General features: G+C 70.4%; 55 protein-coding genes, 1 tRNA gene and 2 pseudogenes (2 of these 58 running past the window's edge). 16 read left to right on the forward strand and 42 right to left on the reverse strand.

Going from position 1 to position 55,673, the window contains the following annotated elements; genetic code table 11:
* The 4 genes from ACWC2B_RS10305 to ACWC2B_RS10320 form a co-directional block, all read right to left on the reverse strand.
* Positions 1–428: the 5' end (the start) of a family 2 encapsulin nanocompartment cargo protein terpene cyclase gene (locus ACWC2B_RS10305; protein WP_450716038.1), read on the reverse strand. 748 nt of this gene lie to the left of the window's left edge; the window shows 428 of its 1,176 coding nt (coding positions 1–428); its start codon is at positions 426–428; the stop codon falls past the left edge of the window.
* Positions 429–565: 137 nt separating this feature from the next.
* Entirely contained in the window at positions 566–1,984 is a 1,419-nt protein-coding gene (locus ACWC2B_RS10310; RefSeq protein WP_450716039.1) for a family 2B encapsulin nanocompartment shell protein, read from the reverse strand.
* Between the two features lie 400 nt (positions 1,985–2,384).
* Positions 2,385–2,912 carry an O-acetyl-ADP-ribose deacetylase gene (locus ACWC2B_RS10315; RefSeq protein ID WP_450716040.1) on the reverse strand — a complete coding sequence of 176 codons (528 nt, stop codon included), beginning with the start codon at positions 2,910–2,912 and terminating at the stop codon, positions 2,385–2,387.
* Positions 2,913–2,997: 85 nt separating this feature from the next.
* Positions 2,998–4,422 (reverse strand): phytoene desaturase family protein, encoded by a 1,425-nt coding sequence (locus ACWC2B_RS10320; protein ID WP_450716041.1) that lies wholly within the window; start codon positions 4,420–4,422, stop codon positions 2,998–3,000.
* An 80-nt stretch (positions 4,423–4,502) separates the two neighbouring features.
* Between ACWC2B_RS10320 and ACWC2B_RS10325 the strand changes: the two genes are divergently transcribed.
* Entirely contained in the window at positions 4,503–5,321 is an 819-nt protein-coding gene (locus tag ACWC2B_RS10325; RefSeq protein WP_450716042.1) for a nucleotidyltransferase domain-containing protein, read from the forward strand.
* A gap of 346 nt (positions 5,322–5,667) precedes the next feature.
* Here ACWC2B_RS10325 and ACWC2B_RS10330 read toward each other — a convergent pair whose 3' ends face one another.
* Positions 5,668–6,495, reverse strand: coding sequence for an inositol monophosphatase family protein (locus ACWC2B_RS10330; RefSeq protein ID WP_450716043.1), 828 nt, complete (start codon positions 6,493–6,495; stop codon positions 5,668–5,670).
* A 181-nt stretch (positions 6,496–6,676) separates the two neighbouring features.
* Between ACWC2B_RS10330 and ACWC2B_RS10335 the strand changes: the two genes are divergently transcribed.
* Together ACWC2B_RS10335 and ACWC2B_RS10340 are read left to right on the forward strand one after the other, a co-directional pair.
* Entirely contained in the window at positions 6,677–7,732 is a 1,056-nt protein-coding gene (locus ACWC2B_RS10335; protein ID WP_450716044.1) for a lipoate--protein ligase family protein, read from the forward strand.
* Positions 7,733–7,757: 25 nt separating this feature from the next.
* A complete protein-coding gene (locus ACWC2B_RS10340) occupies positions 7,758–8,651 on the forward strand; it encodes a hypothetical protein (RefSeq protein ID WP_450716045.1) in 894 nt (297 codons plus the stop codon).
* Here the strand turns inward: ACWC2B_RS10340 and ACWC2B_RS10345 are convergent.
* The 10 genes from ACWC2B_RS10345 to ACWC2B_RS10390 form a co-directional block, all read right to left on the reverse strand.
* Positions 8,615–10,132, reverse strand: coding sequence for an NCS1 family nucleobase:cation symporter-1 (locus tag ACWC2B_RS10345; protein ID WP_450716046.1), 1,518 nt, complete (start codon positions 10,130–10,132; stop codon positions 8,615–8,617). The genes ACWC2B_RS10340 and ACWC2B_RS10345 overlap by 37 nt on opposite strands.
* 80 nt (positions 10,133–10,212) lie before the next feature.
* Entirely contained in the window at positions 10,213–11,211 is a 999-nt protein-coding gene (locus ACWC2B_RS10350; protein ID WP_450716047.1) for a TIGR03842 family LLM class F420-dependent oxidoreductase, read from the reverse strand.
* 7 nt (positions 11,212–11,218) lie between these two features.
* A complete protein-coding gene (hydA, locus tag ACWC2B_RS10355) occupies positions 11,219–12,622 on the reverse strand; it encodes a dihydropyrimidinase (protein ID WP_450716048.1) in 1,404 nt (467 codons plus the stop codon).
* Between the two features lie 59 nt (positions 12,623–12,681).
* Positions 12,682–13,965, reverse strand: coding sequence for an aspartate aminotransferase family protein (locus ACWC2B_RS10360; protein ID WP_450716049.1), 1,284 nt, complete (start codon positions 13,963–13,965; stop codon positions 12,682–12,684).
* Entirely contained in the window at positions 13,962–14,798 is an 837-nt protein-coding gene (locus tag ACWC2B_RS10365; protein WP_450716050.1) for a nitrilase-related carbon-nitrogen hydrolase, read from the reverse strand. Before ACWC2B_RS10365 ends, ACWC2B_RS10360 begins: the two co-directional genes overlap by 4 nt.
* Positions 14,799–14,973: 175 nt before the next feature.
* Positions 14,974–15,474 (reverse strand): HAD family hydrolase, encoded by a 501-nt coding sequence (locus ACWC2B_RS10370; protein WP_450716051.1) that lies wholly within the window; start codon positions 15,472–15,474, stop codon positions 14,974–14,976.
* Positions 15,475–15,558: 84 nt separating this feature from the next.
* A complete protein-coding gene (locus ACWC2B_RS10375; RefSeq protein ID WP_450716052.1) occupies positions 15,559–16,791 on the reverse strand; it encodes an alginate lyase family protein in 1,233 nt (410 codons plus the stop codon).
* A 108-nt stretch (positions 16,792–16,899) separates the two neighbouring features.
* Positions 16,900–17,415, reverse strand: coding sequence for an NUDIX hydrolase (locus ACWC2B_RS10380; protein WP_450716053.1), 516 nt, complete (start codon positions 17,413–17,415; stop codon positions 16,900–16,902).
* Complete coding sequence (locus tag ACWC2B_RS10385) at positions 17,412–17,672, reverse strand: helix-turn-helix domain-containing protein (protein WP_450716054.1); 261 nt, start codon at positions 17,670–17,672, stop codon at positions 17,412–17,414. Before ACWC2B_RS10385 ends, ACWC2B_RS10380 begins: the two co-directional genes overlap by 4 nt.
* A 140-nt stretch (positions 17,673–17,812) precedes the next feature.
* Positions 17,813–18,322 carry a winged helix-turn-helix transcriptional regulator gene (locus ACWC2B_RS10390; RefSeq protein WP_450716055.1) on the reverse strand — a complete coding sequence of 170 codons (510 nt, stop codon included), beginning with the start codon at positions 18,320–18,322 and terminating at the stop codon, positions 17,813–17,815.
* Positions 18,323–18,431: 109 nt separating this feature from the next.
* Here ACWC2B_RS10390 and ACWC2B_RS10395 point away from each other — a divergent pair, with 109 nt between their 5' ends.
* Both ACWC2B_RS10395 and map read left to right on the forward strand, forming a co-directional pair.
* Positions 18,432–19,601 carry a thiolase family protein gene (locus tag ACWC2B_RS10395; protein WP_450716056.1) on the forward strand — a complete coding sequence of 390 codons (1,170 nt, stop codon included), beginning with the start codon at positions 18,432–18,434 and terminating at the stop codon, positions 19,599–19,601.
* Positions 19,602–19,659: 58 nt separating this feature from the next.
* Positions 19,660–20,427 carry a type I methionyl aminopeptidase gene (map, locus tag ACWC2B_RS10400; RefSeq protein ID WP_450716057.1) on the forward strand — a complete coding sequence of 256 codons (768 nt, stop codon included), beginning with the start codon at positions 19,660–19,662 and terminating at the stop codon, positions 20,425–20,427.
* Between the two features lie 155 nt (positions 20,428–20,582).
* On the opposite strand, the gene ACWC2B_RS10405 is transcribed toward map, so the two are convergent.
* Both ACWC2B_RS10405 and ggt read right to left on the reverse strand, forming a co-directional pair.
* Positions 20,583–21,287 (reverse strand): glycoside hydrolase family 75 protein, encoded by a 705-nt coding sequence (locus ACWC2B_RS10405; protein WP_450716058.1) that lies wholly within the window; start codon positions 21,285–21,287, stop codon positions 20,583–20,585.
* A 157-nt stretch (positions 21,288–21,444) separates the two neighbouring features.
* Entirely contained in the window at positions 21,445–23,259 is a 1,815-nt protein-coding gene (gene ggt / locus ACWC2B_RS10410; protein WP_450716059.1) for a gamma-glutamyltransferase, read from the reverse strand.
* 104 nt (positions 23,260–23,363) lie between these two features.
* Here ggt and ACWC2B_RS10415 point away from each other — a divergent pair, with 104 nt between their 5' ends.
* Positions 23,364–24,107, forward strand: a complete 744-nt coding sequence (locus tag ACWC2B_RS10415; protein WP_450716060.1) for a hypothetical protein — start codon at positions 23,364–23,366, stop codon at positions 24,105–24,107.
* Here the strand turns inward: ACWC2B_RS10415 and ACWC2B_RS10420 are convergent.
* From ACWC2B_RS10420 to ACWC2B_RS10455, 8 genes are all read right to left on the reverse strand, one after another.
* Positions 24,104–25,351: a cytochrome P450 gene (locus ACWC2B_RS10420; RefSeq protein ID WP_450716061.1), complete on the reverse strand. Its 1,248-nt coding sequence runs from the start codon at positions 25,349–25,351 to the stop codon at positions 24,104–24,106. The two genes, ACWC2B_RS10415 and ACWC2B_RS10420, sit on opposite strands and share 4 nt — an antisense overlap.
* Positions 25,352–25,381: 30 nt before the next feature.
* Entirely contained in the window at positions 25,382–26,155 is a 774-nt protein-coding gene (locus ACWC2B_RS10425; RefSeq protein WP_450716062.1) for an alpha/beta fold hydrolase, read from the reverse strand.
* Between the two features lie 115 nt (positions 26,156–26,270).
* Positions 26,271–26,873: a hypothetical protein gene (locus ACWC2B_RS10430; protein WP_450716063.1), complete on the reverse strand. Its 603-nt coding sequence runs from the start codon at positions 26,871–26,873 to the stop codon at positions 26,271–26,273.
* A gap of 181 nt (positions 26,874–27,054) precedes the next feature.
* Entirely contained in the window at positions 27,055–27,546 is a 492-nt protein-coding gene (locus ACWC2B_RS10435) for a GerMN domain-containing protein (protein WP_450716064.1), read from the reverse strand.
* Complete coding sequence (locus ACWC2B_RS10440) at positions 27,543–29,009, reverse strand: ATP-binding protein (protein WP_450716065.1); 1,467 nt, start codon at positions 29,007–29,009, stop codon at positions 27,543–27,545. The genes ACWC2B_RS10435 and ACWC2B_RS10440 overlap by 4 nt, the downstream gene beginning before the upstream one ends.
* Positions 29,006–29,698: a response regulator gene (locus ACWC2B_RS10445; RefSeq protein ID WP_450716066.1), complete on the reverse strand. Its 693-nt coding sequence runs from the start codon at positions 29,696–29,698 to the stop codon at positions 29,006–29,008. Before ACWC2B_RS10445 ends, ACWC2B_RS10440 begins: the two co-directional genes overlap by 4 nt.
* Positions 29,699–29,732: 34 nt before the next feature.
* A complete protein-coding gene (gene murJ / locus ACWC2B_RS10450; protein WP_450716067.1) occupies positions 29,733–31,379 on the reverse strand; it encodes a murein biosynthesis integral membrane protein MurJ in 1,647 nt (548 codons plus the stop codon).
* The gene (locus ACWC2B_RS10455) at positions 31,376–32,536 is read right to left on the reverse strand and encodes a lipid II:glycine glycyltransferase FemX (RefSeq protein WP_450716216.1); all 1,161 of its coding nucleotides are present in this window, start codon (positions 32,534–32,536) and stop codon (positions 31,376–31,378) included. The genes murJ and ACWC2B_RS10455 overlap by 4 nt, the downstream gene beginning before the upstream one ends.
* Positions 32,537–32,760: 224 nt before the next feature.
* Here ACWC2B_RS10455 and ACWC2B_RS10460 point away from each other — a divergent pair, with 224 nt between their 5' ends.
* Positions 32,761–33,993, forward strand: a complete 1,233-nt coding sequence (locus ACWC2B_RS10460) for a L,D-transpeptidase (protein ID WP_450716068.1) — start codon at positions 32,761–32,763, stop codon at positions 33,991–33,993.
* Between the two features lie 111 nt (positions 33,994–34,104).
* Positions 34,105–35,715, forward strand: coding sequence for a CocE/NonD family hydrolase (locus tag ACWC2B_RS10465; protein WP_450716069.1), 1,611 nt, complete (start codon positions 34,105–34,107; stop codon positions 35,713–35,715).
* A gap of 36 nt (positions 35,716–35,751) precedes the next feature.
* Here ACWC2B_RS10465 and ACWC2B_RS10470 read toward each other — a convergent pair whose 3' ends face one another.
* From ACWC2B_RS10470 to ACWC2B_RS10510, 9 genes are all read right to left on the reverse strand, one after another.
* A complete protein-coding gene (locus ACWC2B_RS10470) occupies positions 35,752–36,624 on the reverse strand; it encodes an amino acid ABC transporter permease (protein ID WP_450716070.1) in 873 nt (290 codons plus the stop codon).
* Positions 36,621–37,265 (reverse strand): amino acid ABC transporter permease, encoded by a 645-nt coding sequence (locus tag ACWC2B_RS10475; RefSeq protein ID WP_450716071.1) that lies wholly within the window; start codon positions 37,263–37,265, stop codon positions 36,621–36,623. Before ACWC2B_RS10475 ends, ACWC2B_RS10470 begins: the two co-directional genes overlap by 4 nt.
* Positions 37,266–37,272: 7 nt before the next feature.
* Entirely contained in the window at positions 37,273–38,178 is a 906-nt protein-coding gene (locus tag ACWC2B_RS10480; RefSeq protein ID WP_450716072.1) for a glutamate ABC transporter substrate-binding protein, read from the reverse strand.
* A gap of 18 nt (positions 38,179–38,196) precedes the next feature.
* Positions 38,197–38,940: an amino acid ABC transporter ATP-binding protein gene (locus ACWC2B_RS10485; protein WP_450716073.1), complete on the reverse strand. Its 744-nt coding sequence runs from the start codon at positions 38,938–38,940 to the stop codon at positions 38,197–38,199.
* A gap of 151 nt (positions 38,941–39,091) precedes the next feature.
* Positions 39,092–39,526 (reverse strand): DUF6278 family protein, encoded by a 435-nt coding sequence (locus tag ACWC2B_RS10490; RefSeq protein WP_450716074.1) that lies wholly within the window; start codon positions 39,524–39,526, stop codon positions 39,092–39,094.
* A gap of 83 nt (positions 39,527–39,609) precedes the next feature.
* Entirely contained in the window at positions 39,610–40,389 is a 780-nt protein-coding gene (locus tag ACWC2B_RS10495) for an exodeoxyribonuclease III (RefSeq protein ID WP_450716075.1), read from the reverse strand.
* A 30-nt stretch (positions 40,390–40,419) separates the two neighbouring features.
* Positions 40,420–41,052, reverse strand: a complete 633-nt coding sequence (locus ACWC2B_RS10500) for an MBL fold metallo-hydrolase (protein WP_450716217.1) — start codon at positions 41,050–41,052, stop codon at positions 40,420–40,422.
* Positions 41,053–41,102: 50 nt separating this feature from the next.
* Positions 41,103–42,425, reverse strand: a complete 1,323-nt coding sequence (gene pcaDC / locus ACWC2B_RS10505; RefSeq protein WP_450716076.1) for a bifunctional 3-oxoadipate enol-lactonase/4-carboxymuconolactone decarboxylase PcaDC — start codon at positions 42,423–42,425, stop codon at positions 41,103–41,105.
* A 321-nt stretch (positions 42,426–42,746) separates the two neighbouring features.
* Positions 42,747–42,820 (reverse strand) — tRNA-Pro (locus tag ACWC2B_RS10510).
* Positions 42,821–43,163: 343 nt separating this feature from the next.
* Here ACWC2B_RS10510 and ACWC2B_RS10515 point away from each other — a divergent pair.
* Positions 43,164–44,403: pseudogene (locus ACWC2B_RS10515) on the forward strand (IS256 family transposase).
* Positions 44,404–44,832: 429 nt separating this feature from the next.
* Here ACWC2B_RS10515 and ACWC2B_RS10520 read toward each other — a convergent pair.
* From ACWC2B_RS10520 to ACWC2B_RS10535, 4 genes are all read right to left on the reverse strand, one after another.
* Positions 44,833–45,009, reverse strand: a complete 177-nt coding sequence (locus ACWC2B_RS10520) for a hypothetical protein (protein WP_450716077.1) — start codon at positions 45,007–45,009, stop codon at positions 44,833–44,835.
* A gap of 9 nt (positions 45,010–45,018) precedes the next feature.
* Positions 45,019–45,258: a hypothetical protein gene (locus ACWC2B_RS10525; RefSeq protein ID WP_450716078.1), complete on the reverse strand. Its 240-nt coding sequence runs from the start codon at positions 45,256–45,258 to the stop codon at positions 45,019–45,021.
* Positions 45,259–45,651: 393 nt separating this feature from the next.
* Positions 45,652–46,995, reverse strand: coding sequence for an endonuclease domain-containing protein (locus ACWC2B_RS10530; protein WP_450716079.1), 1,344 nt, complete (start codon positions 46,993–46,995; stop codon positions 45,652–45,654).
* Between the two features lie 644 nt (positions 46,996–47,639).
* Positions 47,640–48,560, reverse strand: a complete 921-nt coding sequence (locus ACWC2B_RS10535; protein ID WP_450716218.1) for an alpha/beta hydrolase — start codon at positions 48,558–48,560, stop codon at positions 47,640–47,642.
* Between ACWC2B_RS10535 and ACWC2B_RS10540 the strand changes: the two are divergent.
* Positions 48,485–48,901 (forward strand): annotated as a pseudogene (locus ACWC2B_RS10540) (ATP-binding protein); the annotation flags it as partial. The gene ACWC2B_RS10535 and the pseudogene ACWC2B_RS10540 overlap by 76 nt on opposite strands.
* 109 nt (positions 48,902–49,010) lie before the next feature.
* Positions 49,011–49,133, forward strand: coding sequence for a hypothetical protein (locus ACWC2B_RS10545; RefSeq protein WP_450716080.1), 123 nt, complete (start codon positions 49,011–49,013; stop codon positions 49,131–49,133).
* A gap of 565 nt (positions 49,134–49,698) precedes the next feature.
* On the opposite strand, the gene ACWC2B_RS10550 is transcribed toward ACWC2B_RS10545, so the two are convergent.
* On the reverse strand, positions 49,699–50,238 hold the full coding sequence (locus ACWC2B_RS10550) for a GNAT family N-acetyltransferase (protein WP_450716081.1): 540 nt from the start codon (positions 50,236–50,238) through the stop codon (positions 49,699–49,701).
* Positions 50,239–50,532: 294 nt separating this feature from the next.
* Between ACWC2B_RS10550 and ACWC2B_RS10555 the strand changes: the two genes are divergently transcribed.
* The 4 genes from ACWC2B_RS10555 to ACWC2B_RS10570 all read left to right on the forward strand — a co-directional run bounded on the left by ACWC2B_RS10555 (position 50,533) and on the right by ACWC2B_RS10570 (position 52,843).
* Positions 50,533–50,727, forward strand: coding sequence for a hypothetical protein (locus ACWC2B_RS10555; protein ID WP_450716082.1), 195 nt, complete (start codon positions 50,533–50,535; stop codon positions 50,725–50,727).
* A gap of 598 nt (positions 50,728–51,325) precedes the next feature.
* Positions 51,326–51,514: a hypothetical protein gene (locus ACWC2B_RS10560; RefSeq protein WP_450716083.1), complete on the forward strand. Its 189-nt coding sequence runs from the start codon at positions 51,326–51,328 to the stop codon at positions 51,512–51,514.
* Positions 51,514–52,122, forward strand: a complete 609-nt coding sequence (locus ACWC2B_RS10565; RefSeq protein WP_450716084.1) for an RNA polymerase sigma factor — start codon at positions 51,514–51,516, stop codon at positions 52,120–52,122. Before ACWC2B_RS10560 ends, ACWC2B_RS10565 begins: the two co-directional genes overlap by 1 nt.
* A 7-nt stretch (positions 52,123–52,129) precedes the next feature.
* On the forward strand, positions 52,130–52,843 hold the full coding sequence (locus tag ACWC2B_RS10570) for a hypothetical protein (protein WP_450716085.1): 714 nt from the start codon (positions 52,130–52,132) through the stop codon (positions 52,841–52,843).
* A 207-nt stretch (positions 52,844–53,050) separates the two neighbouring features.
* On the opposite strand, the gene ACWC2B_RS10575 is transcribed toward ACWC2B_RS10570, so the two are convergent.
* On the reverse strand, positions 53,051–53,293 hold the full coding sequence (locus ACWC2B_RS10575; protein WP_450716086.1) for a hypothetical protein: 243 nt from the start codon (positions 53,291–53,293) through the stop codon (positions 53,051–53,053).
* Positions 53,294–53,382: 89 nt separating this feature from the next.
* On the opposite strand from ACWC2B_RS10575, the gene ACWC2B_RS10580 reads away from it, so the two are divergent.
* Entirely contained in the window at positions 53,383–54,555 is a 1,173-nt protein-coding gene (locus tag ACWC2B_RS10580; RefSeq protein WP_450716087.1) for a protein kinase domain-containing protein, read from the forward strand.
* Between the two features lie 367 nt (positions 54,556–54,922).
* Here the strand turns inward: ACWC2B_RS10580 and ACWC2B_RS10585 are convergent, their stop codons facing one another.
* Positions 54,923–55,441 (reverse strand): hypothetical protein, encoded by a 519-nt coding sequence (locus ACWC2B_RS10585; protein WP_450716088.1) that lies wholly within the window; start codon positions 55,439–55,441, stop codon positions 54,923–54,925.
* 64 nt (positions 55,442–55,505) lie between these two features.
* On the reverse strand, positions 55,506–55,673 hold the end of the coding sequence (locus tag ACWC2B_RS10590) for a hypothetical protein (protein WP_450716089.1). Its footprint extends 504 nt past the window's final position; only the last 168 of its 672 coding nucleotides appear in the window; its start codon lies off the right edge, out of view; it ends in the stop codon at positions 55,506–55,508.

A 55,673-nucleotide genomic window follows, 5' to 3' on the forward strand; every position in this document is an offset into this window, starting at 1 on the left:
CACCGGGCCGCGGCGAGGAGCCGGTCCGGGTCGTCCGTGTCGGGGTGGGCCAGCATCATGAGGCGCCCGAAGTCCGCAGCGCGTACGCGGTCGAGCCGCCCGGCATAGAGCCCGACGCCTTCGGCCCAGCTCACCAGGCGGTCGTTCACCTCCTGGCCGAGCGCCGGGGCGTCCCGGATCGCGGGTGGGCAGTACAGCTCCGGGACGCCGGTGCCGCGCTCTTGCGCGTCGCGGTCGGCCGGCCGTCCCGCCGCGATGCGGGCGGCGGAGGTGCCGAGGCCCGTCGGCCCGGTGGGTATCGCCCCGCCCGTCGGCCGCGGGGCAGTCCCCGGCAGCGCCTTCGGAGCGGCGGGGACGGTTTCCCGGCTGTGGGTGAGGAGCGCGGCCACGAGTCGTGCCGTGTGGTGGCGGGCCGCGGGTGAGGTCATCCGGGACAGCTGTGACACCGGTTCTGTTCTCCGTTCGCGCTGTCGACGACTTCGTCAGGACGGGCTGATGTCTTCGTCAGCGACGGCTGACGTGGGCGCCAGGACCTGCTGACGTGGGTAGACCAGCTGACGTGTCGTCAGGACGGGCTGTGGAAGACCTCGACGTTTTCGAGAACGCCGAGTGCGTCGGGCACGAGGACCGCGGCCGAGTAGTAGGTGCTGACCAGATAGGAGATCAGGGCCTGGTCGTTGATGCCCATGAACCGCACGTTGAGGCCCGGCTCGTACTCGTCGGGGATCCCGGTCTGCCGCAGGCCGACCACGCCTTCCTCGGTCTCGCCCAGGCGCATCGCGAGGATGGCGGAGGTTCCGTCGTCCGAGACGGGGATCTTGCCGCAGGGCAGGATCGGCACGCCCCGCCAGGACGGAACCGAGTGGCCGCCCACATCGGCGCTGTCGAACGAGAGGCCCCGCTTGTTGCATTCGCGGGCGAACGCGGAGATGGCGCGGGGATGCGCGAAGAAGGCCTTGGTGCCGCGCCGCATGCTCAGCAATTCGTCCATGTCGTCCGGGGTGGGCGGGCCGGAGTGGGTGGAGATGCGCTGGCTGTGGTCGGCGTTGTGCAGCAGCCCGAACTCGGGGTTGTTGACCAGTTCCGACTCCTGGCGCTCGCGCAACGCCTCGATCGTCAGCCGCAGTTGCTGCTCGACCTGGTCCATCGGATCGTTGTAGAGGTCGGCGACCCGGCTGTGCACCCGCAGGATCGTCTGGGCCACGCTCAACTCGTATTCGCGGGGCGCCAGTTCGTAGTCGACGAAGGTTCCCGGAAGGACCGGCTCGCCGGTGTGGCCGGAGGCGAGGGCTATGTTTGCCTCGCCCTTCTTGTTCTGCGGCCTCGCCTTCTCGTCCTGGCGCCGGCGGACGTGGTCCCTCAACTGCTCGTTCCGGGCGGCCACTTCCTCGTACGCGGCCCGGGGCAGGGCCAGCACCGTGCAGGCCGTCAACGCGCGTGCCGTGAACTCCCACTCCCCCGGCTCCTCGGCCACCGCCTGCCCGCCGAAGAACCCGCCGTCGGACAGCACACCGCGCCGGGTCTCCTCGCCGTACCGCCCGGTGCCGGCCTTCTCCACTTTGCCGTGCACGATCAGGTAGACGTGGTCGACGGCCCTGCCGTGTTCGGCGATCACCTGGCCGGGGCCGTACTGCTCCTGCCGGCACCGATCGGCGAGCGCCCGCAGCACCTCGTCGTCGTCGAACCCGCGAAGGAGCGGCAGTTCACCGAGCTCCGCGGGGACGACCCTGACCGCGGCGCCCTCCTGGACGAAGGTGACCCGGCCGTCGCCGACCTCGTACACCAGACGTCGGTTGACCCGGTACGCGCCGCCCTTCACCTCCACCCAGGGCAGCATGCGCAGCAGCCACCGGGAGCTGACGCCCTGCATCTGCGGGACGCTCTTGGTGGTGGTCGCCAGGTTCCGCGCGGCGGCGATCCCCAGACTGAGCTGTGCCCGGCCCGTCGGCTGCTCGGGCTGTTCCGGGTACGCGGCGGTCGACATCCTGGTCCCTTCCGTCGGGGCGCATGCGGCGAGAAGGAGCCCTCGAAATCATCTGATCGGGTGACGATGGGCTCCTGCCGGGCAAGTGAACCAGCGCGTAATGATGTTGGTCGAAACCGCTGCCGACATGTCGATGTAATCCCGCCATCGCGTGACACGGCTCCCGCAAGCCCACCTCGGCGTCCCGCGACGGGACAGCAGCGACCAACTCGACCGGGATTACCGCGACATACGGTGCTTTGATCAAGCCGGTTTCCCGAGCCGCGCCGACGGCAGGCGCCCCGAACCCTGCCGGCGAGGTGGCCGATAACGCGCGGTCGTGATCAGGTCCCGGAGTGGAACCACGCCGGGGAGCGGGCAGCGCTCAGGGCCGCCCGGAGGCGGGTTCGACGGCTCGGTCTCAGCCGTACAGGACCTGCGCAAACGCCTCATAGGCCGTCTCGTCGAACAGCACGAACCGGATCTCCCGCAGCGGAGTGCCACCGTGCTCGCGAGCCACGCCGATGGCGATCTCCGCCCCGTTGTCGATCGGCCAGCCGAAGATGCCCGTCGAGATCGCGGGGAAGGCGATCGTCTCGGCACCCAGCTCTTTCGCGAGCTTGAGGGACTCCTCGTAGCAGGAGGCGAGCAGCGCGCTGCGGTCCTCGTTCTTCGACCACACCGGGCCCACGGTGTGGATCACATGGCCGGCATGCAGCCGCCCGGCCGTGGTGGCGACCGCCTGCCCCGTCGCCAAACCCTTGCCGTACTTCGAGGCCCGTAGCTTGCGGCAGTCCTCCAGAATCGCGGGGCCGCCGCGCCGGTGGATGGCGCCGTCAACGCCGCCGCCTCCGAGCAGGGAGGAGTTCGCGGCGTTGACGATGACGTCCACGCTCTGCTCGGTGATGTCGCCGCGTACGAGGATGATCTCCGCCGGAGTCGATGTCATCGCCGACCGTCCCTTCGCGTTGCTCGCCACGCGGCCGGCCCGGGGATGCCGCCGCGTACCGGCACGAGCCCGGCCCCGGTCCGCGTCATCGCTGATCCGCCTTCCGCAGGCTCCGCCATACCGCCTTCGCGGCGTTGTGGCCCGACATGCCGTGCACGCCCGGGCCCGGCCACGCGGCCGACGAGCACAGGAACACCGATGGGTGGCGGGTCGTGTACGGGAACAGGGAGATCTTCGGGCGGAGCAGCAGCTGGATGCCGCGGGCCGCGCCGCAGGCGATGTCGCCGCCCACGTAGTTGGCGTTGCGCTCGGCGAGTTGGGGCGGGCCCGCGGTCGCGCGCGCGAGGATCCGGTCGCGGAAACCGGGCGCGAACCGCTCGATCTGCCGCTCTATGGCGTCCGTGAAGTCGCCCTGCCACCCGTTGGGGACATGGCCGTACGCCCAGAACACATGCTTGCCCTCGGGCGCGCGGGACGGGTCCACGAGGCTGGGCTGGGCGGTGATCAGGAACGGGGTGTCGGGGGCCGTGCCGCCGGAGGCCTGACTCAGGGCGGTGCCGATTTCACGGCTGGAGGGGCCGATCTGGACGGTCCCGGCGAGCCGGGGCTCGTTCGCCGTCCAGGGCACTGGCCCGTCCAGGGCGTAATCGATCTTGAAGACGGCAGCCCCGTACTTGTAGCCGTCGTACGCACGGCCCAGGCCCGCGATCCGGGCCAGCGCGGTGGGCGAGGTGTCGAAGAGGTAGCTGCGGGCCGGCGGCAGGTCGTCGAGCCGCTTGACCTCGAACCCGGTGTGGACGGCGCCGCCCAGGTCGCGCAGGTACGCGGTGAGCGCGTCCGAGATCGACTGGGAGCCGCCGCGCGGCAGCGGCCAGCCGTTCTCGTGCGCGGCCAGCGCGAAGAGCATCCCGACGCCGCCCGTGGCCAGACCGTTGAGCGGGGCGATGACATGGGCGACGAGCCCGGCCATCAGGGCCCGCGCCCGGTCGTCCCGGAAGCGCCGCATCAGCCAGCTGTACGGCGGCAGGCCCACCGTCCCGAACCGGGCGAGGCCGATCGGGTCGCGCGGCAGCGCGGTCAGCGGCAGCGACATGAAGTCCCGCGCCAGGACGTCCCACTTGCCGAGGAAGGGGGCCATCAGCCGGCGGTACGTGCCGGCGTCGCGCGGTCCGAAGGACGCCGCGGTCTCGGAGACCGAGCGGGACAGGACGGCCGCCGTGCCGTCGTCGAAGGGGTGCGCCATCGGCAGCTCGGGGTGCAGCCATTCCAGGCCGTACCGGTCGAGCGGCATGTTCCGGAAGGCGGGCGAGCCGATGCCCAGGGGGTGGACCGCGGAGCACGGGTCGTGGCGGAAGCCGGGGAGGGTGAGTTCCTCGGTCCTGGCGCCGCCGCCCACGGTGTCCTTGGCCTCGAAGACCTCAACGCGCAAGCCCCTCCTGGCCAGTTCGACCGCAGCGGTCAGCCCGTTGGGTCCCGCCCCCACGACGACGGCATCGAGCATCGACGGCACCTCGGACTCCTCACGCCACGGCCAAGGACCCCAGGATATTCCGGTGCACCGACAATCCTGCCCGGGGTAGCGTCCGGCCGGTGAACTCGCACACGGACGCCGCCTTCAGCCACCGTATTTCCGCAGTCGCCGAGCGGCTCACCGAGGTGCCCGGGGTGCGGGCCGTCGCCCTCGGCGGCAGCCGCGCCCGCGGTACGCACCGGCCGGACTCCGACTGGGACCTGGGGCTCTACTACCGGGGTGACCTGGACGTTTCCGCGCTGGCCCGGCTGGCCGAAGAGGTCACGGGCACCGCGGTGGAGGTGGCAGGGCCCGGCGGCTGGGGGCCCTGGGTGAACGGCGGGGCCTGGCTGACCCTCGACGGCGTCGCGGTCGACTGGATCCTGCGTGACCTCGACCGGGTCGAGCGCGTCTGGGCGGACTGCCTGGAGGGCCGGTACGAGGTCGGCGTACAGCCCGGCCACCCGCTCGGCTTCTGGTCGCCGACGTACCCCGGCGAGGTCGCCCTCGGCCGCGTACTGGCCGATCCCCGGGGCGAGTTGACGACCCTCCAGGAGGCGGTACGGGACTACCCGGAGCCGTTGCGGGCGGCGCTGGTCGGGGCGGCCTGGGAGGCGGAGTTCTCGGTGGCGGTCGCCCGCAAGTCGGTGGGCGCCGGGGACGTGCTGCATGTCTCGCTCTGCCTGTCGCGGGCACTGGGCATCCTGGCGCAGTCGCTGCACGCCCATCATCGGCGCTGGCTCCTGAACGAGAAGGGAGCGCTGGCCTCGGCGGCGGCCCTTCCAGCGGCCCCGCGGGACTTCGCGCCGCGCGCGGCGGCGGCCCTGAGCGGCCTCGACGCCGGGGCGGTGGAGCTGGCTGCGACCCTGGTGAGCGAGGTACGAGCAGCGCTGCGCTGACACCCCCGGGGCTCCGCCGCACGACTCCGGGGGTGGGGTGCGCTGGGGCTCTGGCCCAGACGCTGATTGCCCCCTCCCCGCCCCTTCCCGAAACCCGCCGGGGGTTGGGACGAGAGAGGAAAGCCGGGTTTCCTGGGGCTCCGCCCCAGACCCCGTTCGCGCCTAGAGGGCGCTCGTCCTCAAACGCCGGACGGGCTGGGTATGCACCCTGACAGGGTCGATGCCGCGAGAGGCGCGGGGCTGTGACATCGTGCGGCTCCGCCGCGCGGGCGCGACCAGCCACCCCCGGTCCGCAGGCGAAAGGCGTCGGGGGCAGGGGGCGAGCCCCCTCGGAGGCTCGGGCGCCTCACTCCCCCGCCAGAAGCCCCCGCATCCGCTCCGCCGTCGCCGCGTCCCGCGCCGCCGTGAACGGGAGCACGTTGCCCCCGGTGATCCGGAAGGGCTCACCCGCGATCGTGGTCTGCGCGCCGCCCGCCTCGGCGATCAGGAGCAGGCCCGCCGCGTGGTCCCACGCGTACTCCCACGTGAAGGCGAGTGCGTCGAGCTCCCCGCGGGCTATCGCCAGGTATTCGAGACCGGCCGAGCCGCACGGCCGCAGTTGGACGCCCTCGGTGCGCAGGCCGAGGAGGGACCGCTTCTGCTCGGGCGTCGTGTAGTCCGGGTGGGACGTGGCCACCTCAAGGATCGCGCCGGGTTCCGGTGAACCGGCGTGCAGCGGCTCGCCGTTGAGGGTGGCGCCCCCGCCCCGTATCGCCACGGCCATCTCGTCGAGCGCCGGCGCGTACGTCCAGGACGCGAGCAGCTCGCCCCGGTGGGCGAGGGCGACCAGCGTGCAGAACCCGGCTTCGCCGCGGACGAACTGACGGGTGCCGTCCACCGGGTCGACGATCCACACCGGCGCGTCGCCGCGCAGCGCCTGGTATGCCGCCGGGTCCGCGTGCACGGCCTCCTCGCCGACGACCACCGAGCCGGGAAGTATCGCGGTGAGGGAGGCGGTGAGATGCTCCTCCGCGAGCCGGTCGGCGACCGTCACCAGGTCGTGCGGGCCGTTCTTCTCGACGATCTCGTGCGCGGCGAGCTGCCGGAACCGCGGCATGATCTCGGCGGCGGCCGCCTTGCGGACCGCCTCTTCCACTGCTGCCGGGCCACCTGCCATGAATCCTTCGTCGATCATGCGTCCAGCAAAGCACGCGGCACTGACAATCAGCGAGCCGCATCCGAACCCCCGGCGAACCCCACACGGCTTCGGCGTGAACATCCCAGCCCTACGCCCACCTCCTGAGCAAGCCCCCCGCCCCGGAATACCGCCCGCCCGATTACCGTTGAGCCCGCTCGGAGCAGATGGAGGCAAATCGGTGCACGGCGAATACAAGGTCCCCGGCGGCAAGCTCGTCGTGGTCGACCTCGACACCCGCGACGGAGTCCTGCGGGACGTGACGGTCGCGGGCGACTTCTTCCTCGAACCCGACGAGGCGATCCTGGCGATCAACACGGCCCTGGAAGGCGCCCCCGCCGACACCGAAGCCGCCGGGCTCGCGGCCCGGATCGACGCGGCGCTGCCGCCCGGCACCACCATGTACGGCCTGACCTCGGAGGGCGTGGCCGTCGCCGTGCGCCGTGCGCTGGCTCACGCCACCGACTGGAACGACTACGACTGGCAGCTGATCCACGAGGCCCCGCAGTCGCCCGCGCTGCACATGGCCCTCGACGAGGTCATCACCGCCGAGGTAGCTGCCGGGCGCCGCCCGCCGACGCTGCGGGTGTGGGAGTGGGGAGCGCCCGCCGTGGTCATCGGCAGCTTCCAGTCGCTGCGCAACGAGGTCGACCCGGAGGGCGCCGAACGCCACGGCATCACGGTCGTGCGGCGGATCAGCGGTGGTGGTGCCATGTTCATCGAGCCCGGCAACACGATCACGTACTCGCTGTCCGTGCCCGACGCCCTCGTGCAGGGGCTGTCCTTCGCGGACAGTTACGCCTATCTCGACGACTGGGTCCTGGGCGCGCTCGGCGACATGGGCGTCAAGGCCTGGTACCAGCCGCTCAACGACATCGCGACCGAGGCCGGCAAGATCGCGGGCGCGGCGCAGAAGAGGATGGTCGCGGACGACGGCGCGGTACTGCACCACGTGACGATGGCGTACGACATCGACGCGGACAAGATGCTGGACGTGCTGCGCATCGGCAAGGAGAAGCTGTCCGACAAGGGCACGAAGAGCGCGAAGAAGCGCGTCGACCCGCTGCGGCGGCAGACCGGGCTGCCGCGCGAGGCCGTGATCGAGCGGATGATCGCTTCGTTCCGTTCCCGGTACGGTCTGTCCGAGGGCAAGGTCACCGACGAGGAGATGGCCCGGGCGCGCGAGCTCGCGGCGACCAAGTTCAGCAGCGAGGAATGGACGGCGCGCGTGCCGTAACCCGGGCGGGGAGAGGGAGCGGGGCATGGCGGAGCAGTCGCTGTACGTCGACGGGCCCGCCGTTCCCGCGCTACGCGTGGAGACCGCGTCCGGCAGGCGGCTGCTCCTGCGCCAGGGCACGGACCCCGTGCTCTTCGCGGTCCAGCGGGCCACCCACCGCGGGCTCTACTACGCGAGGACCGGCCGCTACGTCTCGCCGGTTCCGCCGCTGCGGTCCGCCCTCGCCCGCTCCTTCCCGGCATCGCCCGAGTGGTCGGCCCGCTGGGCGCACCACTTCACCGCCGAGCTCCGCACCAGCCCCAACGGCCCTTTCCACCAAGGGAGTTGGAACCTCCTTCGCTCGCTGCCCAACTGGTTCGCCGACGTCAACTGGCCCAAGCTCCTCGCGCACGATCCCGACCGGGGTCATCTGACCTGGTTCGGCTACGGCGACCCGGTCGAGGACGCCCGCGATCTGCTTCCGCTGCGGAGGCTGTCCGCCCCGGACGCCCCGCGCGTGAAGGCCTACCGGCGCCAGTACCGCGAGGGGGTGCTGCCCCCGGTGCTGCTGTGGTGGATCAGCGGCCTCAACTCCCCCGTCGTACTGGACGGCCACGACCGCCTCACGGCCGCGCTCGCGGAAGGCGGCCGCCCCGAACTCCTCGTCCTGGCCCGCGCGACGCCCGACGGCTGGGCCGAGCAGCCCATGCGCCAACGCATTGAGGCGTACGAGCATCACGTGCGGGCGGTGGAGGCGAGCGGTGGGCCGCTTGCGTCGACTCGGATTTCTCATGCGTCCCGCGGGCTCGCGGCCGATCTCACCACCCTGGACGACGCCGCCGTCCTCACCCGCGCCTGGCCCCTGCCGGGCGGCCCCGGGGCCTGGCAGCGGGCGGTCGACGGCTATGCGCCGGGCTGGAAGCCGGGCCCTGAGGACTGACGGCGCGTCCCCGCCGACAGCACGACGTACAGGATCAGTGCCGAGCCCAGCCCCACCGCCCAGCCGTAGTCCGCGAGCGGTTTCAGGAAGGGGATCAGGCCGTCCGTGGGGAACGGCCCCGCCTTGGCACCCTTCTCGTCGAGCGTGGAGTACGAGCCGCCGACCGCGAGCACCCCGCCGACCAGGAACGCGGCCACCGCCCGCAAGTTCCAGCCGCCCGTGTACCAGTAGCGGCCGCCCGGCCGGTACAGGTCGGCGACGTCAAGGACCGTGCGGCGTACCACCCAGTAGTCGGCGATGAGGATCCCGGCGACCGTGCCGAGCAGCCCGCCCACGACGCCGAGCCAGGTGAAGATGTACAGCTCGGGCGTCGAGGTCAGCTTCCACGGGAGGATCAGGACGCCGACGATGCCCGTAATGAGCGCTCCCCGGCGGAAGTTGATGAGTTTCGGGGCCAGATTCGCCAGGTCGTACGCGGGGGATACGACATTCGCCGCGATGTTTACCGAGATCGTCGCTACCAGGACCGTCAGCAGCGCGAAGAGCAGGCCGAAGACGTTGTCCGTCTTGGCGACCAGGTCGACCGGGCTCCAGATCGGCACCCCGTACACCGCCTGGGAGCCGGAGGTGACCAGGACCGACAGGAGCGCGAAGGCCGTCATCGTCGTGGGCAGACCCAGCGTCTGGCCCCAGACCTGGGCGCGCTGCCCCTTGCCGAAGCGGGTGAAGTCCGGGATGTTCAGCGACAGCGTCGCCCAGAAGCCGATCATGCCCATGAGGGACGGGAAGAAGACGGGCCAGAAGTCGGGGCCCCAGCCGTGTTTGGAGGGCTGGTCGAGGAGCGGGCCGAAGCCGCCCGCCTTGTGCGCGATCCAGGCCAGCAGGACCAGCGCGCCGACGATGACGAAGGGCGCCGCCCAGTTCTCGAAGCGGCGCAGAGTCTCCATGCCCCGGTAGATGATGGCGAGTTCGAGCGCCCAGAACAGGACGAAGCAGAGCCAGAGCGTCCAGGGCTGGCCGCCGATCGACGCCACGTCCGCCCAGCCGCCGAAGATCTTGCCGAGCAGTACGAAGATGCCCTGGCCGCCGATCCAGGTCTGTATGCCGAACCAGCAGCAGGCGACGGCGGCCCGGATCATGGCCGGCAGGTTGGCGCCGCGCAGCCCGAAGGAGGCGCGGGCCAGGACCGGGAACGGGATCCCGTATTTGGGGCCAGCGTGCCCGGTCAGGAGCATCGGCACCAGAACGATCAGGTTGGCCAGGGCGATGGTGAAGACCGCCTGCTTCCAGTCCATGCCGAGCGCGACCAGACCGGAAGCAAGCGTCCAGGAGGGGATGTTGTGGGCCATGCCGACCCACAGGGCGGCGAAGTTGTACGTCGTCCAGGTGCGTCCCTCGGGCGGCACCGGCCGCAGGTCCTCGTTGGCGAACCGGCCCTCCTGCGGGCCGACCGAGGTGGGTATGGCGGTGGTTTCGGTCATGTGCAGGCCATTCGTTCGGGGAGAGCGGCGAGGGCTGTGAGGGGCGAACGAGCCTTGCTGACAAGCGAGTTGATGAGCCGTCAGCACAGGGCGGGGATGATCTGCTCTCCGTAGGCGTCGATGACGGCCTCGCGGGCGTCGTGCATGGCGTACAGCGCGAACTGGTCTACGCCGAGTTCGCGCAGCGCCTTCAGCTTCTCGATGTGTGCCTGGGGCGGGCCGAGCAGGCAGAAGCGGTCGACGATCTCGTCGGGTACGAAGGCGGTGTCCGGGTTGTCGGTGCGGCCGTGGTGGCTGTAGTCGTAGCCCTGGCGCTGCTTGATGTACTCGGTGAGCGCCTCGGGGACGAGACCGGAGTGCTCGCCGTAGCGGGCCACCAGGTCGGCGACGTGATTGCCGACCATGCCGCCGAACCAGCGGCACTGCTCGCGGGCGTGGGCCAGGTCGTCGCCGACGTAGGCGGGTGCTGCGACGCAGATCGTGATCGAGGCGGGGTCGCGGCCCGCGTCGGCGGCGGCCTTGCGGACCGCCTTGACCATCCACTCGGTGAGGAAGGGGTCGGCGAGCTGGAGGATGAAGCCGTCGGCCTTCTCCCCGGCGAGCGCGAGGGCCTTGGGGCCGTACGCCGCCATCCAGACGGGCAGCTTTCCGTCCTTCACCCAGGGCAGTCGCAGGCGCTGCCCGTCGACCTCGGCCTCGCGGCCCTCGGCGAGGTCGCGGATGACGCCCATCGCCTCGCCGAGCCGGGCCAGGGTGTTGGGTTGGCGGCCCGCCACCCGCATCGCGGAGTCGCCGCGCCCGATGCCGCAGACGGTCCGGTTGCCGTACATGTCGTTCAGGGTGGCGAAGGTGGAGGCGGTGACCTCCCAGGTGCGGGTGCCGGGGTTGGTGACCATCGGGCCGACGGTCAGTTTGGTGGTGTGTTCCAGGATGCGGCTGTAGATCACGAAGGGCTCCTGCCAGAGCACCGCCGAGTCGAAGGTCCAGCCGTAGCGGAATCCGTTGCGTTCCGCGCGGCGCATCAGGCCGACGACGGCCGAGGCGGGCGGATCGGTCTGCAGGACGAGTCCGAAGTCCATGGTGCTCCTAGCCGAGGTACTGACAGGTGGCGCGCGGTACGTAGCAGCCGTGCCCGGCCCGTCCGGTGAACTGCCGGTCGTGGATGACGGGTTCGCCCCGCGAGAGCACCGTCTCGACGCGGCCGGTGACCCGCCTGCCCTCGTACGCCGAGTAGTCCACGTTCATGTGGTGGGTCTCGGCGGAGATGACCTGCTCGGCGTGCGGATCGTAGATGACGACGTCGGCGTCGGCGCCCGGGGCGATCGTGCCCTTCTTCGGGTAGAGGCCGAACATCCGGGCCGGGGACGCGCAGGCGATCTCGATCCAGCGGCGGCGCGAGATGTGCCCGTCGAGGACGGCCTGGTGGAGGAGGTCCATGCGGTTCTCCACCCCGGGCAGGCCGTTGGGGATCTTGGAGAAGTCGCCGCGGCCCAGTTCCTTCTGGCCCGTGAAGCAGAACGGGCAGTGGTCGGTGGACACCACCTGGAGGTCGTTGGTGCGCAGGCCCCGCCACAGGGCGGCCTGGTGTTCCTTGGGGCGCAAGGGAGTTGAGCACACGTACTTGGCGCCCTCGAAGTCCGGCTCGGCGAGGTTGTCGGTGGACAGGAACAGGTACTGCGGGCAGGTCTCGCCGAAGACCGGGAGCCCCCTGTCGCGGGCGCCGGCCAGTTCGGTGAGCGCCTCCTCGGCCGATACGTGCACGACGTAGAGGGGGGCGCCCGCGACCCGGGCGAGCTGGATCGCCCGGTGGGTGGCCTCGGCCTCAAGGAGGGCCTTGCGCACCTCGCCGTGGTGGCGGGGGTCGGTCTCGCCGCGCGCGAGGGCCTGCTCGACCAGGACGTCGATGGCGATGCCGTTCTCGGCGTGCATCATGATCAGCCCGCCGTTGGCGGCCGAGCGCTGCATCGCGCGCAGGATCTGCCCGTCGTCGCTGTAGAAGACGCCCGGGTACGCCATGAAGAGCTTGAAGGACGTGATGCCCTCCTCGACAAGGAGGTCCATCTCCTTCAGGGACGACTCGTTGACGTCGGAGAGGATCATGTGGAAGCCGTAGTCGATGGCGCACCGGCCGTCCGCCTTGGCGTACCAGGCGTCGAGACCGGCCCGCAGGGCCTGGCCCTGCGACTGCACGGCGAAGTCGACGATGGTGGTGGTGCCGCCCCAGGCGGCGGCGCGGGTGCCGGTCTCGAAGGTGTCGGAGGCGAAGGTGCCGCCGAAGGGCAGTTCCATGTGGGTGTGGGCGTCGACGCCGCCCGGGATCACGTACTTGTCGGTGGCGTCGAGAGTGCGGTCCGCGGTCCAGCCCTGGGCCACGGTCGAGCCGTGCGCCGCCATGGCCGCGATGCGGCCGTCCTCGATCAGCAGATCGGCGTGCGTCTCCTCGGCGGCGGTGATGACCAGGCCGCCTCGGATGAGGGTGCGGGTACTCATGGGTGGAGCTCCCTTTCGTACACGTACAAGTACACGTACAAGTGCTTGAGGTACGTCAACTACACGGTGCGCAGGGCGCGTTCGAGGATCGACGCGCCCTCCTCGGCCTCCGCGACGGTGAGCGTGAGGGGCGGTGCGACGCGCAGCACGCTGGTGTCGTGGCCGCCGCCCTTGCCGATGAGGAGGCCGCCTTCGCGGGCGGCTTCGAGGACCGCGGCCGCGGCTTCGGGGTTGGCCTCGTCGGTGCCGGGCTTGACCAGTTCGATGCCGGCCATCAGGCCCCGGCCGCGCACTTCGCGGACGACCGGGAGCTGGGCGCCGATCGCGCGCAGCCGCTCGATGAGCAGTCCGCCGACGCGGCGGGCGTTGCCCTGGAGGTCGTGTTCGAGGAGGTACGTGAGGTTGGCGAGGCCGGCGGCCATGGTGACCGGGGAGCCGCCGAAGGTCGAAATGGAGTTGGAATCAAGGCAGTTCATGACCTCGGCGCGGGCGACGACGCCGCCGATGGACATGCCGTTGCCGATGCCCTTGGCGAAGGTGAGGAGGTCGGGCGGGCCGCTGCGGTCGTGCGCCTGCCAGCCCCAGAAGTGGTCGCCGGTGCGGCCCCAGCCGGTCTGCACCTCGTCGGTGATCCACAGGATGCCGTGCCGGTCGAGGACCTCGCGGAACGCGGCGTACAGGCCGTCGGGCGGTGAGGTGAAGCCGCCGACTCCCTGGATGGGTTCGGCGATCAGCGCGGCCACGTTGCGGGTGTGGCCGAGCAGGTCTTCGAGGTCGGCGACGCAGGCCTCGATGAACTGGCTGTCGCTGAGGTGCGCGTACGGGCCGCGGGCGCGGACGCCGCCGTGCACGTACAGCGTCTGGAGCGGCGAGAGGCTGGTCGGGGACCAGGCGTGGTTGCCGGTGATGCCCACGGCGCTGAAGGAGCGGCCGTGGTAGCTGTTGCGCATCGCGAGGATCTGGTTGGAATTGCGGTACGCGGTCGCGAGCAGCAGCGCGGTGTCGTTGGCCTCGGTGCCGGAGGTGGTGAAGAAGACCCGGGCGTCGGGGATGCCGGACAACTGGGCGATGCGCTCGGCGAGTTCGACCATCTGCCGGTTGAGGTAGAGGGTCGAGGAGTGGATGATCCGGCCGGCCTGTTCGGCGACGGCCTTGGTGACCTCGGGCAGCGCGTGCGCGGTCATCGTGGTGAGGATGCCGCCGAAGAAGTCGAGGTACTTGTTTCCGTCGGCGTCCCAGACGTGCCGGCCCTCGCCGTGGGTGATCTCGATGGGCTGCTTGTAGTAGAGCGCGAGCCAGTTGGGCAGGACGGCCCGGTGGCGGTCGTGGAGGCGACGGGTCACGGCTTCACCAGGCCTTCGTAGGCGTCGGGGCGGCGGTCTCGGTAGAACGCCCACTGCTGGCGGACTTCCTCGATGAGGCCGAAGTCGAGGTCGCGCACGAGGAGTTCCTCCTCCTTGTCGCTGGCGACCTCGCCGACGAACTGGCCGCGCGGGTCGACGAAGTAGCTCGTCCCGTAGAAGTCGTTGTCGCCGTACTCCTCGCGGCCGACCCGGTTGATGGCGGCGATGAAGTACTCGTTGGCGACGGCGGACGCGGGCTGCTCCAGCTGCCACAGGTAGGCGGAGAGGCCGCGCGAGGTGGCTGAGGGGTTGTAGACCAACTGGGCTCCGTTCAGGCCGAGTTGGCGCCAGCCCTCGGGGAAGTGGCGGTCGTAGCAGATGTAGACGCCGACCTTGCCGACGGCCGTGTCGAAGACCGGCCAGCCGAGGTTTCCCGGTTTGAAGTAGTACTTCTCCCAGAAGCCCTTGACCTGGGGGATGTGGTGCTTGCGGTACTTGCCGAGGTAGCTGCCGTCGGCGTCGATGACGGCGGCGGTGTTGTAGTAGAAGCCCTCGATCTCGAAGACCGGGACGACGATGACCATCCCGGTCTCGCGGGCGAGTGCCTTCATCCGGGTGACGGTGGGGCCGTCCGGGACGGGTTCGGCCCAGCGGTAGTGCTCGGCCTCCTGCACCTGGCAGAAGTAGGGGGCGTTGAACACCTCCTGGAAGCCGATGATCTTCGCACCCTGGCGGGCCGCTTCGCGGGCGTGTTCCTCATGCTTGGCGATCATGGAATCGGTGTCGCCGGTCCAGGTCGCCTGAACCAGTGCGGCGCGCACGACATTGGCCATGAGCTGCTCCTTCGACGGGTCGTCAGCCAGCCAAATCCACACGCGTAGATCCGTGTGTGGATGAGACCGTAAGGCGCGTCACGCACCGTGGCAAGACCATCGCCGTTACGGCGAGGCTAATTGCGGCGCCACAGGTCAACCCCCGGTGGACGGATCCCGCGCACCTGACGCGGCGTCACCTTCGGCGGACCTCGGCTGCCGGCAGGCGGTCCCAGGTGCCGCGCCGGGCGTGGCGCAGCAGGACCGGGTCGTCGCCGACGACCACGGGGTGGCCGACCTCGGCGAGCAGCGGCAGGTCCGCGGCCTCGTCCGCGTACGCGTAGCAGCGGGCGGCCAGGATGCCCCGCTCGCGCAGCAGGGCGCGGGCCGCGTATCCCTTGCCCTGGCCGATCATGGGGGCCCGCGGGCGGGAGCAGAGGACGGCGTCGGGGGCGAGGTGGCGGACTATCGGTTCGAGCTCGGCGGCGCTCGCGGGCGAGACGAGCACGACGAGGTGGCCGAGGGCGGCGTGGCCGTGCAGCGCCGCGAGGACCGGCGGGTGCCACAGTCGGCCGAGCGGCCCGGCGACACCAGCCAGGTCCGGCGCGGCGAGCAGGGTGCCCTCCACGTCGAAGAAGGCGGCGACGGTGGGCCGCAGCGGGCGGTCGTCGGGCCGGATGCGGCGGGTCGTGTCCATTGCTACGGACCATGCCCAGCTCGCGGCCGGACTCAATCCCCCATCTTCAACGCTCTGTTGAATTCGTCCGGAAACCGGCCCGCCCTACAAGGCCGCTCCCGGATTCTGCGCGTGGGTCAGCGTCTCCCAGGCGACGAAGAGCCCGTCGGTGCCACCGGGGCGCTGCTGCTCCGCGAGCTCCCGCGTATCGGGGAGTGTCATATGCAGCCGGTTCTGGAGGTGGTTGAGCAGCACTTCGACGTCCGGCCCCATGGTCCGCTCGACGTTGCCACCGCACAGCCAGGGCGGGGCCTCGGCGCCCAACTGGTAACGGGCGTGGAACTCCAGGGCCTCCTTCAGCCGCCGGGCCGTCGGCCCGTACAGGTCGACACCCTGCTGCCAGGCCGTCTCGGCGATGTGGCCGGAGGCGGCGAGGGAGTACCCGATGTGCATGAAGTTGCGGCAGGTCTCCTGGCCGAGCCCGTCCACGTACGTGCGCTGGCCGAACCAATACGCCGCGAGCTTGTCCGGGGTGTTCATCGAGCCGCCGGGCGGCGGCTTGGGCAGCTTGCCGTCCGAGGCGAGGTAGAAGTAGGCGGGAACGCGCGCCCGGTAGCGGTCCAGCGCCTCCTCGAAGATCTTGTGGTCCTCGACGAACACGCCGATACCGATGGCCGCGTCGGTCATCGCGAGTTCCCAATTCCCGTTGTAATCGGGGACTTTGGCGGTGACGGCGGGCAGATAGGCCTTGCGCAGCATCCCCTTGAAGCGCTGCACGGCCGGACCCTTCCACGGCGGGTAACCCGCGTGCACGATGTCGGCGGCGCGTGCCCAGGTCGAGCCCGCCCAGGCGGTCTGGAGATCGGCGTTGCCCTCGGTGTGCCGCTTGATCACCTGCGACCAGCCATCCATGATCTCGACGGCCTTCCTGGCATGCGCCTCGTTGCCGTTGGCGCTCCACAGCAGCGCCTGGGTGTACGCGGCGATGGCGTCCTCGCGTTCGGCAAGACAGGCGGGCGGGCCCGCGTTCGGCGGGCACGGGACGACCTCGGCGGGGTGCGGGGTGTAGGCGAGCGAGCCGTAACGGCTGGTCCGCATCTGCTCGTACGCCGAGCTCCACGGCTCCTCGCCGGCCCGCACCTTCGCCCGCATCGTGTCGAGCTGGCTCCTGCCAACGACGACGCCGGGGTGGCGGAAGACCAGCGCCGCGAGGTTCGCGTGCCCCGCAGCGGAGGCGGCGGAGCCGGGCGCGCAGGCGGCGAGCAGCGCCAGCACGCAGAAAGCGGCCACCAGCACTGGACGGCGGCGGCGCGGAGGGGACTGAGACGGATTGGCCACGCTCCAACGGTCGCCCCGGGCACCCACCCACGCAGGATCTGTTGCGCCGAACAGGCAGCCCGGGGCTATTCTCCGGCTACGTCCTCCAGGCGCCCCCTCGGCGCGGGTTCAGCCGACGGTGTCCGGCCTGCCGCGGACCGGTACGTATCCCAGGTCGGCGGGGCGATCGCCGGGAGACCAGCGGTCGAGGAGGTCGTGCAACTGGGGCGGCCAGATCTGCTCGTCCGTGTCGCGCAGTTCCTCGGAGGTCCACCAGCGCCAGCCGAGAATGCCGTCCGCGAGGTGGTCGGCCTCGGTTTCGGGGCCGAGCTCGCGGCGGGGTCCGGGGGCGTCGACCAGGTAGATGTGCTCGTGCTGGCGGACGGGAATCCCGGCACGGGTGAAGTCATGGGTCCAGGTGCACAGGAGCGGGCCCGGTTCCAGGTCGTGCCAGCCGGTCTCCTCGCGCAGCTCGCGGCGGGCGCCTTCGCGCGGGGGCTCCCCCGGGTCCAGGCCGCCGCCGGGCATCGCCCAGTGGGGGCCGACCTCTTCGTTCTCGTATCGCAGGAGCAGCACCGCGCCGAGGGGGTCCCGTACGGCAGTGCGGGCCGCCTGCCTCGGCGTGCGCGGCTTGGGCGCTGTCACGCGGCGACCGCGGGCGGCATCTCGCAGTCGGTCACGATCTCGTCCATGGACAGGCCGAGGACCGAGGCAAGGGCCGCCACCGTGAAGAACGCCGGGGTCGGCGCGCGACCCGTCTCGATCTTGCGCAGGGTCTCGGCGGAGAGGCCCGCCGCGGCCGCGATCTCCGTCATGCTGCGGTCGCCCCGCGCCGAGCGGAGCAACCGGCCGAGCCGCTCGCCGCGTTCACGCTCTGCGGGGGTCAGGGGGGTGCGGACCATGCGGTGATTCTAGGCGGTTGCGAGCCGGCGCGGAGAGTCGTCCGCGAGCCCGTCCGTGGCTGGTCGTGCCCACGCGCCGGAGCCGCACACGTGACAGCCCCGCGCCCCTGTCAGGGTTGCGGCTCAGCCGGCGCCCGATCTCATTCGGCCCCCAGTTCCGACCACCCCGGTACCTCGAACCGTACGGTCAGGTCCGCCCGGCGGACCTCCTCGCCGCAGTCGCGGCACGTCACCGCGGGGTCGAGATCCGCCCCGCACTTGTGCCGCCAGACGGTCGGGGGCACCTCGGCGAGGTGGCGGTCGCCCCAGTTCATGAGCATCAGCAGGACCGGGCGCAGTTCCTGGCCCGCCGGGGTCGCGCGGTACTCGTAGCGGGCCGGGCGCTCGCTGTAGAGGGTGCGCTCCAGGACGCCGGCGTCGACGAGGGTGCGCAGCCGGGTGGTGAGGATGTCGCGGGGGGCGCCGGTGTTCTTGGCGATGGCGTCGAAGCGGTGGACGCCGAAGAAGACCTCGCGCAGCACGAGCAGTGAGTACTTCTCGCCGACCACCGAGAGCGCGTCGGCGATCGAGCACGGCCGGGGGTTCTTGCCCCGCGCGGTGCGGGCGGCGCTCGGGGCGGGCTTGTGGTGCGGCTGCTCGGACACGTTCATGGGGCCACGGTAATCGAGCCGAAAGGAGTCCGTTGGATTTTCCTACTCATGGAGTTACAGTGAGTCCAGTTTTCCAACCTACTCACGAGTAGAGCCGAGGGAGCGCATCATGCGTGACGCCGTGATCGTGGAAGCCGTACGCACACCGATCGGCAAGGGGAAGCCGGGCGGGGCCCTGTCGGGGACCCATCCGGTCGAGTTGCTCGCTCACACCCTGCGCACCCTGGTGGAGCGCGGCGGCATCGACCCCGCCCTCGTCGACGACGTCATCGGCGGCACCGTGGACCAGGTCGGCGAGCAGGCCATGAACACCACCCGGTACGCCTGGCTGTCGGCCGGGTTCCCCGACTCGGTGCCCGCGACGACGGTCGACCGGCAGTGCGGGTCCTCGCAGCAGGCCGTGCACTTCGCCGCGCAGGGCGTGATCTCCGGGGCGTACGACCTGGTCGTGGCCTGCGGGGTGGAGTCGATGAGCCGGGTGCCGATGTGGTCCAACGTGCCTGCGGGGAAAGACCCGTTCGGGCCGGGGGTCGCCGCGCGCTTCCCCGAGGGGCTCGTCCCCCAGGGGATCAGCGCCGAGCTCATCGCCGCCAAGTGGTCGATCGGGCGGTGGCAGATGGACGAGTTCGCCACGGCCTCGCACCAGAAGGCCGCGCACGCCTGGGAGAGCGGCCTGTTCGAGGCGGAGACCGCGCCGATCGCCGGCCTCGCGCGGGACGAGTCCGTACGCCCGGCCACCACCCCCGAGATCCTCGCCGGGCTCAAGCCGTCGTTCATGGACCCGGCCTTCGCAGAGCGGTTCCCGGAGATCGACTGGTCGGTGACGGCGGGCAACAGCAGCCCGACCAACGACGGCGCGTCGGCGGTCCTGATCACCTCCAGCGAGACGGCCGCCCGGCTCGGACTGCGCCCGATCGCCCGGCTGCACAGCTTCGCGGTGACCGGCTCCGACCCGGTCCTGATGCTGACCGGGGTCATCCCGGCGACGGAGAAGGTGCTGCGCAAGGCTGGGCTCGACCTCGGCGACATCGACCTCTTCGAGGTCAACGAGGCGTTCGCCAGCGTGGTCCTGGCCTGGCAGCAGGAGACCGGCGCCGACCCGGCGAAGGTGAACGTGCACGGCGGCGCGATCGCGCTCGGCCACCCGCTCGGCGCGAGCGGCACCCGCCTGATGACCACGCTGGTGCACGCGATGCGGGAGCGCGGGGCGCGCTACGCGCTGCAGACCATGTGCGAGGCGGGCGGCCTCGCCAACGCGACGATCCTGGAAGCCATTTGAGCCGACCCGAAGGGGACCCGAGCGCTCACCCCATTCAAATACCGGTATAGTAATTGGAATGGTGGAGATCAAGAGCGATACCCAGATGGATGCGATGCGCGAGGCGGGTCGTGTGGTGGCCCACGCCCTGGCGGCGGCGCGGGAGGCGGCCGGCGTCGGCGTGAGCCTCGCCGAACTCGACGCCGCCGCGCGGGAGATCCTGTTCAAGGCGGGCGCGACGTCGCCGTTCCTCGACTATCACCCCGAGTTCGCGCCCGTCCCCTTCCCGGCCACCGCGTGCGTCTCCGTCAACGACGCGATCGTGCACGGCATCCCGGACGGCTACCGGCTGCGCGACGGCGACCTGGTCAGCGTCGACTTCGGGGCGGTGCTCGACGGCTGGGCCGGGGACTCGGCGATCAGCTTCACCGTCGGCCGGGCCCGGCCCGAGGACGTACGCCTCGTCGAGACGGCGTTCCGGGCGCTGGACGCCGGGATCGCGGCGGCGGTCGTCGGCAACCGCATCGGCGACATCGCCCACGCGATCGGGCGGGTCTGCCGCGGCGCGGGCTACGGCATCCCGGACGGGTTCGGGGGCCACGGCATCGGCCGCCACATGCACGAGGACCCGGCCGTGCCCAACGAGGGGCGGGCCGGGCGGGGCATGGTGCTGCGGCACGGGATGGTGCTGGCGATCGAGCCGATGCTGATCGCCGACGGGAGCGATGCGTACTATCCGGCGGCCGACGGGTGGACGCTGCGCACTGTGAGCGGGGCGCGGGCCGCCCATGCCGAGCACACCGTCGCCGTCACCGACGCGGGACCTCGCGTGCTCACCCTGCCCTAGCGGGGCACGCTTCCCGCTCCCGCGTGCTGTTGGTCGGGGGCGGGTCCGCCGTGGCTGGTCGCGCAGTTGCCCGCGCCCCTTGAAAGCCTGGCTCCATGTCACAGGCCCGCGCCTGTGAAGGGGCACGCCACCGCACCTGACCGCAATGGGTTCGCTCAGTTGTTGGCCACGAACTGCTGGGCCAATTCGTCGCCCAGGGCCGCTGCCGCGCCGTGGCTCTCGATCGGCTTCGACCGGGAGTTCTTGAACAGGATGTACGTGACGCCGGACTGCGCCCCGCCCGTCTTCGGATCGGGGTTCATGCCGAGCGCCTTGGCGGTGGCGTACGACGCCTCGCCGATCACGTTGCTCGGGCCCGTGTCGCCGACGACGGCGTACTCGACCTTGTTGCCGTAGATGACGGCGACGACACCGCCGCCCTTGATGCCGGCCGAGGCATAGTTCCAGATCGAGCCGGGGCTCGGCACCACCACGTACGGCAGCTTCTCCGCGTTGAGCGGCTTGCCGTTCGACTGGTGGAAGCTGGTGTCGGGCTGGAACCAGGGGTCCGTGTTCTCGTTGCAGGCCTCGGTGATCTGGCCGTCGCAGTCGATGCCCAGATCGGCCTTCCAGAACACGGCGCCGTTCTTGCCGCAGACCGGGACGGTCGCCGGGCTCCCGCCGTCCGTCCTGTACTTGCCGTTGGAGATCTGGGAGCAGGTCCTCACCTTGGCGAGGAGCTCGTCCGCGCCGACCGAGCCGGGGTCCGCCCTGGTGGGCGCGTTGGAGGTGTGGGCACCCCGCGCGGTGGCGGGGAGCACCACCGTGGCGAACAGGACGGCGCCGGATGCTGCGGCGAGGGCGAGTTGTCTGGTACGCACGTGGGGACCGACCTTCCTGTTAGGAAAGTTTCCTTACCCGTTGTGCGAGCAATTGGCGCCTGGCCGTGACCGCGTCAACCTCGCTCACAACAAGAGGCCCATGGTTCCCGGCCGTTCAGGTCGGGCCCATGGGCCTCACCGGCAACGTCAGCCGGGGCTACTGCTTTCCACTCGGATGGACCACCAGCGCCGAACCACCGCCGCGCCGAACCTTCTCGGCCGCGGCGAGCCAGCGCCCGTCCGGCAGGCGCTGCACTCCGGTCGCCGCCCCGATCTCGGGGTTCAGCGAGAACGAGTGGCCGAGCGCCTCCAACTGGGCCCTCAAGGGACTGTTGTAGAGGGTGGGTTCGAGCTCGGTCTTCGCCGCGTTGCGCTGGCTGGCACGCGGTGCCGCGATCGCGTCGACCAGCGGCATCTCCCGGTCCAGATGGTTGATCAGCGTCTGCAGGACGGTGGTGATGATGGTCGCGCCGCCCGGCGAGCCGAGCGCGAGCACCGGCTTGTCGTGCCGGTCGAGCACGATCGTCGGCGAGATGGAGGAGCGCGGCCGCTTGCCCGGGCCTGGCAGGTTCGGGTCGTGGACGGCCGGGTTCGCCGGGGCGAAGGAGAAGTCGGTCAGCTCGTTGTTGAGCAGGAAGCCCCGGCCCGGCACGGTGATCGCGCTGCCGCCCGTCTGCTCGATGGTGAGCGTGTACGCGACGACGTTGCCCCACTTGTCGGCGACCGTCAGATGCGTGGTGTTGTCCCCCTCGTACGTGGTCTCGGCCGCCGGGCCCGACGTCTTGCACGCCTGCGGGTGGCGCGGGTCGCCGGGGGCGAGGGGGCTGGTCAGGACCGCGTCGTCCTTGATCAGGCAGGCCCGCGAGTCGGCGAAGCGCTGCGAGAGCAGGCCCTTGACCGGCACGTCCTCGAAGTCCGGGTCGCCCACCCAGCGGCCCCGGTCGGCGAACGCGATCCGGCTCGCCTCGATGTAGTGGTGCAGGAATTGCACGTCCGACGCCTTGGACAGGTCGGTGTTCTCCAGGATGTTGAGGGCCTCGCCGACCGTCGTGCCGCCGGAGGTGGAGGGGGCCATGCCGTACACGTCGAGCCCGTGGTAGTCGACCTTGGTGGGGGCCTGGAACTTCGCCTCGTACGCGCGCAGGTCCTTCTCGGTCAGGTCGCCGCTGCGCACCTTGCGGGTCGACTTGGGGTCGACGGGCGGCTTGCGGACGGTCTTGACGATGTCGTCGCCGAGGTCGCCCCCGTAGACCGCGTCGACGCCCTTGCGGCCCAACTCCTCGTAGGTGCGCGCCAGATCGGGGTTCTTGAAGGTGGAGCCGACCACCGGGAGCTGTCCGCCCGGCAGGAACAGCTTGGCGGTGTCGGGGAAGTCGGCGAACCGGGCCTGGTTGTCCTTGGTCTGCGAGCGGAAGGTGTCGTCGACGGTGAACCCGTCGCGCGCGATCCGTTCCGCGGGCTTCAGGAGCGTACGCAGCGACTTGCTTCCCCAGGCGTCCAGGGCCCGGTCCCAAGTGGCCGGGGTGCCCGGGGTGCCGACGCCGAGCCCGCTGGTCACGGCGTCCGCGAAGGGCAGCGGCTTGCCGTTCTCCACGAAGAGCGAGGACGTGGCGGACGCGGGCGCGGTCTCGCGGCCGTCGAGGGTGTGCACGGAGCGGGAGGCGGCGTCGTAGTAGACGAAGTAGCCGCCTCCGCCGATGCCGGAGGAGTACGGCTCGGTGACGCCGAGGGCCGCGGCGGTGGCGACGGCCGCGTCCACGGCGTTGCCGCCGTTCCTGAGGACTTCGAGGCCGGCGGCGGACGCGTCCGCGTCCACGCTGGAGACCGCTCCCCCGTAGCCGACCGCCTCCGGCACCTTGGCGGGGGTCCGACCGGGCGGCGCGGCCGTCGTGGGCGGGGCCGCTGCGACCGAGGCCGCCACCGCGGCCGCCGCGGCGAGGAGGGACAGGGTACGGGCAGCGGAACGACGCATGCATACCTCCCGTTGGCGAACGTCCGCGCAGCGTAACGCCGTCCCGGGGGCCGCGTCATGAGCAAGTCGAACAGGGGCACGAACTGCCGCTAGCATGCCCGCCCATGAATGACGACATACGCAACATCGTGCTCGGCGTGCTGGCCGCGGGCATAAGCGCCGCCCTGGGATGGGTCACCCGGACCTACCTCTGGAAGCGGAAACTCCGCCGCAAGCAGGCCTTCTTCGGGCTGCCCGACCATTCGGAGTGCCTGCTGGTCGTCAACCGCGCCGCGGGGCACGAGGTCGCGGTGCACCGTTTCGACGTGTTCGCGCTCCTCGAACTGTCCTCGCTCATCAAGGACTGCGGGGCGCACGCCCAGATCATTCAGCACGATCTCGCGCAGCAGGGCTTCGGCGAGCGCACCGAGTTCTGCCTCGGCGGGCCCTATTCGAACCGGCGGATGGCAGCCCACCTCGCCTCCCTGCTGCCCGGCGTGAAGATGAACGTGGACTCCGAGCCGAGCCCCGACCGGGGCGCCTTCCAGATCGGCTCGGAGCGCTACCGGCTGGAGAACGGGGTCTGCGAGTACGTGATCCTGGCCCGGGTCACACCAGCCCAGGACTCCCGTCCGGTGTTCCTCTTCTGCGGCCAGTCCGCGATCACCAACCAGGCCGCCACCCGCTATCTCGCCCGGAATTCCGAGAAGCTCGCCCGTAAGCACGGCAACAACTCGTTCTGCCTGCTCCTGAAGGTGGTCAACTCGCATGCGTACGGGCCCGACGTGGTGGAGCTCGTCGCCGATGTGACGCGGGCGGCCCAGGAACCGGCCCCGGCGGTCCGCACCTCGCACCGGGCGGGGAGTTAACCCATCTGAAGCCAACTAGCCTTCAAAGGCAGGGACTTGATGCCGTTGATGAAGTTGGAGACGAGCCGGCGCGGCGGGCCCGCGAGTTCGGTGCGGGGCAGGACGCGCAGCGCCTCCTCGTGCAGCACTCTCAGTTGCAGCCGGGCGAAGTGCGCGCCGAGGCAGACGTGCGGGCCGTCGCCGAACGAGACGTGCGGGTTCGGGCCGCGGGCGAGGTCCAGGCGGTGCGGGTCGGCGAAGACGCGCTCGTCGTGGTTGGCGGAGGCGTGGAAGACGACGACCTTGTCCCCGGCGGCGATGTTCTGCCCGGCGAGGACGGTCGCGCGGTCGGCGGTGCGCCGGAAGCTCAGCACCGGCGGATGCCACCGCAGGAGCTCCTCGACGGCCACCCCCAGGGCCACCTGACCACCCATCAACTTCCCTCGCTCGTCCGGGTGTTCAGCGAGGGCGAGGAGTCCGCCCGGTGCCGCGCTGCGTACAGTGTCATTGCCCGCCACCGTGAGCAGGAAGAAGAACATCTCCAGCTCGGCGTCGGCGAGTTCCGAGTGCGCGAGCGAGGTCATGATGTCGTCGGCGGGGCGCTCGCGTTTGTACGCGGCGAGCTCCTGGGCGTACGCGAACATCTCCGCCAGCATCGCGGGCGAGCGCGGGTTGACCGGCCGCCCGTCGGGACCGAGCACCGGCGGCTCGTCCGGGTCCTGGTAGGCGATCACGCGCTCGGTCCACTCCAGGAGGAGCCCCCGATCGCCCGGCGGCACCCCGAGGAGGTCGGTGAGGTTGAGCAGCGCGTAGTCGTCGGTGACGTCTGCGACCAGGTCGAACACGCCGTCCTCGGCGCCGTCGCGGGCCCCGGCGAGCAGGGCCCGGGCCCGCTCGCGCGCCAGCGCCGCGAAGCGGTCGATCCGGCCCGGCGTGAAGGCGCGGCTGACCAGGCGGCGCAGCCTGCCGTGCCCCGGAGGATCTTGGTTGAGCATCATGCGGCGGATGAACGGCAGGTCCGCCGGGTCGGGGTCGCGGATCTGGGTCGCGCCGAGGGCGGAGGAGAAGGTGCCCGCGTCCTTGAGGACCCGTACGACGTCCGCGTGGCGGGTGACCGCCCAGAAGCCTGGGCCGGCCGGCCAGCCGAGCACCTCGGGCTCCGTCTGCCACGCGACCGGGTGGTGGTCGCGCAGCTCGCGGTAGGCGGCGTGCGGGGGCCCGGCCGCGTACAGGCGGGGGTCGAAGACGTCGGGGGTGTCAGCCATGGCGTGCGTTCTCAGACACGGTGGGCATTCTCAGACATGGTCCGCCCGCAGGAAGTCCTCGACGGTGCGGATCAGGTCGAGGGGCGCCTCGTCCATGGCGTGGTGCCCGGCGTGGGGCAGTTCGACGAGCTGGCCCGCCGGGTACCAGCGCAGCCAGGTGGCGCGCAGGAACTCTGCGCTGATCGCCGGGTCGAGCGCGCCGGTCACCGCGAGCGCGGGCACCGGGGATCCCTCGGTCTCCTCGTGGAAGTCCTCGCCCGACCACGAGTCGAGCCAGGCGCGGAACGCCTTGGGGTCGCTGCGGTCCACCGAGCGCCGGGTCATCCGGTCCAGCCAGGCGTCGGGGCGCTCGCCGCCGGTGGTGAGGTCGATGATGGCGCGGCGTTTGGCGGGGTGCTCGGCGGCCTCGGTGAACAGTTCGCGGGTCGCTTCGTCCATCGGCATGCCGCTCGCCGGGACGGGCGAGATGCCGACCATGCGGCGCACCCGGTCGGGGGCGGCGGCCAGGACACGCTGGACGACGGCGCCGCCCATCGAGTGCCCGATCAGCGAGAACCGGTGCCAGCCGAGCCGGTCGGCGAGCGCCAGGACGTCCCCGGCGCCCTCGCTCGTGGTGAACGCGCCGGTGGCGTCCCTGGCCTCGCCGTAGCCGCGCAGGTCGACGAAGGCGTAGGTGAAGGCGGCGGCGTCGAGGTCGGGCAGTACGGCGGCGTAGTCGCCGCGGTCGGCGAGCCAGCCGTGCACGGCGACGACCCGGTGGGCCCCGTCGCCGTGGAGGGTGTGGGGCAGCGTGAATCCGGCCATGAGCACTCCGATTCCGGGCAGCGGTCGTCGGCGTACGGCTCGCTGGTGGTGCTGTCGGCGCGCGAGACGTACGCGTACACGGTGGCGCTCGCCCTGCCACGAGGCAAGAAGCCGGTCAGAACTCCCAGGGACTGTCGGCCGGTTCCACCGTGCGGTTCTCGACGGCGACCTCTCCGGGCGCCCACCCCCGCACCACATCGAGCAGTTCGGCCGCGTCGAAGTCGAAGACCTGCTCCTCGAAGCAGAGCCCGTGCGCGTCCGTCGCGCGGCCGAGCACGGGCGCCAGGCGCCGGTACATGGAGCGCGGGCGGCTGATGTAGGGCAGCGCGGGTGAGCGCAGGTCCACGACGAGGAAGCGGCGCACCTTGTGGCCGGTCCGCACCGCTACCGCGCTCACGGCGGTGACGTCGTCCCAGTCGATGCGGCCGGCCAGCCAGGTCGGCAGCCGCACGGTGAGCGCGTCGGCGTCCACGTCGAGCCGCAGCGGGCGCAGCAGGTAGCCGGCGAAGGTGGCCGCCGCGACCAGGACGGCCGCACCCGACACGGCCATCACGGGACCCGCGAAGCCACTGTTGGGGCCGTCGAAGACAGAGGCGGCGGCGATGCACCAGATCACGGCCACCGCGATCGCGGCGAGCGGGACCCAGATCAGGGTGCGCCGCAGCCGCAGGACGATCGGGGCGGTCGCGGGCGGCGTAGCGCTGGCTGAATTCTCCACACGCAGAGCTTGGTCCGTCGGCGGCCCGGACGCCAGGGTGTTACCCATGGGTTTACTGAATCGAAGTCAACAGCCCGAGATCATTTCGGCGCTTCCTCATGTCCGGCGCGTTCTCATGTCCGGCACGTTCTCACGTCGGGCACGTTCTCACGTCGGGCACGTTCTCACGTCGGGCACGTTCTCACGTCGGGCACGTGAGGGGGCTGAGCGAGCTCTTGGCTCCGGTGCCGAGGATCGTGACCCGCACCGTGCCGGCCCGCGTCGCCGCCTGCAGTACGGTGCAGGCGATCTGCCGCTGGGCGACCGGCGTGAGCCCCGAGGCGTCCTGGCTGAGCGCGACCGTCGCCACGCCATCCTCCATGCTCATCTTCAACGGGCCCTGGACCGGGGGCAGTTCGGTGCGTAGCCCGGCGTCCCTCTCGGCCTTGTTCGGGCCCGCGAAGAGCAGCGGAAGCGCCGCTTGAGGGGTGCCTTCGCGCACCACGGGCATCAGCCCGTCGGGGCCCGCGAAGTAGAGCACGGTGCCGTCGCCCGGCGGCGCCGCCTGTGGGCTCGCGGGCCCACCCACCGCGATGACATCGGTGGACTGGATGCCGCAGCCGGCCGCGAGGAGCCCGGCCGGAAGCAGGGCGAGCGCGGCAAGCGCGCGGGGCGCCGTGGCCCTGACCTTCATCGCACGGCCTCCACGGGTCCGGCCGCGAGCGGCCCGGTCGGCAGCTCGACGGTGAAGACCGCCCCGCCGTCCGGCCCGTTCGCCGCACGCACCGTGCCGCCGTGCAGCCGCACGTTCTCCAGGGTGATCGCGAGGCCGAGGCCGCTGCCCGCCGAGCGGGTACGGGCCGCGTCCGCCTTGAAGAACCGGTCGAAGATGTGCGGCAGCACGGCCGCGTCGATGCCGGGCCCGCGGTCGGCGACCTCCACCACCAACGGCCCCTCGCCCGTCCCGCGGCGCAGCCGTACGGTCACCGGCTCCGAGCCGTGCCGCAGGGCGTTCCCGACGAGGTTGGCCACCACGATGTCGAACCGCCGCGGATCGATCATCGCCCGTACGCCGTCCGGGAGTTGGGTGACGACGCGGTCCTCCCAGTGCCGTCGCTGGAGGGTTTTGCGGATGGTCTCGGCGACGTCGACCTCGTCGGCGTTGAGCTCGGCGGCCTTGGCGTCGAAGCGGGAGATCTCCATCAGGTCCTCGACGAGGGTGGCGAGCTTGCCGGTCTCGGCCGAGATGAGGCGCACCGCGCGCGCCGTGTCCGGGTCGAGGCCGTCGGCGTCCTCGTCGAGCACCTCGGTCACGGCGAGCATGCCGGCCAGCGGGGTGCGCAGCTCGTGCGAGACGTCGGAGGCGAACCTCCTGGCCCGCGCCTCGGCCTTCTGCAGCTCCTCGACCGAACGCTCCAGTTCCTCCGCCGACTCGTTGAACGTCCAGGCCAGGTCGGCGAGTTCGTCCGATCCCTTGACCTCGATACGGGTGTCGAGCCTGCCCTTGCCCATGCTGCTCGCGGCCCGCCGCAGATCGCGCACCGGCCGCAGCACGCTGCGCGCGGCGAGCAGCGCCGGCACCACGGCGACGGCGAGGGCGGGCAGCGCGCCGTTCTTGGCCGCCGAGACCATGGCCTGGATGGTGACGCCCTCCGGCCTGAGGTCCATGACGGCATACAGGTAGACCCCGCTGCGCTGCTGATCGCCGCTCCCGCCGAACATCACCGGCATGCCGATGGTCAGGTACGGCGTGCCGTCCTGGACCACGCGCTGGAACGAGGCGTGCGCGTTGGCGTGGGTCTGGCGACGCAGCTCGTCGGTGAGCACGGTGGAGGTGGGCCGCAGGGTGGAGGACGCGCGCAGGCTGCCGTACTCGGCGAACACGATCCAGGGACGCGGCTTGCCCGCCCTGGCCAGCGCCTGGCAGACGTTCTTCATCTCCGCGGTGGAGGTGGGCAGCGCGAAGTACTGGTTGGCTATCTGCTCGCGGAACTGCTGGACGGCCTGGTCCTGGGCCTGCTGGAGGATGGCCGAGCGGGCCGACTGATAGGTGAGGGCCGCGGTCGTGACCGCGCTGACCGCGGCCACCAGGAGGAACGCCGCGATCAGCCGGGTACGCAGGCCCAGGCGCAATGCCCGGCGGACGCGGAATCTCACAGTGGCCCGAAGCGGTAGCCGAAGCCGCGCACGGTCTGGATGTAGCGGGGGGTGCCGTCGGGGCCGCCGGTGTCGCCGAGCTTCTGGCGCAGCCGCCGTACGCAGGCGTCGACCAGGCGGGCGTCGCCGTGGTAGCTGTGCTCCCACACCGATTCGAGGAGCTGCTGGCGGCTGAAGACCTGCTCGGGGGAGGCCGCGAGGTGGAGCAGGAGCTTCAGTTCGGAGGGGGCGAGTGCCAGGCGCTCGCCGTTCTTGGCGGCGGTCAGGCCCGCCCGGTCGAGGGCGAGCTCGCCGTGGAACTCGGGGCCCGGGCGGGCGGCGACGGGGTCGGCGAGGCGGCGCAGTACGGCCCGGATGCGGGCCTCGATGACCTCGGTGCGGGCGGGCTTGACGATGTAGTCGTCGGCGCCCGCTTCGAGGCCGACCACCACGTCGAAGTCGTCGCCGCGCGCGGTGAGCATGATGATCGGCAGCTGGCTGGTCTCGCGTATGCGGCGGCAGACCTGGACGCCGTTCATGCCGGGCAGCATCAGGTCGAGCAGCACCAGCTCGGGCAGGAAGGTGCCCAGCGAGCCGAGTCCGGCCTCGCCGGTCCCGGCGGCCAGCACCTCGTGGCCGCGCCTGCGCAGCCCGAGCTCGACCCCCTCGCGTACGGAGGGGTCGTCTTCGATGAGCAGCACGCGTGGCATAGGCGTCAGTATCCCAACCGTCTCTTTTGTCCCGTCACCGGGTTCGGCGCCGGCCGCCGCGCGCCTTGGCGATCATGGCGTTGATGTCGGTGAGGCCGAGCGGCCGGGCCAGCAGGGCGAGGGCGACGACGAGCGTCACGGCTCCGGCGCCCGCCGCCGCGACGCTGCCGAGCGGCTCGGCCGCGCGGGCCGCCGCGTAGCCGAGCGCCGCCGATGGCGCACACCCCAGGAGCAGCTTCAGGTGCGCGAGCAGCGCCGGGGAGCGGAGCAGCGGGCCGCCGCCGAGCCTGCGGTTGAGGGTGTACGCGGTGACCGCGAGCCCCGCGAAGAGCGCCACCGTGTAGGCCCCGGCGATCCCGGTCACCGCCCAGCGCGCGGGCAGCACCAGGTAGGCGACGGCGGTGAGGCCCGCGTTCGTCCCGGCGATGACGAGGTTGAGCAGGAACGGGGTGCGGGTGTCGCCGAGCGCGTAGAAGCCGCGGGACAGGACGTACTGGCCCGACAGCGCGATCAGGCCGGGTGCGAACGCCATGAGCATGCCCGCCATCACCGTGATGTCGCCGGCGCCCGTCCTGCCGTACTCGTAGACCGAGCCGAGGATCCAGGGCGCGAGCGCGAACAGCGCGCAGGCCGCGGGGACGATCATCGCGGCACAGGTCCGCAGCCCGTACGAGAGGTCCGCGCGCACCCGCGCGAGGTCGCCGTCGGCCGAGGCCCGGCTCATCCGCGGCATGAGCGCGGTGACCAGGGACACGGTGACGATGCCGTGCGGCACCATCCAGAGCACGTACGCATTGGTGTACGGGGTGTATCCCGCTCCCCCGACGACGCCCTCGGCCACCGCCTCGGCGCCGGCGGTGGTGGCGAGCCGGGTCACCACCCAGTACGCGAGCTGGTTGGAGACGACGAGCAGCACGGCCCAGCCCGCCGACCTCAGCGGCCGGCCGAGTCCGCTGCCGCGCCAGTCGAACCGGGGCCGCCAGCGGAATCCGGCCGAGCGCAGGGAGGGGATCAGGGCGAGGGCCTGGACGGCGATGCCGGCGGTGGTGCCCCAGCCGAGCAGCCGGGTGTCGCCCGCGCTCAGCGTGCCCCCGCCGCCCGCGGCCAGTGCGAGGTAGAGCCCGAACACCCCTATGACGACAAGGTTGTTGAGCACCGGGGTCCACATCATGGCGCCGAACCGGCCGCGCGCGTTGAGGACCTGGCCGAACAGGGTGAACAGGCCGTAGAAGAGGATCTGCGGAAGGCAGTAGCGGGCCAGGGCGATCGTGAGGTCGGCCTGGGCGCCGGAGTAGTCGGTGTAGGCACCCACGATCCAGGGCGCGGCGAACACCGCGAGCGCGGTGACGACGACCAGCGCGGTGGTGCAGGCGGTCATCAGCCGGTCGGTGTAGGCGGCGCCCCCGTCGGCGTGCTCCTTGGCGGCGCGCACCAGCTCGGGCACGAAGACCGCGTTGAGGGTGCCGCCGATGAGGAGCATGTAGAGGATGTTGGGGACGTTGTTGGCGACCGCGTAGCCGTCGCCGAGCAGCCCGACGCCGAGCGCGGCCGCGATCACCGCGGAGCGTACGAATCCGGTCGCGCGCGAGACGATGGAGCCCGCCGCCATCAGGGCGCTGCTGCGCAGCAGGCCGGAACTCTTGGAACCCTGGTCTACGGGTTGCGTGGCGATCTCGGTCACCGGCGGGCCAGGTACGCCTGGAAGGCGCGGTACAAGGCGTTGTTGGTGGTCCCGCCCATGGATGTCTCCCACTCCCCCAGCGTCTCGACGACCTGGCCTCCGGTGCCGAGTTTCCAGCGCAGGAGGCCGAAGGGCCGGTCCCGCGGATCAAGAGTGGAGGGTACCCCGCGCATGTCGTACACCTCGGCGCCGAGCGCCCGGGCGTCCTGGATCATCTGCCACTGGAGCGCGTTGCTGGGGCGGACCTCGCGGCGGTGGTCGGCGGAGGCGCCGGTCTGGTACCAGACCCGCCGGCCGACCGTGATCATGGTGTGCGCGGCGAGCACCTCACCCTGGTGCACGGCGAGGCAGAGCCGCATGCGGCCGGGCTGCTCGGCGTTGAGCGCCGCGTACTGGCGCTCGTAGTACGCGAGGGACCGGCCGAGGCGGAATCCGTCGCGCTCCTCGGTGATCCTCAGCAGCCGGTAGAACTCGGGGAGGTCCTGGGCTCCCCCGGCGACGATCCGCACCCCGGCCTTGCCGGCGGTGCGTACGTTGCGCCGCCATTCCTGGTTGAGCCCGGCCCACAGCTCGTCGGTGCTGCGGCCGGCCAGGGGCAGCCTGAAGACGTGGCGCGGCTGGGCGTCGGCGTCGCCGCCGTCGTCGCCGCCGCACCGCTTCCAGCCGCGGGCCCGCAGCCGTTCCGCGACGGCGGAGCCGAGCGGGTCGACCTCGGTGGCCAGTACGTCGCCGACCCTGCGGCCCGTTCCCGTGGCGGCCTTCAGGCGGGCGGCGTCCCAGCGGCGGTAGGCGGGCGTGGGTCCGATCCGTACCGCGAAGGCGCCCGCCCGGCGAAGGTGGCGCAGCAACGGCCCGAGCCAGCGGTCCACCCCGGGGTCGGCCCAGTCGGCGACCGGCCCCTCCGGAAGATAGGCGAAGTATTTCCGGGTGCCGGGGAATTGCCGGTAGAGGACCTGGGCGACCCCGGCCAATTCACCGTTGTCAAGGGACCATCCGACCCTTTCCGCGAACCATTGGTCCTTCACCTCGGCCCAGGAGGGGCATTGCAGAAAGCTGACGTCGGCGCGGCCGGCGAGAAAGGAGCGGTACTGGGCGGCGGTGAGGCCGCGGACCTCCGCGTCCTGATCGCGGTCACCGGTCACCAGCAGTGCGGACACGTCCATGGCCTCCCAACTGCGCCCCGCCGTCGGCCCGTCGGGGATGCACAGGATGCTCACAGCGGTCCGTGACGGCCATGCACTACGAATGTGACGGGACCATGACCATGGTGCTGCGGCCCTCGTCACACAACGAATTCCGAGTTTCTCGGCCCGTCCCGCAACCTAAAGTCCAGCTGGTGACTCTCACCTACGGAAAAGCATTTGCAACGGAGGTTTTCCAGTTGAGCCGCATACGACGTCACACCCTGCGCCGCCGCCCGGTCCGCCTCGCCGCCATAGCCGGAACGGCGGTTCTCGCCGCGGCGCTGACCGCCTGCGGGGGCGGCGACTCCTCGTCCGGTGGCGCGAAGTCCGACCTCAAGTCCGAGAAGAAGACCGAGATTTCGGTGAACCTGACGGGCAAGCAGGCGAAGGCGGGCGAGCCCGTGAAGGTGACGCTCGCCGACGGCAAGCTGCAGAGCGTCACGGTCGCCGACGCCAAGGGCGGCAAGCTCGACGGGAAGATGTCCGCCGACGGGAAGACCTGGACCTCGGACCGCGTCGCCGCGCCGGGCACCTCGTACAGCGTCGAAGCCAAGGACGACAAGGGCGGCACGGCCAAGGCCGACTTCGCGACCGCGGCGCCCGACAAGGAGAACAAGCTGGCCCTGTCGCCCGGCAAGGACTCCACGGTCGGCGTCGGCCAGCCGCTCTCGATCGTGTTCGACCACCCGGTGAAGAACAAGGCCGAGGTCGAGAAGCAGCTGAAGGTGACCACCTCCAACAACACCGAGGGTTCCTGGGGCTGGATGGAGGACTACTCGGGCAAGTCCCGCGTCGACTGGCGCCCCAAGGACTACTGGAAGCCCGGCACCAAGGTGACCCTGGAGGCCAACCTCAACGGCGTGGACTCGGGCCCCTCGGGCGGCTGGTTCACGAAGGACTACAAGACCGGCTTCACCGTCGGCAAGGACCAGCTCGTCAAGGTCGACCTCGACAACCACCGCCTCAAGCTGTTCCGCGACGGCCAGTTGGTGAAGGACATCGCGATGTCGGCGGGCACCCCCGGCGGCGACAAGGGGTCCTGGCGCGGCAAGACCGTCCTGATGGCGAAGGAGGGGACGATCAACATGAACTCGGAGACCGTCGGCCTCGGCGACTCGTACAACAAGATGGTCGACTACTCGATGCGGCTCACCTGGTCGGGGATGTACGCGCACGCGGCGCCATGGAACCACGCGTACTTCGGCTCCGCGAACAAGAGCTCCGGCTGCATCGGCATGAGCGACGCCGACGCCAAGTTCGTGTACGACTCCGTGCAGATCGGCGACCCCTTCGAGATCACCGGCGACGACGCCAAGGGCACCCAGGCCCTCAACAACGGCTATGGCGAGTGGAACCTGACGTACGACGCCTGGAAGGCCAAGAGCGCGCTCACGGGCAACGCCGGAAACGCCGGCACCACCAGTAACTGACAGCCCGTCCAATAATCGTTACCCTCGCGTAACTTACCGACCAGTTACCCCAGGTAAGCCCTCGCGGTTACCGTCGGGTCACTTTGCACCGGCGCGAGCGAGGAGCGATTCATGGCCCCCCACCACCTGTCCGGCCGGCCGTCCAGGACCACGGCCGCGGCCCTCACCGCCGCGGCCCTGTTCGCGGGCGCCGCCTTCGGCCTCGCCCCCGCGGCCGAGGCGGCCCCGGCGAGAGCCGCGGCCACCGCCCCGGCGGGCAGTAGCAGCCTGAAGTTCTACGACATCCCCGGCTCCGGCGGGATCACCCTCAAGGGCAATGTGTTCACACCGGCCGGGGCCAGGGCCGGCGACAGGTACCCGCTGATCGTCTTCCCCACCAGCTGGGGCATGCCGCAGATCGAGTACCTCGCGCAGGCCCAGAAGCTCGCCGACGCGGGCTACACCGTGGTCAGCTACACCTCGCGCGGCTTCTGGCTCTCGGGCGGAAACATCGAGGTCGCCGGCCCGCCGGACGTCGCCGACGCCTCCTCCGTCATCGACTGGGCGCTCGCCCACACCCCCTCCGACCCCGCGCGGATCGGCATGGGCGGCGTCTCGTACGGCGCGGGCATCAGCCTGCTCGCGGCCGGACACGACAAGCGGATCAAGGCAGTTGTGGCGATGAGCGGCTGGGCCGACCTCATCCAGTCCATCTACAGCGGCCGCACCCAGCACCTCCAGGCCGCGGCCATGCTGGGCGCCGCGGGCCAGATCACCGGCCGTCCGAGCGCCGAACTGAACCAGATCCTCAAGGAGTTCCTCGGCTCCGACCTGTCCAAGGAACAGGACATGATCGACTGGGGAAAGAAGCGCTCCCCCGCGACCTACCTGGACCAGATCAACAAGAACGGCGCCGCCCTCATGCTGGGCAACGCCTGGGGCGACAGCCTCTTCCCGCCCAACCAGTACGCCGACTTCTTCACCAAGCTGACCGGCCCCAAGCGCCTCGAATTCCGCCCCGGCGACCACGCCACCGCCGAGGCGACCGGCCTGCTCGGGCTGCCCAACGACGTGTGGACGGACGCCCACCGCTGGTTCGACCACTACCTCAAGGGCCGCGCCAACGGCATCGACAAGGAGCAGCCGGTCCAGCTCAAGTCGCGCACCGACGGCTCCTACGAGGGCTATCCCAGCTGGCAGGCGGTCGGCGCGGCCAAGGAGGACCTGGCGCTGACCGGCACGCAGAAGATCTGGGCGAACGTCGACTCGGGCGCCGACGGCGGGATCATCTTCCTGTCCAGCATCCTGGACCAGTTCGCGAAGCTGCCGCCGATGGCGTCGATCCCGCTGCTGCCGCGCTCGTTCGCGGCGGTGTGGCAGTCGGGGACGTACGGCGAGGACCGCAGAATCCGGGGAACGTCCAGGCTGCACACCACGCTCACCTCAACCAAGGAGAGCGGCACCCTCGTCGCATACCTCTACGACGTGGGCCCGCTCGGCCTCGGCAAGCTGGTCAGCAACGCCCCGTACACCTTCCACGGACAGACGCCCGGCAAGCCGTTCCCCGTCGACCTGGAGCTCTTCTCCACGTCGTACGACGTTCCGGCCGGCCATCATCTGGCACTGGTGGTGGACACCGTCGACCCGCTCTACATCGAGCACAACCCGCTCGGCGCGCAGCTGACCTTCTCCTCGCCCGCGTCAGACCCGTCTCATCTGACGGTCCCTCTCCGCGAGAAGTGATCACCGGCTGCTGCCGAGTGGATTCTTGCCCCTCAGCTACTGCACACCCGGCAGCAGCGTCCCTGGTTCAGCCGGTGCGACGTCCACGGCCTCCGTCTTGGGATTGCGCTTCTGTCTCCTGGCCATCCAGGTGGCGAACCAGGAAAGCAGCATGCACATCCCGATGTAGATCGGCGAGATCACCATCACCACGGGGATGAACGGCAAATCGTAGTCGAGATTCGACGCGATGAGCTTCCCCGCGTGCAGGAACTCCTCGTAGGTGATCAGGTAGCCGAGCGAGGTGTCCTTCAGGGCGACCACCAGTTGGCTGATGATGGTCGGCAGCATCGCCCGGATTCCCTGCGGGACCAGCACGTACGTCATGACCTGCGTCTTGCCCATGCCGAGTGAGAATGCCGCCTCCTTCTGGCCGCGTTCCACGGAGTTGACGCCGGTTCTGAAGACCTCGGCGAGCACCGAGCCGTTGTAGAGCGTGAGCCCGGCCACCAGGGCGGGCAGCGGCTGCACCTTCAGCGCCACGAAGATGAAGAAGATCATCACGAGGACGGGCATCGCGCGGAAGAACTCGACGAGCAGGGTCGCGATCCAGCGAAGCGGCCGGTGGTCCGAGAGCCGCCCGGTGGCGAGCACCGCGCCGAGCGCGATCGAGAGCACCGAGGCGAACGCGAAGGCCCGCAGTGTGTTGCCGAGCCCGCGCAGCAGCAGCTCCTGGATGCCCTTGTACTCGAACGGCGTCCACTTCGCGGACGTGAACTGGTTGGTGTCGAAGAGGAGATAGACGATCCAGCCGACCAGGCCGAGGATCAGAATCGTCGAGATGACGCCGTAGACCAGGTGCCGCTGCTGGGTCCTGGGCCCGGGAATGTCGTAGAGGGCGGTGGATTCCGTGGCCAGTTGGGCGGTCATCGGGCGACTCCCCAGCGCTTTTCGAGGATGTTGAAGACGGCGCTGATGAAGAGGGTGATGATCAGGTAGCCGATCGCGATCCAGACGAAGGTCCAGATGATGTCGTAGCCGCGCTCGCTCAACGTCTTGTACGTTCCGAGGAGTTCGGTGACGCTGAACGCCCCGGCGATCGCGGAGTTCTTCGCGAGTGCGATCAAGGTGGAGCCGATCGGCGGGATCACGGACCTGAAGGCCTGCGGAAGAACCACCGTGGACAGGGTCTGCCCGAAGGTCATCCCGAGGCTTCTGGCCGCCTCGCCCTGCCCCTTGGGCACGGTGTTGATGCCGGAGCGCAGCGCCTCGCAGATGAACGACGAGGTGTAGCAGCCGAGCGCGATCACCGCGAAGAGCTGGAAGGGCAGCACAAGGCCGAAGCGCGGCAGGCCGAGCAGTACGGCGAAGAACAACAGCGTCAGCGGGGTGTTGCGCAGCACGGTCACCCACACCGTGCCGAGCGCCCGGAACGAGCCGACCGGCGAGACCCGGCAGGACGCCATGACGAAGCCGAGCACGAGCGCCAGGGCCGAGGCGTAGACGGTCAGTTCGACGGTGCCGAGGAAGCCCTTGCCGTACAGCGAGAAGTTCTTGGTGAGTACGTCCATTGCGGCCTCAGCTCGCCGGGTAGCGGTCGATGGGCGGGGCGGGGGCCGCGGGGCGCCCGGAAAGGCCCAGCGTCGCGGCGTACGCCTTCTTCCAGTCGCCGTTCTTCTCGTGGGTCTCGATGGCGTCGTCGAGCGCGAACCGCAGCGTGTTGTCGCTCCTGGGCACGCCCACGCCGTACGGCTCCTTGGAGAACGGCTTGCCGACGACCTTGAGTTCGTCGGGCACCTTGGCCGCGTAGCCGCTCAGGATGGTGTCGTCGGTGGTGACGGCGGCGACCTGGAAGGTGAGCAGGTTGTCCACGCACACGGAGTACGTGTCGTAGGCGACCATGTCGACCTTCGGGTAGTCCTTCTGCATCCGTTGGAAGGGGGTGGACCCGGCGGCCGAGCAGACGCGCTTGCCGGCGAAGTCCTGGGGCGCGGTGAGGTCCTTCTCATCCTTGCGGACCAGCAGGCCCTGGCCGGCCATGTAGTACGGGCCCGCGAAGCCGACCAGCTTCTTGCGCTTGTCGTTGATGGTGTACGTGCCGACGTAGTAGTCGATCTGGCCGTTCTGCAGGGCGGTCTCGCGGTTCGCCGAGGCGATCGTCTTGAACTCGATGGTCTTGGGGTCGAAGCCGAGGGACGCGGACATCATCTTGGCGATCTCGATGTCGAACCCGGTGTAGACGCCGGTGGCCGGGTCCTTCTCACCGAGGTAGGGCTGGTCCTCCTTGGCGCCGACGATCAGGTGGCCGCGGCTCTTCGCCCGGCGCCACACCGAGGAGTCGGGGAAGCTGACGCCCTTGGCCACCGCGTAGTGCGGCAGCAGTTCGCCCTTCGGGCCCTTCACCGGCGGGCTGCCCGACTTGCCGCAGCCGGCCACGGCCAGGGCCAGGAACAGGGCGGCGAGCGCGCGTCGTTTGGCCATCATCGTTGCGTACACCCCCGCTCAGTGCTTGAGGATCTTGGAGAGGAAGTCCTTGGCCCGGTCGCTCTGCGGGTTGGTGAAGAAGTCGTCGGGGGTGCGGTCCTCGACGATGCGGCCGTCCGCCATGAACACGACGCGGTTGGCGGCGGAGCGGGCGAAGCCCATCTCGTGGGTGACGACGACCATGGTCATGCCGTCGCGGGCGAGCTGCTGCATGACTTCGAGCACCTCGTTGATCATCTCCGGGTCGAGCGCCGAGGTGGGCTCGTCGAAGAGCATGACCTTGGGGTCCATGGCCAGGGCGCGCGCGATGGCCACGCGCTGCTGCTGGCCGCCGGAGAGCTGGGCGGGGAGCTTCTCCGCCTGGGAAGCGAGACCGACCCGGTCGAGGAGCTCGTGGGAACGCCGGTCGGCGTCCTCCTTCTTGCGGCCCCGGACCTTGATCTGGGCCAGCGAGACATTGGCGAGGACGGTCTTGTGCGCGAAGAGGTTGAACGACTGGAAGACCATGCCCACTTCGGCGCGGAGCTGGGCGAGGCCCTTGCCCTCCTCCGGAAGGGGTCTGCCGTCGATGGCGATCGAGCCGGACTCGATCGTCTCAAGGCGGTTCATCGTCCGGCAGAGCGTCGACTTGCCCGAGCCGGACGGCCCGATGACCACCACCACCTCCCCGCGCCCGACGGTGAGGTTGATGCCCTGGAGGACGTGCAACTTCCCGTAGTACTTGTTGACGTCACGCAGCTCGATCAACGGATCGACGGCCATACGCTGTCCTGCCCACTCATCGCGGTGTCGAGGTCAGCGCAAACTATCCAGCCCGGTAAGGGACTTCATCCCGACACGCACGAATAGGGCATAAACCGTATTTTGACCATGGCGGTCCGAGGAGTGCCGGGGTGCTCCGCTGCGGGGCCGGTCAGGCCTCCGAGGCCTCGGCGTACACCTGGAACAGTTCGGGAGCGCCGGTCGCGGCCCAGGTCAGGCCCGCGTCCACGACGTCGATCTCGCGGCCGGAGGCGAGCCGCACCACCGGCTGGCCGCTGGGCCACACGTCCCAGCTCGCTCCCGGGACGGTGCGCACGATGACGGTGCCCAGATACAGACCGGCGTCATTGCCCAGCCAGGGCAGCTCCTCCGGGTCCTCGCGCCAGCGCGGCGGCAGCTGGTCGAGCGCCTCCAACGACATCGGCGAGTCGTCGAGTTCGAGCTTGTCCTGCCAGGCTCTCGCCCGGAGCAGCTCGCACTCCGACAGCAGCTCCGCGACGCCCTCCGGGTCTTCCCTGACGGCCCCGTAGACGGCCACCCCGGGCGCCGTTGTGTGCCGCTTTCGCCAGTTCTGGAGGAAGTTCATACGATCCAGACTCCCATCGGAGGCTCAGTTGCACTACAAGGCACGCGGGGTGCCACGTCAACGCCGGGGTGACCGCGAGGCCCTCAGAGCTCCAGGTCCACGACGACGGGCGCGTGGTCGGAGGCGCCCTTGCCCTTGCGCTCCTCGCGGTCCACGTAGCTGTCCTTGACGGCCTTGGCGAACGGCTCGTTCCCGTAGACCAGGTCGATGCGCATGCCCCGGTTCTTGGGGAACGCGAGCTGGCGGTAGTCCCAGTACGTGTAGGGACGGTCGTACTTGAGCGGGCGGGGCACCACGTCGGACAGGCCCGCCTCGCGCAGCGCGGCGAGCGCGGCCCGCTCGGCGGGGGTGACATGGGTGAGGCCCTCGAAGACCGCCGGGTCGAAGACGTCCTCGTCGGTCGGGGCCACGTTGAAGTCGCCGAGCACCGCGAAGGGGCGCTGCCCCGCCGCGTCCTCGGCGACGGCCGCCTTGAGGGCCTCGAACCAGGTCAGCTTGTACGCGTAGTGGTCGTGCTCGACCTCGCGGCCGTTGGGCACGTACACCGACCAGAGGCGGACGCCGCCGCAGGTCGCCGAGATCGCGCGCGGCTCCTGCGTCCCCTCGTAGTCGGGGCCGCCGGGCAGCCCGAGCACGATGTCGTCGAGGCCGACGCGGGAGACCAGGGCCACCCCGTTCCACCGGCCGGTGGCATTGACCGCGGACTCGTAGCCGAGCTCACGCAGCTGGGCGGCGGGGAAGCCCTCGGCGGTGGTCTTGGTCTCCTGGATGCACAGCACGTCCGTGCCGGTGCTCTCCAGCCAGGCCAGCAGGCGGGGCAGCCGAGCGGTGATCGAGTTGACGTTCCAGGTGGCGATGCGCATGGATCCCAACCTACCGCCCGGCTCTGACACTCACAGCTGCGTCGAGTCCCCGGGCGTCAGACGGGCGTGGTCGGCGCCGCCGAGGCCGCCGATCTGTGAGTCGTAGATGGGCCGGGCGAGGTCGGTGAGCAGGGCGTCGTGAATGTCGATGGCGCGGCGCGGCCTGACCTCGCGCACGTAGTCGATGACCTCGGAGATCTTGTTCCAGGGAGCCATCACCGGAAGCATCAGGGTGTCCACGGCGTGGTCGGGGACGGTGAGCGCGTCGCCGGGGTGGAAGACCGAACCGTCCACCAGGAAGCCGATGTTGGTGATGCGCGGGATGTCCGGGTGGATCACCGCGTGCAGTTCTCCGTGCACCTGGATGTCGAAGCCGGCCGCGCTGAAGGCGTCACCGTGGCCGACCGTGTGGACGCGGCCGGGGAAGGCCGCCGAGATCTTCTCCGCGACACTGCGCAGGGTCCAGATCTCGGCGGCGGGGTTGGATTCGAGGCCGGTCCGCAGCCGCTCCTCGTTGAAGTGGTCGAGGTGCTCGTGAGTGACCAGGACGGCGTCGGCACCGAGCGCCGCGTCGCTCTCGCTGAACGTACCCGGATCGATGACAAGGGTCCGTCCGTCCTTCTCCAGCTGGACGCAGGCGTGGGTCTTCTTGGTCAACTTCATGTTCATGCCTCCATCCTGCTCCCGGCGCCGCGCGGGGGCGTGGAATCAGGTCATCCGCGGGGCGTCGTCTCCTCCCGGATGACCGCGCCGACGACGCGGAACGCGGCGTTCGCCGCGGGAACGCCGCAGTACACGCCGGTCTGGAGCAGCACTTCCTTGATCTCGTCGGGGCTGAGCCCGGCGCGCAGCGCGGCCCGCGTGTGGGCCGCGAGGTCGTCGAGGTGGCCGCCCGTCGTGAGCGCGGCGAGCGCCACCGCGGCCCGGGTCCGCCGGTCGAGGCCGTCCCGCGCCCACACCTCGCCCCAGGCGTGGCGGGTGGTGAGCTCGTCGAAGTCGGCGCCGAACGCGTCGGCGCCGGCCGTCTCGGCGTCCACATGGGCGTCGCCGAGGACCTCGCGCCGGATCTTCATGCCGAGTTCGTACGCGTCCGAATTCGCGGGCGGCTCGACGGGAGCGGGGGCGAAAGCGGGGGCTGGAGCATGGGCGGGAGCCGCCTCCTCGACCAGAGCTTCGGCCGCGATCGGGGCCACCGGCACGGGCAGGACCGGCGACGCCGGAATCGCGGTGAGCCCCGTGGTCGAATCGGGCACAGCCTGCCAGGCCGTGGAGAAGTGGCGTACGAGGAGGTCGGTGACGGCGGCCGGCTGCTCGACCGGCGCCAGGTGGGACGCACCCGGCACCACGGCGAGGCCGGCGCCGGGTATACCCGCGACCAGGATGCGCGCGTCGCCGGGCCCGGTCACCCGGTCCTCGGCGCCGACCAGGGCGAGCGTGGGGGCAGTGATGCGGCCGAGCTCGGCGCGGATGTCGAAGGCGGCGAGCGCCTCGCAGGCCGCGATGTAGCAGGCGGGATCGGTGGTGCGGACCATCTGCACGGCCCATTCCACGATCGCGGGCTGAGCGGCGGCGTACGCGGCGGTGAACCAGCGCTCGGGCGCGGAGCGGGCCATCGGGTCCATGCCGTTGGCGCGGACGATCACACCGCGCTGACGGAACTCGTCGGCGGTGCCGAACCGGGCGGAGGCCGCGACCAGAGCCAGCGAGGCGACCCGGTGCGGGTGACGCAGCGCGAGGTCGGCGCCGATCGCCCCGCCGATGGAGCAGCCGGCGTAGCCGAAACGCTGGACGCCGAGCGCGTCGAGAGTGGCGACCAGCCGGTCCCCGAGCTCGGCGACGGAGTGGGCCGGCTCAGCGGGGGCGCCACCGTGCCCGGGCAGGTCGAAGCGGATGACCCGCCAGGTACCGGCCAGCTCGGGTATCTGGCGGTCCCACATGTGCCATGTGGTACCCAGGGAGGGGCCCAGAACCAGGACCGGAGCGTCTTCTGGCCCGTCAACGCGGTATTGCAGGGTATTCGCAGTCGTCTCACTCACCCGACCACGCTCCCACGTCTCACATTTCTCTCACGACAGGGGTCGGGGCACCGGTCAGACCACTCCAGACATCCGCCGCCGAGCGGAGGTCTTCCACGTCCGGCTTCACATACCAGCGCTTCGTGGTCCTCACATCGGTATGTCCTGCCCAGCGGGCGAGGAGATGGTCGGGAATGAAGCTTCCCCTTGATCTGATCGTGGACACCTGGAGACTGGGATGACCCGAGTCAAGGACGCCGGCCTTCGGATGGCCCCCAGGAATGGTCAGGGCCGGTTTTCGGATTCCTCCGAAAACCGGCCCTGACCTGCGACTCTTACAAGTCGGGACGACAGGATTTGAACCTGCGACCCCTTGACCCCCAGTCAAGTGCGCTACCAAGCTGCGCCACGTCCCGATGCCCATCCGACCTGGGGTTTCCCCCGGCCGTTCGTGCATGAAGACCTTACCAGCGTGTAACCGATGCTTTGTTGAGGTCTTGGGCGGCCCGGGGACACGTTCGGGAACGACCGGAAGGTCCTCGACCGGCCGCAGGAGACAGCCGAACCCACCGAAACCCTGGGCGATCTGCCCGGCGCGAGATGGTGTCCCTCTTCGTGGTGTACGGGATCAGCGGCTGGGAGTGCGCGGGCGTCTACCCGGGGCGCACTTCCACGGGTGCGTACCGCTCCCTGAACAGGAGGCGGGCCACCGCGTAACTCTCCTTGGTGAACGCCCAGTTCAACCACGAGGAGTGCACGATGGCCCTGTCCCAGTCTGAACTGATACGGCTGCTTGAGTCACTACGCTCGACGGACGGAATCGAGCTCGTCCGCGCGATTGCCGAGCGGATGGTGCAGGAGCTGATCGAGGCCGAGGCGAGTGCCCACATCGGCGCGGAGTGGAACGAGCACACGCCGACGCGGACCAACATCCGCAACGGGCACCGCGAGAAAGTGCTGACCACGCTGGCCGGCGATCTGGACCTGGAGATCCCCAAGGTCCGCACCGGCAGCTTCTTTCCCTCGCTGCTGGAACGCCGGCGCCGGATCGACCAGGCCCTCTACGCCGTGATCATGGAGGCATACGTGCACGGCGTCTCCACCCGCAGCGTCGATGACCTGGTCAAAGCCCTCGGCGGGGACAGCGGCATCTCCAAGTCGGAGGTCTCGCGGATCTGCGCGGCGCTGGACGAGCCGCTGACCGCATTCCGCACCCGCCCGCTGGATCACGTCCGCTTCCCCTACGTCTACCTGGACGCGACCTACTGCAAGGCGCGGGTGAACCACCAGATCGTCTCCCGGGCGGTGGTGGTCGCTACCGGCATCACCGAGGACGGCAACCGTGAGGTCCTGGGCCTGATGGTCGGGGACAGCGAGAGCGAGGCGTTCTGGAAGGAGTTCCTGTGCTCCCTGCGGGAGCGCGGCCTGTCCGGCGTCCGCCTGGTCGTCACCGACCAGCACGCCGGGCTGGTCGCCGCGGTCCGCAAGGTCATGCTCGGCGCCGCCTGGCAGCGGTGCAGGGTCCATTTCCTGCGCAACGTCTTCAGCGTGATCGACCGGGACTCCGGCGAGATGGTCGCCGCGACGATCCGCACCATCTTCACCCAGCCCACTGCCGGCCTCGTGCGCACTCAGCTGGACACCGTCGCCGACATGCTCGGCGCCCAGTTCCCCCAAGGTCAAAGCCATGCTGTTGGAAGCGAAGGAGGATCTGACCGCGTTCGCGGACTTCCCACCCCGGCACTGGAAGAAGATCCAGTCCACGAACCCGCTGGAACGGGTGAACCGCGAGATCAAGCGCAGGATCGACGTCGTCCAGGTCTTCCCCAACGACGACGCGCTCATCCGGCTGGTCACCGCCGTGCTCTTCGAGATGCACGACGAATGGATCGCCTTCCCCCGCCGCTACCTCCCCGAAGGCAGCATGAGCGAGATCTACCGCGAACTCCCCGAAAGCGCCCCCGCGCTACCCAACACCCCGAACACGCCCACCAGTTGATCCCCAACACCACGACCAGGGACACGACCCGGCGCGATGAGCAGCGGCTCCCAGCGATGCCCCATGGAGGCGGATCCGGCCGACCAGCGGGCCGCCGGCTCTCAGACTCGACGGGTTCGGCGCGGGATCATTGCCCGGGCGGGCGTGGGCCGGTCCCACCCCGTGCCCGCAAGAGGCGGCGAGCGGGTCGAGCCAGCGGTGCGACGGAGAGGCGAAGATGTTCACGGCGCTTCAGGGTCCGAAGCAACTGCTGTAACGCCGGCCGATGATCGGCGAGCTTCACCACGTACACAGAGCGGTGCGGTCCTCCGGGTCCGTACCGAGCCGACGCTGCGTCTGGCCGGTATCCGGAGGAAGCGCTCCGGGGGCGCCTCTGCCCGCGGCGGCTTCCTGCGGGCAGAGGCGCCCATGCGTTCGGTGCGCGGATAGTTAGTTGTGCTGCTTGCTGTTCTTCACCGGCCGGTGCAGTACGTCCCGAATCCGCCACCACAGGCTGCGGGCGCGTGGGGTTTCAGTGGAGTAGCTGTTGCCGAACGAGAGGTTGTCCGCGCTGCGCCCCAGTGGCGTGCCATCGGGCGAGTACCGCTTGGGGAGTTGTTCGACCATGCGACTCTCCTACCGGTTCGGAGCCCTGGTCCCGCATCCCTTGCGCAGATCGTTGTCGGAGCGGGTCTTCGGGCCCCAGCCGATCCCGCTGGCGTAGCCCTGCATCACAAGGTAGTAGGTGTAGGTGCCGCCGCCGCCGTTGCAGTCCGTCGACCACCCGTAGTCGATTAGTCGATGAAGCTGTTCGCGGTCGATCCCGTGCCGTGCCAGTTGTTGTAGCCGTGCGGCCCGCTCCAGGAGCTGCGCCACATCTGGGTCTGGAGCTTCTGCGAGCCGAATGACCCGCTGCATCCCTGGGAGGTCTCCCACTGGAACCACGCGCCGGCACCGGCCCCGTGGAAGGAGACGTCCGAGACTCTGCCGATCGGCCGAACCGACAGGGAAGACTGGTTCGGTAACGGTGGCCCATGTGGCCTTGCTACTGACTTGGCCGGATCGCGATTTCCCCACCTGCACCGGCCGTCGCGCAACGGCGAGGTCGGCCCGGTGCCCGATGAAGAAGACCCAAGGCAAGGAGTCGGGCCGGATCGACACCGCTCAGGACAGCTCAAGGAACAGTTGGGCGGAACTGATAGAGGGTGACCCTGTCGGCGGCCAAGGGCTACAAGGCGCCCCTGAGTTATCGAGGGTTCCCATGCGTGCTCAGAACAGAGCCTGTCCCCCGCTGCTGGTGTCTACGATGACGGGCCGGACCTGGGCGGGGAGGTCGTCCACGCGATCGGGGCCGGCCGCGGCGGCCACGGCAGGGGCTGTCTCGGCCAGCCAGATGCGGAACCGCTCGGCGGCTTCGCGGTAGGGGACTTGTGCCAGGACGCGGTGCTCGCCGGCGGGGCAGAAGTCGACGGCGACCGTGAGCAGGCAGGAACGGGGCGCCTGCTGACTGCCCGTCCAGGACACCCTCAGAACACCGCAGGGCTTGCGTCCGCCGGGCGCGCGATGGGTCGGGCGCAGCGATCGGCAGGCTGTGTGGGCGGTCCATGCGGCGAGGTGCGGCAGGGGCAGGGTGGTGCGGGCGCGGCAGCCCGGACAGCGGTGCCAGTGGCGGAGCCAGGCGACCGCGTCAGTGTCGAAGAGGCGGGTGTAGCGGCCGGCCACGCGGACGTCGTTGCTGTACAGGTGGTCGGGACGTTCTTGTGTGTTGCAGGACTGGCAGACGGGAGCGCGGACGTAGCCGTGTTCGTGGCAGTGGTCGAGCACGGTCGCGGGCGCGGTGCGGCAGACGGCGCACGCCCACCCGGCCACCCTGCCGGCAGTACCGGGCTTCCGGCTGAGCACCGAGTACAACTGACCCTCCAGCTCCTTGTCGTACGGGCGCAGTGCGGCGGCCCGGCCCTGGGGGCCCGTCGTCGCACTGCGCCCGTCGGCGTCCGGGTCCAGCCGGGGACGGGGCGGGCCGGAGACAGCTGCACCCGCCTGGCGCCTCTGTGCGGCTTGCACCCACTGCGTTTCGGCGTGCTCGGCCGCATCCAGCAGCCGGACCACAGAGCGCGGCAGCCACCACGTCCGCCGCGTCCCGTCGGGGGTCTGCTCCACGAGTATCTGTCGCCAGTCGATCCCCGCCAGGTGGTACGGCCGGCCGTCGTCACGTCGTGCCGTCCGCTCGGGGCCGCCCGGCTCCTGCAGTTCCCGCGTGATGCGCCGACGCCAACGCAGCCGCGCATCCTCGTCGTGCTCCTGCCGCGGAACCCCGCGAAAGGGGCCGATGCGGACCAGGTCCTGCCGGTCCACCCCCACCGCGTTCAATTCCGCGGCCGTCCGGCGCACGTCAGCCTCCACAACACCCCACCGACCGCCGCCCGCCTTCACCGTCGACACCACACCGCCGCCGAGCAGGACGTACCCCGCCCCGGCACGGGCAGGAGAGCAAGTGAATGCCCCAGAAGCCGTCGGCACAGCACTGCCGGCCGTCAAATCGACCCACAGAGCGTCCGCGGCACCCAGGATGATCAGGCCGTTCGTGCAACCGGGCATGACACGCTCTGACATACCGACAGGCTAACGGCCCTCAACGCGGCAACGGATCCCAGGCGCTCGGCCAGCCCGGCGGTGCCGCTCTCCGAGGAGCTGAAGAAGAACTGACAGCTGATCCGGTCCATTGGGCCAGGGCTGTTTCCGGGCACTCCGGGAGCTGATCCTGCTCCTGTGCAAAACGGTTAGACCTCCCGGGTCACGTACCGTTTCAGGCAACGGATGCTCTCCCGCCGGGTTTTGCCTTCCGTAACCCGTCTCTCGTAGTACGCCTGGGTCCTCGGGTCCCACCGCAGTCGCGTCAGCACGATGCGGACCAGAGCAGCATTAACCTGACGCGTTCACCGGGCAAGTCCGGATCTTGATGTCGGGACGCAGAAGTGCTCCCTGAGCCGTGATGATCCGACTTGTCGAAGATCAAAGCATCGCAGCTGGGAGCAGTTGCCACGTGAACTCCACAACGTCTCGTCCGGGGCTGTCCAATGCGCTCGGGGTGTGACGGAGCCGGGATGCTGGACACGTGTTGGTCCAGAACCTTTGAAGGGCTCCGTGGCATGCAGCTATCCGCCTGAGTTCGGTCGCGAGGTTCTCGACCTCGTTGCTACGGGACGCCTGGCCGGCACGTTGTCCATCCCGCGACCGACTACCGCCGGAGGAGACCGTCAGTTGGTGGCGAGAAGGTGCTCCAGCCAGTTGCGGCGTGCCGCGACAGCGGCCTTGCTGATCCGCGCCTCGGGGGCTTTCCGGTCGAAACCGTGGATTCCGCCGGGCCACACGTGCAGCTCGGCTTCGCCGCCGGCCTGCCAGATCCGGTCGGCGTAGGCGAGGACCTCATCGCGCAGGCACTCGGCGGAGCCGACGTCGAGGAATGTGGGCGGCAGGCCGGCCAGGTCGGTGGCGCGGGCGGGCGCAGCGTACTGCGGCACGTCAGCTCCGCTCTGGACGTCGCCGAGCAGCGAGCTCCAGGCGAACCGGTTGCGGCTGCGGTCGAAGAGTTCGACGTCGTCCATCTGCAGGGCCGAGGCACTGTCGTTGCGGTCGTCGAGCAGCGGGGCGATCAGCAGCTGGCCGAGCAGGCGGGGACCGCCCTTGTCGCGCACGGTCAGAGCGAGCGCGGCGCTGAGGGTGCCGCCGGCGCTGAAGCCTGTGACGACGATGCGCTCCGAGTCGATGCCGAGCTCGTCCGCGTGGTCGGCGACCCACAGTAGACCGGCGTAAGCGTCGTTGATCTGGGCGGGGTAGGGGTGCTCGGGCGCGAGCCGGTAGCCGACCGAGATCAGCGTGGCCCCGAACCGCTCGGCCGTCTCAAGCATCTGGTCGAGCCCGGTGCGGTGATCGCCACCGTAGAAGCCGCCGCCGTGCATGAAGTAGAGCGCCGGCCGCGATGCGGGCGCGCCGGAGGGTGTGCACACCAGTAGCGGGATCTCGGGGGCGCCGTCCAGGCCGGGCGCCGAAGGCTGGAAGACGGTGAAGCGCCCGCCATGGCTGAGGTCCTCAAGCGCCGCCACTGCGGCGTCGGGCTCCCCGCGGATCACCGACAGCTTCTCCAGGCTCATCGGCGCCAAGTCCGGTTCCTCCGCCAGGTAGGCGTCATAAGCGACCTGAAGTTCGGCATCGAGAGGAACGGGAACGGCGGGCACGGCCTTTCCAGGTTCAAGATCCATGCGCGCACGCTAGCGCCCCTGCTCCTTTCGCATCATCCGGTTTTCAACACCTTGCCGATCGCGCAGCAGGGCCGGGACGAGCGGCCGTCGACGCGGGCCACCGCGTCTACTTCACCACCGCCGCCGAACTCGCCGCCAAGTGCCACAAGGCCGCCCTCGAAGGCCGCTGGAAGACCTGCATGTGCTTCTTCGCAGGTCCGAAGCTTTTGATCATCGACGAGCTCGGCTGCCTGCCGCTGCCCGAGGACGGCGCCTCCGCCCTGTTCCAGGCGACCAACCAGACGTATCCCAAGTCCAGCACGATCCTGACGACCCGTCGGGATCACCGACTGGGCCGGAGCCTTCGGCGACGCCACCGTCGCTGCCGCCATGCTCGACCGGCTCCTGCACCGGGCTGCCGTCGCGGGCATCGACGGACCCTCCTACCGGCTCCGCGGCCACCAAAACCAGGCCGACGCCATGCGCAAGGGAGTCACCGCCCGTGTCTCCTGACCCCACTCACAACAACGATCACCTCACCCCCAGACCCGCCAACTGCCCGGCCTGCGAGGCGAGTTCATGCCAGGCCCGAGACAGATCTACTGCTCTCCCCGCTGCAAGAGCGCCGCCCACCGACACACTCCCGCCGCTCTGGTCGCCCACACCTGCGCGGTCTACGAGGGCACCTTCACCGCCAACCCCCGACTCCGCCAGATCTACTGCTCGCCCGAATGCCGTCGCGAGTCGGAAAGGCAACGCAACCGGACCCGCGACGAAGAACGAGCACGACGCCTCGGCGAACACCCCCGAGCACTACCGCCCACCCCGCAGCCGACAGCCCCCGGACCCATCGACCCACTGGCACCGACAGCCGTCCGGAACTGTCCCCACTGCGACCAGCCCGTCACGATCGTCGCCCTGCTCGCCACCCCAGAAGCCGCCCGCCCCACGAACACCAGCCCCGTCACCGACATCGCCCCACTCAGACGCCCCCAGTGAGCTCCGGCTGACCGTCACCGATCACTGGGCCCGCCGACCTGACGGTCGACGGGCCCACAACGCGGCTTCGTCCACGAGTTCAAGCAGACGGCACGACCGGGGACCGCATGCCGAGCCACTGCTCGGCATCCCAAGCTTGGAACCGCTCTACCTCGGTGAACCCCAGCTTTGCCGCGAGACGCATCGAACCGACGTTGGCGGCCTGGGTGGCGAGCACCACCGGCTCGCCGGGAAGGACACCGCCGAGCCAATCGAGTGCCGCCGCGCACGCCTCGGCGGCATACCCCAACCCCCACGCCTGCGGCAGGAACAGATAGCCGAGATCAACCTTCCCCACAACAGCCGGGCGAAGATGCTCCGTTGCCCTCCTGAGCAGGATCTGGCCGATCATCGCCCCGTCGAGATCAACGACGAAACTCCCCGGCCACCGCTCGGGCACCCCAGGCATCTCACGCTCCAGCTCCCCCCGCGACCGGGGGCCGCCCAGATAGGCGTGCACCTCTGGCGACGCCAGCAGCTCGATAAACGCTGCACGGTCCCGGGCCTCAGACTCTCGCAGCACGAGCCGCTCAGCCTTGATCGGGGCAGGCGGCCAGGCGACGGGTCCGAGTTCAGTCATGCCAACCAACCAATCAGCAGGCTCGGCAACCATCAAGGCTCGCGGACCGATCAAGCCAACGGGGCACCGCAGACCCGTTGCGGTGACCAAGGGCCGCTCTCCACTCCCCATCTCCCCCAGACAGTTCAAAGACCAGGCAAATGGGGCGAGGAGCACCCCCCAGCCATTTTCAAAGGTTCCCATCAACCCGGGTCACCGGGACCGGCGGCATCTCCAGCTGCACCCCGCACGCCCCGTATTCATGCGCCAGCGACGTCGACTTGGAGTTCTACAACGAGTAGCTCCAGTCGGTGGATGACGGGCGCCACCAGCCCCCGCCAGTACAGCGGCCCGCCCCCGGCACGGTGGACCACGGCGGCGACGACGTGCGTGAGCCAGCCCGCTGGCCGGCAGATCGCCTGGCGCGCCGTGACCGTCGGCACCATCGTCTACGGCACCACCTCCACCAGAGAGTCCTACAGCGCAGCCCTGTACGTGCCCCGCGCCTAGTGCGGAACGCCGGGGAGACTGGGGCGGAGCAGATCAACTGCCCGCCCCAGGGGCCCGGTTCGAGGAGGCGTTCGTGGTATCGGACCGCGACATCGTGTGGCGCCAGTGCGTACGCCTGGGACGGCGGTGAGCGTGACGGCCGACTTCAGGTCGTCGGCAGTTCGAAGCGGCCGCACGCCGGATCACGCCGTGCAGGGAGTACTCGTACCCGTCAGTGCGCTTCGCCCCGCGGTCGCGGACCCGGTCCGCTTCAGGGTTGTGATCTGGGTCACGTTACGAGTTCCGTCGACAATGGGACGCTTTGCGCAAAGACTGGTTGACCGTTGGCGTTGTTTTGTCGCTGCCCAGGTCGCGGCGGTGGCGTGGCGAGCCTGCCGCGGTGGCGCGTGACGGTGAAGCCAACTGTGAACCCGTGGCCGGGATTTGCTGCAACCGGAAAACTACTGTCCGTTAAAAAGTCGTTGTCAGAGCTCTGCACGTTTCGGGGGCCCCACCCGCTTACCTGTTCCCAGGAGCAACGAGGCTCCAGGCACAGCGAGTTCTGCGGGGATGGCAATCAACGCCGTGCTGCTCGAACGCTAAAGGATCTCGAACCATCGTGAAGTACGACGTTGCCAGCCTTCTGCTGGCCTCGGCGGCCGCGGCGCGCTCGTATGCGCCGGATGTGCGGTCGGTGCTGCGGCGCCTGCTCGGTGCCGGAGTTCGCGTCGGAGCGGCCACTCTGATGGAGCAGCAGACGCCGGCGGCTCGCCCCGGCGCCGCTCCGCTGGACGAGGGGGACCGGTAATGACCGAGCCTCCGCAGGATCCGGCGGAATTCGCGACGCGCGAACCGAGTGTCGCCATGCCGCCCGCGTTCTGGGCCTTCCACGCCCTTTACCACGAGCCCTACCTGGAATACACCCGTATCCAGCTGGGCGATGACGAGGCCGCACGCGACCTGGTAGACGGAACGTTCATCTACCTGGCCGTGGTGTGGGGCACGGTGGCCAAGAAGGAGAACATCGGCTCCTACGCCTGGGTGCTGCTGAAGGAACGGGTCTGGGCCGAGCTGACGATAAAAGGCAAGGACCCGGCGGCAGCGGAGACCCTGGCGTTCGCCCGCGCCGTGCGCGCGGCCACCGGTCCCATCCTGGACAGCTTCCGGGTGCAGTTCCGTCAGCAGATTACGGAACTGGAAGACACCCTGGGCCTGTTTGGTGCGATGTCACGGCTCCCTGAACGTCAATTTGATGTCATGGTCCTCCAGTTCGCCCTGGACTTCGACACCAAGACCACCGCACTGGTGATGGGGATCTGCGAGGCCACGGTCCGCTCAACCCGCCGTACCGCCAAACGCCGGCTCGCCGCCGACCTGAGACTGGACGTCGATGAGGACACCGACGATGAGGAGTGATGGGCAGATGCGGCGACAGCGCAGCATCGAGGAAGCCCTGACCCGGGCGCGGGTCTTCGAGGGGGAATACAGCGTCCGGGACCGGGAGGCGTCCCGGCGCCGGATCGCCCAGGAGCTGGGCGAGTTCCGGTGGATGCAACTGCTGGCGGCCCCGGGCACCGTCCGGGACCAGCACGCCCCGTCAGCGCTGCACGAACGGGCCGCCCGTGATCTGCGGACCCTGAGCCAGGGCATCATCCACGACCAGGAGGCCGCACGGCGTATCGCCCGTTTCGACACCGCCCGCGACCCGGGGGGCGCCCTGGCCTTCGCCTGCCTGCTCTTCCTGGCCGACATGGAGGAGGGAGCCCAGTTCTGGTGGCAGTTCGCTGCCGGTGCCGGCATCGCCACCAGCGCCCTGTGCCTGTATCTGCTGCACCTGCGGCGCGGTGAGCTGCGCGACGCCCAGTACTGGGCTCAGCAGCTCGATCTGCTGCAGAGCCATCCGCACCAGTACATGCCGGTGCCGCACGAGGTCGTCACCGCCGCCGACGCCCCGATGGGCATCACCGTCCACTACGAGTTGCCCCGCGACCACCACGCCGTACTGGGGACCGCCGTCCTCGACGCCGTCAAGGACGCCGTCGAGAACCTCGACACCGGCCACCTCGACGACGTCGGCCCCATCCCGCAACCCAGCCCCGACCTGGCCGACCAATGGGCTTACCTCGTCGCCCCCTGACCAAGCACCGGCCCCTCACCCCAGCCGGCACCGTCGGCCGCGCCGCGGCCGGCGTCAGCTGTCGATGACGAGGTCGAACCCGCGCAGGACGGGGCCCAGTTCTTGCGCCGCGCCGCATCGTGAGTACAGCCGGATCCCCGGGCGTCGAAGTTCCATGCAGACGGCTCAGCGGGCGAACGCTTCGGTCAGGCTGATGCGGTAGCCGCCCTATTCCATCATCACGACGGTGACGCCGAACGGGTCGGGGTGGTCCAGCTCGATGGGGGCGAAGGGGAAGTCCACCGCGGCCTGGGTGGGCGGCACCAGTTCGCCGTCAGGCCGCGGCGCACAGGCCGGCCTCCAGTCGGGGGCGACCGACGTCCAGCCCTCGGAACTGCGGGACAGGAGCTGCCCGGTGCAGGGGAACTGGTGCAGCACGTGCCCGGCCGGGGTGGCGAGCCGCGCAACCAAACACCTTCACAACACCACCCTGGGTGCCCCGCCCCAAATACCCTGGGGGCGCTGCAAGTTGGCGCAGGCGATGACCTTGGGGGCGGGGCGTGGACGAATGGGGCGCGGGTACGTCGCTGAGAGGCGGCAGGTACGTCGTGGAGGCGGTGCTCGGGCGGGGCGGGATGGCCACGGTGTACCGGGCGCGGGACACCGCCCTGAACCGGCCGGTCGCCGTGAAGGCGATGAACGCCGAACTCGGCAGGGACCCGTCCTTCCGCCGCCGCTTCGAGCGCGAGGCGCAGACCGTCGCGGGCCTCGGGCACCCTCATGTGGTCGCCGTGCACGACATCGGGGAGCACACTGATCCCGGGTCGGACGCCCTCGTCCCCTACCTCGTCATGGAGTTCGTCGACGGGGAGTCGCTGCGCGAGCGGCAGCGGCGCGGGCCGCTGGGCGTGGAGGAGGCGCTGCGGATCACAGGCGAGGTGCTCGCGGGTCTCGCCGCCAGCCACGCCAAGGGGGTGGTCCACCGGGACGTGAAGCCCGCCAACGTGATGCTGAGCCGCGACGGCGCCTGCAAGGTCATGGACTTCGGCATCGCGCGGGCCGTGGAGGAGACCGGCACGCACCTGACCCGGACCGGCCTGGTCCTTGGCACCGTCCCCTACATGGCGCCCGAGCAGGCGATGGGGGGCGCCGTGTCGGCCCGTACGGACGTCTACACGGTCGGCGTGATGCTCTTCGAACTCCTCAGCGGGCGGCTGCCATTCGACGACGACTCGGTGCCCACGCTGCTTTACAAGCACGTGCACGAGCCCCCGCCGACCCTCCTCGCCGCCGGGGTCGTACACCTCCCGCCCCCGCTCCTCGCCGCCTTCCAGTCGGTGCTCGACCGGGCCCTCGCGAAGTCCCCGGACGACAGGTACGCGGACGCGGCGGCCATGCGGGCGGCCCTTGAGGCGGCTCAGGCGGCGGGGTCGGCGCGGACGCCGACGGTACGGGCCGAGCGGGTCGTCGCGCGGGCCGCCCCCCGGCCGCCCGTCCAGGCGCCCGTCCGAAGCAGGGCCGACTCGCGACGTACGGCACCGGCGCAGCGGTCCCGCGTGGCGGGGGCGGGCGGGCTGCGCGGGTGGTTCAGCGAGGTGTCGGGCTGGAGGGCCCTGTTCATCGCGATGTTCGCGGTCTGCCTGTTCACCAGCCCGGCCCTCGGCCTCATCGCGGCCGCCGTCGCCCTGGTCGCCTTCGCGGCCGTGCGGTTGGTCGGGCGGCGACGGCACTAGCGACCGCGACACCGGGCCCGACGACCGGACAGACAACACCGGCTGACCTCCACACCCTCGGCGACCGGCCACCCGTGCGGCCCCAACCCGCAACCGGCCAGGCCGCCTTGCCCGCGCCGGAAGCCTCGGAAGGGGCCTCGTGCGATGAGACTGCACGGAAGCCCGGCGGCCCCGACCGGCCCAACCCCGCGGCCAACGAGATCTTCTACCTCCACCCCAGGGAGTAGGGGCAGCCCGGCCGGGCTTCCACCTGTCCCCGGCCGGGGCTGTTGGCGGGTGCGCCCTTGTGTCCCGGGCATGCGGGCGGGTGCGTTCCTGCCGTGTGCCGTCGTCGACATCACCGTCGGTACAGCGTGGCTGGAGCTGATCAGAGCCAGAAGGAGACGATCGAAGCCAGTGCGCCGGGGGCGCCCGCGCCGAAGGCGACCACCATGGCCTGACCGATCGCCACGTCGGTGGGGTCGAGGCCGTGGGACCAGGTCAGCCTGGCGTCGATGCCGGGGATGTCGCGGAGGGAGGCGTACGAACGCAGGGTGCCTCGCGCTTCGGCGACGAGCGTGCCGTTGCGCAGGAGCCGGGCCTGGCGCAGGCTGACGGGCCGCAGCTCGTAGGTGCGCCCGCCCACCACGGCCGTGCGGGTGCGTGATCTCCGGCGCAGGGCCCAGCGGTTGGTGTTCCTCCGGCGCGTGGGGATCACGTGCCCGTTGAGTTTGATCTGGCCGTGGTCACGGCCGGGCACGACCGTGACGGGCGGCATGCCGGGCCCCTGGATGAGCGCGACCACGGCCGGCCCGGGGTTGTAGCTGATCCGTATCGGTCCGAACGGGCTGTCGGCCGTACGGTGCTGGGAGAGCCGGATGGTACGGCGCTTGTTGAAGAAGGACATGGTCGGAACGGCTCCGGAGACGGGGAGTTGGGGAGGGAACGGGCTGTGGCGACGCCGATCGTCGTCACCTGCCGGGTGACCCCGGATGCCAGGACTGGTACGGCGCGGCTCCTGGCGCAGACGCCTGATGCGGCATCGCCGTGGGAACCGGACGGTGGTTGCGCAGCAGTGCCTCGAACCCGTCGCACAGCTCCCGGCACTTGTCCGGGCGGGCGGTGTAGGCGACGACGGA

Source organism: Streptomyces sp. NPDC001415, assembly GCF_053597395.1.

Excerpts from the sequence above, each read along its gene's own strand:
- ACWC2B_RS10530 (WP_450716079.1), bottom strand. The coding sequence starts at position 46,995 with ATGTCAGAGCGTGTCATGCCCGGTTGCACGAACGGCCTGATCATCCTG.
- ACWC2B_RS10480 (WP_450716072.1), bottom strand. The coding sequence starts at position 38,178 with ATGATGGCCAAACGACGCGCGCTCGCCGCCCTGTTCCTGGCCCTGGCC.
- ACWC2B_RS10415 (WP_450716060.1), top strand. The coding sequence starts at position 23,364 with ATGAATGACGACATACGCAACATCGTGCTCGGCGTGCTGGCCGCGGGC.
- ggt (WP_450716059.1), bottom strand. The coding sequence starts at position 23,259 with ATGCGTCGTTCCGCTGCCCGTACCCTGTCCCTCCTCGCCGCGGCGGCC.
- ACWC2B_RS10445 (WP_450716066.1), bottom strand. The coding sequence starts at position 29,698 with ATGCCACGCGTGCTGCTCATCGAAGACGACCCCTCCGTACGCGAGGGG.
- ACWC2B_RS10370 (WP_450716051.1), bottom strand. The coding sequence starts at position 15,474 with ATGGACACGACCCGCCGCATCCGGCCCGACGACCGCCCGCTGCGGCCC.
- ACWC2B_RS10365 (WP_450716050.1), bottom strand. The coding sequence starts at position 14,798 with ATGGCCAATGTCGTGCGCGCCGCACTGGTTCAGGCGACCTGGACCGGC.
- ACWC2B_RS10490 (WP_450716074.1), bottom strand. The coding sequence starts at position 39,526 with ATGAACTTCCTCCAGAACTGGCGAAAGCGGCACACAACGGCGCCCGGG.
- ACWC2B_RS10420 (WP_450716061.1), bottom strand. The coding sequence starts at position 25,351 with ATGGCTGACACCCCCGACGTCTTCGACCCCCGCCTGTACGCGGCCGGG.
- ACWC2B_RS10500 (WP_450716217.1), bottom strand. The coding sequence starts at position 41,052 with ATGAAGTTGACCAAGAAGACCCACGCCTGCGTCCAGCTGGAGAAGGAC.
- ACWC2B_RS10425 (WP_450716062.1), bottom strand. The coding sequence starts at position 26,155 with ATGGCCGGATTCACGCTGCCCCACACCCTCCACGGCGACGGGGCCCAC.
- ACWC2B_RS10340 (WP_450716045.1), top strand. The coding sequence starts at position 7,758 with ATGGCGGAGCAGTCGCTGTACGTCGACGGGCCCGCCGTTCCCGCGCTA.
- ACWC2B_RS10565 (WP_450716084.1), top strand. The coding sequence starts at position 51,514 with ATGACCGAGCCTCCGCAGGATCCGGCGGAATTCGCGACGCGCGAACCG.
- ACWC2B_RS10545 (WP_450716080.1), top strand. The coding sequence starts at position 49,011 with ATGCTCGACCGGCTCCTGCACCGGGCTGCCGTCGCGGGCATCGACGGA.
- ACWC2B_RS10465 (WP_450716069.1), top strand. The coding sequence starts at position 34,105 with ATGGCCCCCCACCACCTGTCCGGCCGGCCGTCCAGGACCACGGCCGCG.
- map (WP_450716057.1), top strand. The coding sequence starts at position 19,660 with ATGGTGGAGATCAAGAGCGATACCCAGATGGATGCGATGCGCGAGGCG.
- ACWC2B_RS10350 (WP_450716047.1), bottom strand. The coding sequence starts at position 11,211 with ATGGACTTCGGACTCGTCCTGCAGACCGATCCGCCCGCCTCGGCCGTC.
- ACWC2B_RS10390 (WP_450716055.1), bottom strand. The coding sequence starts at position 18,322 with ATGAACGTGTCCGAGCAGCCGCACCACAAGCCCGCCCCGAGCGCCGCC.
- ACWC2B_RS10470 (WP_450716070.1), bottom strand. The coding sequence starts at position 36,624 with ATGACCGCCCAACTGGCCACGGAATCCACCGCCCTCTACGACATTCCC.
- ACWC2B_RS10520 (WP_450716077.1), bottom strand. The coding sequence starts at position 45,009 with ATGGTCGAACAACTCCCCAAGCGGTACTCGCCCGATGGCACGCCACTG.
- ACWC2B_RS10395 (WP_450716056.1), top strand. The coding sequence starts at position 18,432 with ATGCGTGACGCCGTGATCGTGGAAGCCGTACGCACACCGATCGGCAAG.
- ACWC2B_RS10585 (WP_450716088.1), bottom strand. The coding sequence starts at position 55,441 with ATGTCCTTCTTCAACAAGCGCCGTACCATCCGGCTCTCCCAGCACCGT.
- ACWC2B_RS10550 (WP_450716081.1), bottom strand. The coding sequence starts at position 50,238 with ATGACTGAACTCGGACCCGTCGCCTGGCCGCCTGCCCCGATCAAGGCT.
- ACWC2B_RS10330 (WP_450716043.1), bottom strand. The coding sequence starts at position 6,495 with ATGATCGACGAAGGATTCATGGCAGGTGGCCCGGCAGCAGTGGAAGAG.
- ACWC2B_RS10315 (WP_450716040.1), bottom strand. The coding sequence starts at position 2,912 with ATGACATCGACTCCGGCGGAGATCATCCTCGTACGCGGCGACATCACC.
- ACWC2B_RS10555 (WP_450716082.1), top strand. The coding sequence starts at position 50,533 with ATGACGGGCGCCACCAGCCCCCGCCAGTACAGCGGCCCGCCCCCGGCA.
- ACWC2B_RS10475 (WP_450716071.1), bottom strand. The coding sequence starts at position 37,265 with ATGGACGTACTCACCAAGAACTTCTCGCTGTACGGCAAGGGCTTCCTC.
- ACWC2B_RS10435 (WP_450716064.1), bottom strand. The coding sequence starts at position 27,546 with ATGAAGGTCAGGGCCACGGCGCCCCGCGCGCTTGCCGCGCTCGCCCTG.
- ACWC2B_RS10485 (WP_450716073.1), bottom strand. The coding sequence starts at position 38,940 with ATGGCCGTCGATCCGTTGATCGAGCTGCGTGACGTCAACAAGTACTAC.
- ACWC2B_RS10495 (WP_450716075.1), bottom strand. The coding sequence starts at position 40,389 with ATGCGCATCGCCACCTGGAACGTCAACTCGATCACCGCTCGGCTGCCC.
- ACWC2B_RS10310 (WP_450716039.1), bottom strand. The coding sequence starts at position 1,984 with ATGTCGACCGCCGCGTACCCGGAACAGCCCGAGCAGCCGACGGGCCGG.
- ACWC2B_RS10385 (WP_450716054.1), bottom strand. The coding sequence starts at position 17,672 with ATGGTCCGCACCCCCCTGACCCCCGCAGAGCGTGAACGCGGCGAGCGG.
- ACWC2B_RS10345 (WP_450716046.1), bottom strand. The coding sequence starts at position 10,132 with ATGACCGAAACCACCGCCATACCCACCTCGGTCGGCCCGCAGGAGGGC.
- hydA (WP_450716048.1), bottom strand. The coding sequence starts at position 12,622 with ATGAGTACCCGCACCCTCATCCGAGGCGGCCTGGTCATCACCGCCGCC.
- ACWC2B_RS10570 (WP_450716085.1), top strand. The coding sequence starts at position 52,130 with ATGCGGCGACAGCGCAGCATCGAGGAAGCCCTGACCCGGGCGCGGGTC.